The organism is Actinomycetospora sp., from assembly GCF_036497245.1.
GTDB lineage: Bacteria > Actinomycetota > Actinomycetes > Mycobacteriales > Pseudonocardiaceae > Actinomycetospora.
Window position 1 is genome coordinate 1 of record NZ_DASXJS010000025.1, and the last position, 57671, is coordinate 57671.

The 57671-nt window shown below is 73.9% G+C and carries 58 protein-coding genes, 1 pseudogene and 1 riboswitch (1 of these 60 running past the window's edge); of the genes and pseudogenes, 43 read left to right on the top strand and 16 right to left on the bottom strand.

From position 1 onward, the window contains the following. Positions 1-331: 331 nt before the first annotated feature. From VGI02_RS03130 to VGI02_RS03155, 6 genes are all read right to left on the bottom strand, one after another. The gene (locus VGI02_RS03130; RefSeq protein WP_331625792.1) at positions 332-1360 is read right to left on the bottom strand and encodes a glycine betaine ABC transporter substrate-binding protein; all 1029 of its coding nucleotides are present in this window, start codon (positions 1358-1360) and stop codon (positions 332-334) included. A gap of 128 nt (positions 1361-1488) precedes the next feature. Further along, on the bottom strand, positions 1489-2286 hold the full coding sequence (locus tag VGI02_RS03135) for an ABC transporter permease (RefSeq protein WP_331625793.1): 798 nt from the start codon (positions 2284-2286) through the stop codon (positions 1489-1491). Next, on the bottom strand, positions 2283-3347 hold the full coding sequence (locus VGI02_RS03140) for an ABC transporter ATP-binding protein (RefSeq protein ID WP_331625867.1): 1065 nt from the start codon (positions 3345-3347) through the stop codon (positions 2283-2285). The genes VGI02_RS03135 and VGI02_RS03140 overlap by 4 nt, the downstream gene beginning before the upstream one ends. Before the next feature lie 10 nt (positions 3348-3357). Continuing rightward, complete coding sequence (locus VGI02_RS03145; RefSeq protein ID WP_331625794.1) at positions 3358-4044, bottom strand: ABC transporter permease; 687 nt, start codon at positions 4042-4044, stop codon at positions 3358-3360. Beyond that, positions 4041-5024, bottom strand: coding sequence for an IclR family transcriptional regulator (locus VGI02_RS03150; RefSeq protein ID WP_331625795.1), 984 nt, complete (start codon positions 5022-5024; stop codon positions 4041-4043). Before VGI02_RS03150 ends, VGI02_RS03145 begins: the two co-directional genes overlap by 4 nt. A 351-nt stretch (positions 5025-5375) precedes the next feature. Next, entirely contained in the window at positions 5376-6044 is a 669-nt protein-coding gene (locus tag VGI02_RS03155) for a DUF6474 family protein (RefSeq protein ID WP_331625797.1), read from the bottom strand. Positions 6045-6292: 248 nt separating this feature from the next. On the opposite strand from VGI02_RS03155, the gene VGI02_RS03160 reads away from it, so the two are divergent. Beyond that, complete coding sequence (locus VGI02_RS03160) at positions 6293-8158, top strand: TM0106 family RecB-like putative nuclease (protein WP_331625798.1); 1866 nt, start codon at positions 6293-6295, stop codon at positions 8156-8158. Here the strand turns inward: VGI02_RS03160 and VGI02_RS03165 are convergent. Beyond that, the gene (locus VGI02_RS03165) at positions 8118-8876 is read right to left on the bottom strand and encodes an SDR family NAD(P)-dependent oxidoreductase (RefSeq protein ID WP_331625800.1); all 759 of its coding nucleotides are present in this window, start codon (positions 8874-8876) and stop codon (positions 8118-8120) included. The genes VGI02_RS03160 and VGI02_RS03165 overlap by 41 nt on opposite strands. A gap of 211 nt (positions 8877-9087) precedes the next feature. Next, positions 9088-10374, bottom strand: a complete 1287-nt coding sequence (locus tag VGI02_RS03170) for a class I SAM-dependent methyltransferase (RefSeq protein WP_331625801.1) — start codon at positions 10372-10374, stop codon at positions 9088-9090. A 226-nt stretch (positions 10375-10600) separates the two neighbouring features. On the opposite strand from VGI02_RS03170, the gene VGI02_RS03175 reads away from it, so the two are divergent. The 5 genes and pseudogenes from VGI02_RS03175 (at position 10601) to VGI02_RS03195 (ending at position 14304) form a co-directional block, all read left to right on the top strand. Further along, positions 10601-11560, top strand: a complete 960-nt coding sequence (locus tag VGI02_RS03175; protein WP_331625802.1) for a hypothetical protein — start codon at positions 10601-10603, stop codon at positions 11558-11560. A 30-nt stretch (positions 11561-11590) separates the two neighbouring features. Beyond that, on the top strand, positions 11591-12424 hold the full coding sequence (locus VGI02_RS03180) for a PIG-L family deacetylase (RefSeq protein WP_331625803.1): 834 nt from the start codon (positions 11591-11593) through the stop codon (positions 12422-12424). Next, a pseudogene (msrA, locus tag VGI02_RS03185) lies at positions 12421-13083 on the top strand (peptide-methionine (S)-S-oxide reductase MsrA). Before VGI02_RS03180 ends, msrA begins: the two are co-directional and overlap by 4 nt. A 58-nt stretch (positions 13084-13141) precedes the next feature. Continuing rightward, positions 13142-14041, top strand: coding sequence for an alpha/beta hydrolase (locus tag VGI02_RS03190; RefSeq protein ID WP_331625804.1), 900 nt, complete (start codon positions 13142-13144; stop codon positions 14039-14041). Between the two features lie 95 nt (positions 14042-14136). Further along, a complete protein-coding gene (locus VGI02_RS03195; protein WP_331625805.1) occupies positions 14137-14304 on the top strand; it encodes a hypothetical protein in 168 nt (55 codons plus the stop codon). Between the two features lie 21 nt (positions 14305-14325). Here the strand turns inward: VGI02_RS03195 and VGI02_RS03200 are convergent, their stop codons facing one another. After that, complete coding sequence (locus VGI02_RS03200) at positions 14326-14937, bottom strand: response regulator transcription factor (RefSeq protein WP_331625806.1); 612 nt, start codon at positions 14935-14937, stop codon at positions 14326-14328. Positions 14938-15385: 448 nt separating this feature from the next. Here VGI02_RS03200 and VGI02_RS03205 point away from each other — a divergent pair, with 448 nt between their 5' ends. The 25 genes from VGI02_RS03205 to VGI02_RS03325 all read left to right on the top strand — a co-directional run bounded on the left by VGI02_RS03205 (position 15386) and on the right by VGI02_RS03325 (position 39174). Next, entirely contained in the window at positions 15386-16774 is a 1389-nt protein-coding gene (locus VGI02_RS03205; protein ID WP_331625807.1) for a DUF1996 domain-containing protein, read from the top strand. Between the two features lie 24 nt (positions 16775-16798). After that, positions 16799-16984: a hypothetical protein gene (locus VGI02_RS03210; RefSeq protein WP_331625808.1), complete on the top strand. Its 186-nt coding sequence runs from the start codon at positions 16799-16801 to the stop codon at positions 16982-16984. Positions 16985-17075: 91 nt separating this feature from the next. After that, positions 17076-17200, top strand: a riboswitch (TPP riboswitch). Continuing rightward, positions 17199-18596, top strand: a complete 1398-nt coding sequence (locus tag VGI02_RS03215; protein ID WP_331625809.1) for a purine-cytosine permease family protein — start codon at positions 17199-17201, stop codon at positions 18594-18596. It overlaps the preceding riboswitch by 2 nt. Further along, positions 18593-19633: an aldo/keto reductase gene (locus tag VGI02_RS03220; protein WP_331625810.1), complete on the top strand. Its 1041-nt coding sequence runs from the start codon at positions 18593-18595 to the stop codon at positions 19631-19633. Before VGI02_RS03215 ends, VGI02_RS03220 begins: the two co-directional genes overlap by 4 nt. Positions 19634-19732: 99 nt before the next feature. Next, positions 19733-20350 carry a hypothetical protein gene (locus tag VGI02_RS03225; protein ID WP_331625811.1) on the top strand — a complete coding sequence of 206 codons (618 nt, stop codon included), beginning with the start codon at positions 19733-19735 and terminating at the stop codon, positions 20348-20350. A 212-nt stretch (positions 20351-20562) separates the two neighbouring features. Continuing rightward, positions 20563-21426 carry a methyltransferase domain-containing protein gene (locus VGI02_RS03230; RefSeq protein ID WP_331625812.1) on the top strand — a complete coding sequence of 288 codons (864 nt, stop codon included), beginning with the start codon at positions 20563-20565 and terminating at the stop codon, positions 21424-21426. A 148-nt stretch (positions 21427-21574) separates the two neighbouring features. Continuing rightward, the gene (locus VGI02_RS03235) at positions 21575-23365 is read left to right on the top strand and encodes a PHA/PHB synthase family protein (protein WP_331625813.1); all 1791 of its coding nucleotides are present in this window, start codon (positions 21575-21577) and stop codon (positions 23363-23365) included. 196 nt (positions 23366-23561) lie between these two features. Continuing rightward, complete coding sequence (locus VGI02_RS03240) at positions 23562-23771, top strand: hypothetical protein (RefSeq protein ID WP_331625814.1); 210 nt, start codon at positions 23562-23564, stop codon at positions 23769-23771. Positions 23772-23895: 124 nt separating this feature from the next. Continuing rightward, complete coding sequence (locus VGI02_RS03245) at positions 23896-24180, top strand: hypothetical protein (protein WP_331625815.1); 285 nt, start codon at positions 23896-23898, stop codon at positions 24178-24180. 56 nt (positions 24181-24236) lie between these two features. Beyond that, positions 24237-24659, top strand: coding sequence for a helix-turn-helix domain-containing protein (locus tag VGI02_RS03250; RefSeq protein ID WP_331625816.1), 423 nt, complete (start codon positions 24237-24239; stop codon positions 24657-24659). Beyond that, positions 24656-25582, top strand: coding sequence for an alpha/beta fold hydrolase (locus VGI02_RS03255; protein WP_331625817.1), 927 nt, complete (start codon positions 24656-24658; stop codon positions 25580-25582). The genes VGI02_RS03250 and VGI02_RS03255 overlap by 4 nt, the downstream gene beginning before the upstream one ends. 11 nt (positions 25583-25593) lie before the next feature. Further along, positions 25594-26040, top strand: coding sequence for a hypothetical protein (locus VGI02_RS03260; RefSeq protein ID WP_331625818.1), 447 nt, complete (start codon positions 25594-25596; stop codon positions 26038-26040). A gap of 44 nt (positions 26041-26084) precedes the next feature. Then, entirely contained in the window at positions 26085-26996 is a 912-nt protein-coding gene (locus VGI02_RS03265; RefSeq protein WP_331625820.1) for a DNA-formamidopyrimidine glycosylase family protein, read from the top strand. Between the two features lie 96 nt (positions 26997-27092). Beyond that, on the top strand, positions 27093-28298 hold the full coding sequence (locus VGI02_RS03270; RefSeq protein WP_331625821.1) for a sensor histidine kinase: 1206 nt from the start codon (positions 27093-27095) through the stop codon (positions 28296-28298). Positions 28299-28407: 109 nt separating this feature from the next. Next, positions 28408-29265: a S49 family peptidase gene (locus VGI02_RS03275; protein ID WP_331625868.1), complete on the top strand. Its 858-nt coding sequence runs from the start codon at positions 28408-28410 to the stop codon at positions 29263-29265. A gap of 99 nt (positions 29266-29364) precedes the next feature. After that, entirely contained in the window at positions 29365-30831 is a 1467-nt protein-coding gene (locus VGI02_RS03280) for a WXG100 family type VII secretion target (RefSeq protein WP_331625822.1), read from the top strand. After that, positions 30828-31637 (top strand): ESX secretion-associated protein EspG, encoded by an 810-nt coding sequence (locus VGI02_RS03285; protein WP_331625823.1) that lies wholly within the window; start codon positions 30828-30830, stop codon positions 31635-31637. Before VGI02_RS03280 ends, VGI02_RS03285 begins: the two co-directional genes overlap by 4 nt. After that, positions 31634-32005: a hypothetical protein gene (locus VGI02_RS03290; RefSeq protein WP_331625824.1), complete on the top strand. Its 372-nt coding sequence runs from the start codon at positions 31634-31636 to the stop codon at positions 32003-32005. The genes VGI02_RS03285 and VGI02_RS03290 overlap by 4 nt, the downstream gene beginning before the upstream one ends. A gap of 136 nt (positions 32006-32141) precedes the next feature. Beyond that, positions 32142-33002, top strand: coding sequence for a LytR/AlgR family response regulator transcription factor (locus VGI02_RS03295; RefSeq protein WP_331625825.1), 861 nt, complete (start codon positions 32142-32144; stop codon positions 33000-33002). Beyond that, on the top strand, positions 32999-33895 hold the full coding sequence (locus VGI02_RS03300; protein ID WP_331625826.1) for a hypothetical protein: 897 nt from the start codon (positions 32999-33001) through the stop codon (positions 33893-33895). Before VGI02_RS03295 ends, VGI02_RS03300 begins: the two co-directional genes overlap by 4 nt. A gap of 3 nt (positions 33896-33898) precedes the next feature. Continuing rightward, positions 33899-35620, top strand: coding sequence for a sodium/solute symporter (locus VGI02_RS03305; protein ID WP_331625827.1), 1722 nt, complete (start codon positions 33899-33901; stop codon positions 35618-35620). A 164-nt stretch (positions 35621-35784) separates the two neighbouring features. Then, a complete protein-coding gene (locus tag VGI02_RS03310; protein WP_331625828.1) occupies positions 35785-36144 on the top strand; it encodes a DUF485 domain-containing protein in 360 nt (119 codons plus the stop codon). Further along, positions 36141-37817 (top strand): monocarboxylic acid transporter, encoded by a 1677-nt coding sequence (locus VGI02_RS03315; protein WP_331625829.1) that lies wholly within the window; start codon positions 36141-36143, stop codon positions 37815-37817. Before VGI02_RS03310 ends, VGI02_RS03315 begins: the two co-directional genes overlap by 4 nt. A 120-nt stretch (positions 37818-37937) precedes the next feature. After that, the gene (locus tag VGI02_RS03320) at positions 37938-38243 is read left to right on the top strand and encodes a rhodanese-like domain-containing protein (RefSeq protein WP_331625830.1); all 306 of its coding nucleotides are present in this window, start codon (positions 37938-37940) and stop codon (positions 38241-38243) included. Positions 38244-38247: 4 nt separating this feature from the next. Further along, positions 38248-39174 (top strand): DUF4328 domain-containing protein, encoded by a 927-nt coding sequence (locus tag VGI02_RS03325; RefSeq protein ID WP_331625831.1) that lies wholly within the window; start codon positions 38248-38250, stop codon positions 39172-39174. Positions 39175-39194: 20 nt separating this feature from the next. On the opposite strand, the gene VGI02_RS03330 is transcribed toward VGI02_RS03325, so the two are convergent. Both VGI02_RS03330 and VGI02_RS03335 read right to left on the bottom strand, forming a co-directional pair. Continuing rightward, positions 39195-39746 (bottom strand): ferritin, encoded by a 552-nt coding sequence (locus tag VGI02_RS03330; protein ID WP_331625832.1) that lies wholly within the window; start codon positions 39744-39746, stop codon positions 39195-39197. Positions 39747-39748: 2 nt separating this feature from the next. Beyond that, entirely contained in the window at positions 39749-41155 is a 1407-nt protein-coding gene (locus VGI02_RS03335) for a ferric reductase-like transmembrane domain-containing protein (RefSeq protein WP_331625833.1), read from the bottom strand. Positions 41156-41380: 225 nt separating this feature from the next. Here VGI02_RS03335 and VGI02_RS03340 point away from each other — a divergent pair, with 225 nt between their 5' ends. After that, positions 41381-42112, top strand: a complete 732-nt coding sequence (locus VGI02_RS03340) for a class I SAM-dependent methyltransferase (RefSeq protein WP_414638184.1) — start codon at positions 41381-41383, stop codon at positions 42110-42112. On the opposite strand, the gene VGI02_RS03345 is transcribed toward VGI02_RS03340, so the two are convergent. After that, on the bottom strand, positions 42088-43086 hold the full coding sequence (locus VGI02_RS03345; protein ID WP_331625869.1) for a Rieske (2Fe-2S) protein: 999 nt from the start codon (positions 43084-43086) through the stop codon (positions 42088-42090). The two genes, VGI02_RS03340 and VGI02_RS03345, sit on opposite strands and share 25 nt — an antisense overlap. Before the next feature lie 106 nt (positions 43087-43192). Further along, on the bottom strand, positions 43193-44023 hold the full coding sequence (locus VGI02_RS03350; RefSeq protein ID WP_331625835.1) for a CPBP family intramembrane glutamic endopeptidase: 831 nt from the start codon (positions 44021-44023) through the stop codon (positions 43193-43195). Positions 44024-44096: 73 nt separating this feature from the next. Here VGI02_RS03350 and VGI02_RS03355 point away from each other — a divergent pair, with 73 nt between their 5' ends. Together VGI02_RS03355 and VGI02_RS03360 are read left to right on the top strand one after the other, a co-directional pair. Beyond that, the gene (locus VGI02_RS03355; protein ID WP_331625836.1) at positions 44097-44576 is read left to right on the top strand and encodes a hypothetical protein; all 480 of its coding nucleotides are present in this window, start codon (positions 44097-44099) and stop codon (positions 44574-44576) included. 17 nt (positions 44577-44593) lie between these two features. After that, complete coding sequence (locus VGI02_RS03360; RefSeq protein ID WP_414638185.1) at positions 44594-44947, top strand: DUF3817 domain-containing protein; 354 nt, start codon at positions 44594-44596, stop codon at positions 44945-44947. Here VGI02_RS03360 and VGI02_RS03365 read toward each other — a convergent pair. Continuing rightward, complete coding sequence (locus tag VGI02_RS03365; protein ID WP_331625837.1) at positions 44904-45713, bottom strand: DUF2470 domain-containing protein; 810 nt, start codon at positions 45711-45713, stop codon at positions 44904-44906. The two genes, VGI02_RS03360 and VGI02_RS03365, sit on opposite strands and share 44 nt — an antisense overlap. 219 nt (positions 45714-45932) lie before the next feature. Between VGI02_RS03365 and VGI02_RS03370 the strand changes: the two genes are divergently transcribed. Genes VGI02_RS03370 through VGI02_RS03380 form a run of 3 tightly spaced genes read left to right on the top strand, consistent with a single transcriptional unit; the run spans position 45933 to position 48588 of the window. Beyond that, on the top strand, positions 45933-46922 hold the full coding sequence (locus VGI02_RS03370; protein WP_331625838.1) for a hypothetical protein: 990 nt from the start codon (positions 45933-45935) through the stop codon (positions 46920-46922). Position 46923: 1 nt separating this feature from the next. Continuing rightward, a complete protein-coding gene (gene pheA, locus VGI02_RS03375) occupies positions 46924-47907 on the top strand; it encodes a prephenate dehydratase (protein WP_331625839.1) in 984 nt (327 codons plus the stop codon). 6 nt (positions 47908-47913) lie between these two features. Beyond that, positions 47914-48588, top strand: coding sequence for a histidine phosphatase family protein (locus VGI02_RS03380; RefSeq protein ID WP_331625840.1), 675 nt, complete (start codon positions 47914-47916; stop codon positions 48586-48588). Between the two features lie 19 nt (positions 48589-48607). On the opposite strand, the gene VGI02_RS03385 is transcribed toward VGI02_RS03380, so the two are convergent. Together VGI02_RS03385 and VGI02_RS03390 are read right to left on the bottom strand one after the other, a co-directional pair. After that, complete coding sequence (locus tag VGI02_RS03385) at positions 48608-48946, bottom strand: metallopeptidase family protein (RefSeq protein WP_331625841.1); 339 nt, start codon at positions 48944-48946, stop codon at positions 48608-48610. An 8-nt stretch (positions 48947-48954) separates the two neighbouring features. Continuing rightward, positions 48955-50109 carry a septum formation family protein gene (locus tag VGI02_RS03390; protein WP_331625842.1) on the bottom strand — a complete coding sequence of 385 codons (1155 nt, stop codon included), beginning with the start codon at positions 50107-50109 and terminating at the stop codon, positions 48955-48957. 145 nt (positions 50110-50254) lie between these two features. Here VGI02_RS03390 and VGI02_RS03395 point away from each other — a divergent pair, with 145 nt between their 5' ends. The 6 genes from VGI02_RS03395 to VGI02_RS03420 form a co-directional block, all read left to right on the top strand. After that, positions 50255-51118 (top strand): hypothetical protein, encoded by an 864-nt coding sequence (locus VGI02_RS03395; RefSeq protein ID WP_331625843.1) that lies wholly within the window; start codon positions 50255-50257, stop codon positions 51116-51118. A 44-nt stretch (positions 51119-51162) separates the two neighbouring features. Further along, positions 51163-52329, top strand: coding sequence for a glutathionylspermidine synthase family protein (locus VGI02_RS03400; protein ID WP_331625844.1), 1167 nt, complete (start codon positions 51163-51165; stop codon positions 52327-52329). Continuing rightward, the gene (locus VGI02_RS03405; protein ID WP_331625845.1) at positions 52329-53216 is read left to right on the top strand and encodes an SCO6745 family protein; all 888 of its coding nucleotides are present in this window, start codon (positions 52329-52331) and stop codon (positions 53214-53216) included. Before VGI02_RS03400 ends, VGI02_RS03405 begins: the two co-directional genes overlap by 1 nt. Positions 53217-53274: 58 nt before the next feature. Next, on the top strand, positions 53275-53712 hold the full coding sequence (locus VGI02_RS03410; protein WP_331625846.1) for a DUF350 domain-containing protein: 438 nt from the start codon (positions 53275-53277) through the stop codon (positions 53710-53712). Between the two features lie 97 nt (positions 53713-53809). Further along, complete coding sequence (locus VGI02_RS03415; RefSeq protein WP_331625847.1) at positions 53810-57019, top strand: arabinosyltransferase domain-containing protein; 3210 nt, start codon at positions 53810-53812, stop codon at positions 57017-57019. A 145-nt stretch (positions 57020-57164) separates the two neighbouring features. Continuing rightward, positions 57165-57671 carry the 5' portion of an FAD-dependent oxidoreductase gene (locus VGI02_RS03420; protein ID WP_331625848.1) on the top strand. 720 nt of this gene lie beyond the right edge of the window, so the window shows 507 of its 1227 coding nt (coding positions 1-507); it begins with the start codon at positions 57165-57167; its stop codon lies beyond the right edge, outside the window.

Sequence of the window (57671 nt, forward strand, 5' to 3'; positions counted from 1 at the left end):
ACCCCACCACGTAGGTCTGGCCGGTCAGGTCGACGTCGCGGGCGAAGCTGCCAGGCGCGGTCAGCCGCTTCGGCGCTTCGCCCGAACAGCCTGCGGCCAGGGCGGCCGTGCAGAGGACGACGACCACGACCGCGACGAGGCGGAGCCGACGGACACGGCGCATGCCGTTCTCCCGGAAGGATCGCGGAGCAGCGGGGAACGGGCCGGACCCTCCTCGCGCGAGGGCCGGCGCGGTAGACGACGGCGGGGAGGCCCCGGAGGACCTCCCCGCCGTTCGCGGTGTCACCGTGTCACCGCTCGGCGCTGGACCGACCGGTGACGCCGGGCCGGATCAGGACTGGCCGATCAGGCCCTGCTGCTGGAGCCAGTTCTTCGCGACCTGGGCCGGGTCCTGGCCCTGCGAGGAGATCTGGCCGTTGAGGCCCAGCATCGTGTTGTAGTCCAGGCGCTTCGCGATCTCGTTCGAGACCTGGACGACACCCGGCGCCCGCGCCACCACGTCACCACGGATGGTGTTCGAGGCGTTGTAGATCGGGAAGAAGTTCTTGTCGTCGGGCAGCGCCACGAGGTGGAGACCCGGGATGCGGCCGTCGGTGGTGAACACCTCGCCGAACTTGCAGGGGTTGCCGTTGGCGGTCGCCTGGTAGACGACGCCGGTGTCGAGCGTGGTGACGGCCGGTGGCGAGGTGTACGGCTTGGTGACGCCGTAGGTGCGCAGCAGGTTGGGCAGGCCGTCGTCACGGCCGGCGAACTCGGGCTCCACGCAGAGCGTGGCGTTCGGGTTGCCGGAGTTGATGAAGTTGGCCCAGTCCGTCGTGTTCTTGATGTTGTTCTGCTGGGCGAATGCCTCGGTGGTGCCGATGGCGTAGGTGTTGTTGAACGGCGTCGGGTTGGTCCAGACGATGTTGTTCTGCTTCTTGTCCAGGTCCCGCGTCGCGATGTACTGCTGCTGCGGGTCCTTGATCACCTGGGTCTGCTTGAGGTCGGTGATCCAGCCGGTGCCCGTGTACGACCAGTACATGTCGACCTGGCCGCTGGTCAGGGCGGCACGCGCCGCGGCCGAGCCCTGGATGCCGCAGCGGTCGTTGACGGTGGCGCCGACCGACTGCAGCGCCTGGACCTGCGCCTTGCACAGGAAGAGCTGCTCGTCGAAGTCCTTGCCGCCGACGGTGAACGTCTGGCCCTGGAGGTTGATGCCGCTCGCCGCGAGGCTGCCGCCGGTCGCCTGCGGCTGACCGCTGCCTGACAGGCCCCCGCAGCCCGCCGCGAGCAGCGCGGTGGCCGCGAGCGTGACCGCTCCGGCCCTCCACCCGCGCAGGCGGCCCAGCCGTTGCTGGCCGCCCGGAGTCTTCCACTGCACTGGTCGTCTCTCCTTCGTCGTGCGAGGTCTGTTGCTCCGGCCTCGGCCTGGGTCGTGCCTGGACTTGCGGAATCACTGCCACGACCCGGGCGGACTCCCTCGATCTGCCCGGAGCGTGCGCCCGTCGGTCAGCCCGAGCGGGCGACGATGGCCCGCTCGGCGACGCCGGCCAGCCAGTCCACGAGCAGCGCGAGCGCGGCGATGATCGCGCCGCTGACGAACAGCAGGTTGATGCGGTTGAGCCGCAGCGCCTGCTGGACGAGCTCGCCGAGCCCGCCCGCCCCGATGTAGGTGGCCAGGGTGGCCGTGCCGACGTTGAGGACGAGCGCCACGCGCAGGCCGGCCACGATGACCGGTACCGCGAGCGGGATCTCGACCCTGAAGAGGGTTTGCCGCGACGACATGCCCATGCCGCGGGCGGCCTCGATCAGGGACTGGTCGACCTGCTGGAGGCCGACCACGGTGTTGCGCAGGACCGGGAGCAGGGCGGCCAGCACGAGGCCGATGACCGCGCTCCGCACCCCGAACTCCCAGAAGCCCAGCAGCAGCAGCACACCGAACGGCGGCAGGGCCTGGCCGAAGCCGCCGAGGGCGAGCACCGGGCCCTGGAGCCTCCTGGCGCTCTTCCGGCTCAGACCGATGCCGATGGGCACGGCGATGAGGAGCACGAGCACCGTCGAGTACAGGACGAGCAGCAGGTGCTGCCCGAGCTGACTGAGCACGTTCTCGGGCTCGAGTGCGCGAGCCTCGATCGTGTCGAGGGTCCGGGTGCTGACGTAGAAGTAGGTCAGCAGCAGACCGACGACCACGATGATCGGAGCGACGAGCAGGTCGTAATTGGCCCGGATCGTGCCCAGGAAGCCGCCCGTGCTCGCCTCGGACTTCTTCTGGGTCGGGAGGCCCGGCTGGAGGTCGACCGCGGTCACCGCTCACGCTCCCTGGTCTTGAGACCGGCGACGAGGTCGTTCCAGTGCAGGACGCCCTGGGCCAGGCCCTCGTCGTCGACGACCGCGACCAGCGAGGCGGAGCCGTCGAGCATGACGTCGACCGCGTCGTAGACGGTGCCGGACAGCGGCACCGTCACGAGCGCGGTCCCGGCGGCGTCGCGGTCGGCCAGGTGCCGCCACGAGACGGGGCGACCGGCCGCGTCGACCTCGGCGACCGGCGTGCCGTTGCGGTTCCCGACGGCGTTCGAGTCGGTCTCGATCGGGTGCAGCTCGAGGCGCGAGAGCTCGAGCAGCGAGAGGCGCCGCACGGCCGCACCGCCGCCGACGAAGTCGGAGACGAAGTCGTCGGCCGGGTGGGTGAGCACCCTTTCGGGGTTGTCGTACTGGTGCAGCTTGCCGCCGCTGCCGAACACCGCGATGCGATCGCCGAGCTTCACGGCCTCCTGCAGGTCGTGGGTGACGAAGCAGATCGTCTTGCCCACGGACCGCTGGATCTCGAGGAACTCGTCCTGGAGACGGTCGCGGGTGATCGGGTCGATCGCGCCGAAGGGCTCGTCCATGAGCATGACCGGCGGGTCCGCGGCGAGCGCGCGGGCCACGCCGATGCGCTGCTGCTGGCCACCGGAGAGCTGGCGCGGGTAGCGGTCCCGGTAGGTCGAGGGCTCGAGGCCCACGAGGTGGAGCAGCTCGTCGGCCCGTTCCCGGATCTTGTTCTTGTCCCAGCCGAGCATCTTCGGCACGACGCCGATGTTGTCGGCGATCGAGAAGTGCGGGAACAGCCCGCCCTGCTGGATCACGTAGCCGATCTTGCGGCGCAGCTGGTCGCCGTTGACGTTGGTGACGTCCTCGCCGTCGAGCAGAATGCGGCCACCGGTCGGCTCGATGAGGCGGTTCATCATCTTCAGGGTGGTCGTCTTGCCGCAGCCCGAGGGGCCGATCAGCATGACGATCTCGCCCTTGGGGACAGCCATGTCGAGGCTCTCGACCGCCGGGGCGGCCGAGCCGGGATACACCTTCTCGACGGCTTCCAGGACGATCATGTTCTCGGTCTCAGACACGGATCCCCCTCGGGATGGTCAGGCGCTGCACGATGGCGAAGAAGATCTCGAACACGGCGGCCACCACCAGGCACATGAAGGTGCCGATGAGGACCTGTGGGAAGGCGTTCGCCGCACCGATGCGGGTGATGCCGGTGAGCAGCAGCTTGCCGAGGCCCGGCCCCTGCACGATGGACGCGACCACGGCGATCGAGATCGAGATCAGCGTGGTCACCCGGATGCCGTTGAGGATGACCGGCCAGGCCAGCGGCAGCTGGATCGTCAGCAGCCGGCGGACGCGGCCGTAGCCCAGACCGCGGGCGGACTCAAGGATCGCCCGGTCGACCGAGGTCAGACCGGCGACGGTGTTCCGCAGCACGGTGTAGAGCGTGTAGATCGTCAGCACGATGATCGCGGTCGTGACCCCCAGCCCGGTGATGGGCAGGAACAGCACGAAGAGTGCGAGCGAGGGCACCGTGAGGACAGCCGCGGTGATGAGGAGCGAGCCCTCGCGGATGCCGGAGGCCCACCAGTCGAAACTGAAGCGGGTCGGGCTGGGCTCCCCGGTGGAGACGATCAGGCCCAGGGCGATGCTGATCGCGGAGCCGACGCCCACGCAGATGAGCACGAACAGGAAGTGCTGCTGGGTGAGGGCCAGGATCTGGGCGCTGTTCGCGGCGAAGTACTGGAAGACGTTCACGACACTCCTTCCTTTCTGGTCGGAGGGACGGGCGGAGGGGTCGGAGGGCGGCGCTGTCGCGGGGTCCGGGACGGCGGACCCGCCCCGGACGGGGCGACCGGGGTGCCCGGAGCTCCGAGGGCGGCCGAGAGATCGGCCGCGGCACGGAGCACGCCCGCGCTGACCTCGGCCAGCACGGGGTCGATCCGGGAGTCGGGGCCTCCGACGGTCACTGCCGCGACCACCGCGCCCGCGGCGTCGCGCACCGGCGCGCCGACCGCGAGCAGGCCCCGGTCCATCTCGTGACGGGCGATCGAGTGGCCGCGGGCACGGTCCTCGGCGATGCGGACCACCAGCTCGTCCAGCGAACGAGGTGCGGCCGGGCCTGCCTGCCCCAGCCCCTCGGGGACGATCAGCCGGGCGACCGCGGCGGTGTCGAGGTCGAAGAGCATCGCGCGCCCGCCCGCGGTGCAGGACAGGGGCACCGTCCGCCCGACCCAGCCGATGGCCCGGAGCTCGCTGTCCGGGGCGGCGGTGCTCACCGTCATGGCGCTCCCGCCGCTGCGCACGCAGACCTCGACGCGCTCGCCCAGCAGGGCGGCCTCGCGCTCGACGAGGGCGTCGGCCTCGTCGCGCAGGCGGCGGCTCACGGCGCGGACGCCGAGCGAGAACAGCCGGGTGCCGATGCGGTAGCGCAACGTCCCGGCCTCGCGCTCGACGAAGCCGGCGTCGGCGAGCAGCCGCAGCAGGCGGGACACCTGCGACTTGTCGCGGCCGAGCGTGCGGGCGATCTCGACGACGCCGAACGCCGTGGGCGCCTCGACGGTGCCCGCCGGGCCGCCGAGGCCGACCGACTCGGGGTCGCCCAGCAGCTCGAGGATCGCGAGCGCGCGGTGGACCTGACCACCGCCCGAGGCGTCACCGGCGGCGGGGGCCGCGCTGCGCGTGGGGGTGGTCGAGCCGTCCTCCTGCGCTGCGCCGCGCGAGGCACGTGGACTCATGACCCCCCTCTCCACTCCCTGACGCGGGGAGCGTGAGGGACAACCGCCGTTGCCGATCAGGCAACGGTCAGCGAGAGATTAAGGGGCTCGCCATGCGCTTGTCACCCGGAAGTTGGGACTTTCGGGTCAAGTCGTCATGCAGCGTCGACCGGTCGTTCGGTGACGGAGTGTCTCAACCAGGCCGTGGAGCAGGGGATCTAGATCGCGGATGTCCGAATGGTCTCGCACGGGTGAACAGGGCGACGCGAAGTCGTAACTTTGCGTCATCTCGCTGAGTGAGCCGCTGAGAGCGCTCCGGTGGCCGAAAACCGGGCCGAGGGGTTGCAGGAACGCCGCGTACCGGTGACCGGGTCAGCGGCCCGCCGTCACGCCCGGGTTCCGTCCCCCCGGTGCGTCGAGGCCCCAGAGCCCCAGCAGGCGCGACTCCAGCCGGTCCAGCTCCGCGGCGACGGCGAGGTGGGCCCGACGACGGCGCGCGCTCGGCATCTGCTCGGCGGACCGCACCGCGGCCTCGAGGTCGGAGAGACGGGTGCGCGCGTCCGCGGTGAAGGTGTGCACCTCGGCGTCGTCGGGTCGGCGGTTGCCGAGCTCGCGGACCGAGTTGGCGAGGTTGTGGCAGCGCGCGTAGAGCGCCGTCCCGCGACCCGAGAAGGTCGAGAGCTCGTCCGGCGCGACGCCGAGCCGCCGGGCGCGGTAGTCGTCGACGCGGGAGCGCGCCTCGCCCACGGCCTGGTAGACGATCGGGGCCGCGACGGGGACCACGATCCTGGCGATCCCGATCCACCGCTTCACGGTGGCGCCGGTCAGCGGGTCGTCCTTGCCGTTCTTGTCCGCGATCTCGGCGTCCGCGACCTTCTCGGCTTTCTCGGTCGCCCTGCGATCGGCCTTCGCGGCCTTCGCCGTCTGCTTCTCGGCCTTCGCGGCCTGCTTGGCGGCCCGGCGGCTGAGGACGACCACGCCCTCGCCCTCCTCGCCGCCGATCTCCACCGAGTGCTTCGTGCCGCTGCTCCGCCGTGCCATGGGTCCTCCCGCTGTCCCGGCGGCCGGCCCTCGCCGGGCGCCCCGGGCGGGTACCCCCGCCCGGTCGTTCCCCGGGGCCGGCCGTCCCGACCCGATGTCGATCTCTCGCGGGCCCGGTTCCCCGTCGGGCCCGGACCCTAACGGGGTCTCCCCGTCCGTGGGCGGCGCCACGACGGCGCACCGCCCCGGGAGCGGGGCCGTGCCCGTGGCCGATCAGGCTGTCGGGGCTCCGTGGCAGGCTCCTGGTCATGAGCAGCGCGGACCCGGGCGGGCCCACCCCGGCCGTCCCCGGCCCCGGCGGCCCTCCCGTGCTGCTCGACGCCGCCGTCACCACCCGCTGCCGGCGCCGGGTCCATCTCGAGCACGATCCGTCCACCGGGCGCGCGCGGGGGGCGACCCCTGTCGACGGTGCAGGTGCGGTGGTGCTCCCGGAACCGGACCCGGGCGTGGAGATGCGGGTGGCCGACGCCGCGGAGCACCGTGCCGCGCTCGCCGCCCGGTTCACCGAGCTGCTCGGGGAGTCCTACCGCCGGGTGCCCGACGGTCCGCGGGGCGAGCGGGTGTCGGCGACGCTCGCGCTCGCCGCGGACGACACCGTCTCCGCGATCGGCGCCGCCGAGCTGCCACCGGCCGACGGCAGGCGCGGGCACGCCGAGCTGCTGGTGCGCGCCGGGGGCACCGCCGACTCCGCGGAGCACGCCGACGGGGGCTGGTACCCCGTGATCGTTGTGCGCCACCGCGTCAGCGACCCCGGGACCGGCGCCCTGACCACGCCGCTGGGCCGGCCGCACCCGTCGTCGGCGGCCCCGGATCCCGAGCGCAAGGTGCGCGCGGTCGCACGGGACGTGCTCCGGCTCGCGCACCTGCACCGGATGCTCGCCTCCGCGGGCCTCGGCGTCCTCTCCGGGCCCGCCTGGGGTGGCGTGGTCGGGCTCGACGCCGACTGCGTGGTGTGGACCGACCTGGCCGCGGGACCCGGGAACGAGGCCGGACGCAGCCCGCTCGACACCTACGACCGCCGCTTCGCCGACCGGCTCGCCGTCGCCGGGGCGGCGCGGGCCGGGGCTCCCGCGCTCGCCGAGCCCTCCCGCATCACCGAGTGCCGCCGCTGCCCCTGGTGGCCGGTCTGCGAGGCCGACCTGCGCCGCGCGGACGACGTGAGCCTCGTCGTGCGCGGCGAGGACGCCCTGCGGCTGCGCGGTCGCGGGGTCACCACGGTGCGGGCGCTCGCCGCGCTCGACCCTCGGCGCGGTCTGCCCGAGCCGGTCGACGGCGTGCCCGACGACGTCGGCCTGTCCACCGACCTGCGTGAGGCCGTCGCGCTGGCCCGGGCCTGGCGCTTCGACGTCCCCCTGGTCCGGCGGGTGCACCGGCCCGACGTGCCGCGCGGCGCGGTCGAGGTCGACGTGGACATGGAGAGCCTCGGCGAGGACGGCGCCTATCTGTGGGGCGTGCTGCTCTCCGGCGCCGACGTGGGGCTCGCCCACGGCTACCGCGGATTCGCCACCTGGGACCCGGTCCCGACCCGCGACGAGGCCCGCTCGTTCGCGGCGTTCTGGGCCTGGCTGACCGATGTCCGCCGCCGCGCCGAGGAGCGCGGTCTGTCCTTCCGGGCGTACTGCTACAACGAGCAGGCCGAGAACCGCTGGCTCCGCGGGTCGGTGGAGCGCTTCACCGGCGAGCCGGGGATCCCGGCCGGCCAGGAGGTGGAGGCGTTCATCGCCTCGGACGCCTGGGTCGACCTGTTCCCGGCCGTCAGCGAGTCGTTCCTGTGCCCGCACGGCAAGGGCCTCAAGCGCGTCGCGCCCTCGGCGGGCTTCGGGTGGCGTGATCCGGAGGCGGGCGGGGAGAACTCCATGCGTTGGTACCGCCGCGCCGTCGGGCTCGACGGCGAGGCCCCCGAACCCGCGATGCGCGACCGACTACTCGTCTACAACGAGGACGACGTACTGGCCACCCGCGCCCTGCGGACCTGGATGACCTCGGACGCGGTGCTCGCCGTGCCGCACCTCGACGACCTGCGGGCCGAGGCGGCCGTGCCCGACGCCGGGCAGGCCGCCCCGTCCGAGGTGGTCAGCGAGGCTGCATGCGCAGCGCCCCGTCGAACCGGATGACCTCGCCGTTGAGGTAGTCGTGCTCGGCGATCATCGCGACGAGCTGGGCGTACTCGTCGGGCCGGCCGAGACGCTGGGGGAACGGGATGCCCTTGGCGAGCTCGTTGCGGAAGGACTCCTCGACACCGGCCAGCATCGGGGTGTCGATGATGCCGGGGGCGATCGTCATGACCCGGATGCCGTACTGGGCGAGGTCGCGTGCGGCGGGCACGGTCATGCCGACCACGCCGCCCTTCGACGCGGCGTAGGCGATCTGGCCGATCTGGCCCTCGAAGGCCGCCACCGAGGCGGTGTTGACGATGACGCCGCGCGCCCCGTCCGCGAGCGGCTCCGTCTGCGCCATGGCCGCGGACGCCAGCCGCATCACGTTGAAGGTGCCCACGAGGTTGATGTTGATGACCTGGGAGAACGCCCCCAGGTCCATCGGGCCCTTCTTCGAGAGGACGCGGCCCGCGGTCCCGATGCCCGCGCAGTTGACGACCACGCGCAGCGGGAGTCCGATGCCGACCGCGGCCTCGACCGCGGCCTGGACCTGGTCGCCGTCGGTGACGTCCGCGCCGATGTAGTCGACCCGCTCGAGCTTCTCGGCCGTGTCGATCGCCTTCGGCAGGTCGATCGCCACGACGTGTGCGCCGTCGGCGGCGAGCCGGCGGACCGTGGCCCCGCCGAGCCCGGACGCGCCTCCCGTGACGATCGCGGCGACGTCGGTCGTGTCCATGCGCGGTGCGCTCCTCGTGCTCGGGCCGGCCCGCGTGCTCGCGCCGGCGTGGCGGGCGCGGCGCGCGTTGGGACGATCACCGCAGCCCTCGGCGCGGAGGCTATCCCGGGCCGCGCGGCGGTGACAGTCAGGGCTGACCGTTCTGTCGAGAGTCACACCGATGGTGGGTGCAGCCCGGGTCCGCCGAGGTGGACCCGGGCGCGCGGGGAGCTCAGGCGCGCGTCATCCCGAACTGCCAGTCGTCGAGGTAGCGCGTCGCGAAGCCCGCCTCGGAGTAGGCGAGGTAGAAGTCCCACATCCGGACGAAGATCTCGTCGAACCCGAGGTCCCGGACCTCCCCCTCGCGGGCCAGGAAGGTGTCCCGCCAGCGGTGCAGGGTCTCGGCGTAGTCGGGGCCGATGGAGCGGCGGTCGTCGATGTGCATCGTGGTGTGGCGGGCGAGGGTCGCCTCGATCGCCTCGACGCTCGGGATGATCCCGCCGGGGAAGATGTACTTGTGGATCCAGGTGTACGAGGACTTCGTCGCCCGGAGCCGGTGATGCGGCATGGTGATCGACTGCAGGCCGAAGCGCCCGCCGGGCGCGAGGAGCCGGTCGACGGTGCGGAAGTACTCCGGCCAGTAGGCCGCGCCGACGGCCTCGATCATCTCGAGGGAGATGACGGAGTCGTACTCCCCGACCGCGTCGCGGTAGTCGCGCACGTCGATCGTGATCCGGTCGGACACGCCCGCGGCCTCCGCACGGCTGCGGGCGAGCTCGGCCTGCTCGACCGAGAGCGTCAGCGTCGTGACCCGCGCGCCCCGCTTCGCCGCGCGGATGGCCGCCTCGCCCCAGCCGGTGCCGATCTCGAGGACGCGTGAGCAGTCCCGCACGCCCGCCAGGTCCAGGACGCCGTCGACCTTGCGGTGCTGGGCCGCGGTGAGGGACTCGGTGTGCTGTCCGTCCTCGCCGATCGGCCCGGAGAACCAGGCCGCGGAGTACATCATCGACTCGTCGAGGAAGAGCTGGAACAGGTCGTTCGACAGGTCGTAGTGTCGGTGGACGTTCTCCTGCGAGGCCGAGGCGTCGCCCGCGTCCTCCTCGCGCGGCTGCCCGCGGTCGTAGAACCCGCGCATCTTGCGCAGTGGGCGCGGCACGAGCTCCTCGATGTTCTCGCTGAAGCACTGCAGGACCCCGACGAGGTCGTCCGAGTGCCAGTCGCCCACCATCCAGCCCTCGCCGAACCCGATCAGCCCCGACCGCCCGAGGCGGGTGAAGCAGGCCTCGGGCCGGATCAGGCGGATCGCGGGGGAGGTGGGACCACCGCCGCCCTCGACGGTGCCGTCGGGCCAGATCAGGCGCATCGGCATGCGCCGTACCGCCGCACGCATCAGCCCGCGCGCCACGCTCATCCGCAGCCGGTTCTCCCCCGGGTCCTTCAGGCCCGGCCAGACGCCCTCGGCCGGCCGAGGTACGGGCCGGCGGAGGGACAGGTCGTCGGACAGGGGTGAGGTCGACACAGCAGGTCCTCTCGACGCATGGACGATCGTTTCGTTGCGACGACGTTCCGTCGGCATCACCTTCGCGGCCCGAGCACGGAGCGTTCGATCTCGGACGACGAGATTGTGACCACGTCGGTTCGGAACGGGTGCGGAGCCCCGATGGTCCGTTACCGTGCGCGTCGAGCACGGACACCGACCGTCACGCGGCCGGTGTGGGTCCGGTCCGCCGGGGAGGATGCCTGAGGTGGACGCCAGCGACGAGCTGCAGCGCCTGGACGACGACCTCGCGGCCGGTCGCGTCGACGCGACCTCGTACCGGCGGCGCCGCGACGAGCTGATCGTCCGTCGCCGCGAGGAGGAGGCGGCGGCCCGCGCGACGGGCCCGTCCGCCGTCGGCGCCGTGGAGGCCCCGACGACGGGTGCCGTCGATCCCGCACCCGGGTCGGCCGGGACCGGACCATCGGCGCCCGCCACGGCCGGGGAGCCCGCCTCCTCGGGACCCGGTTCCGACGGTTCGGTCGCGCCGTCGCGCACCTCCGTCCCCGCCCACCCGAGCCCGGCCACCCCGAGCGCCGCCACCCCGAGCGGTGCCCACCCGGCCACCCCGGACCCGGTGCTCCCGTCGTCGACGGAGTCGCGGACCGAACCGCCGGACTCCGGGCCCGACACCGAGTCGATCCCGGTCGTGACCCCTGGGACGGCTCCGGGACCCCCGCCCGGAGCGCCGCACGAGCCCCGGGGCCCCGACCCGTTCCCCCCGCCGTTCCGCTGGGGCGACACGCAGGCGCCATCGGACCCGGCGCCGGAGGTGACCCAGGTCGTCGAGCGGGACGCCGAGAGCACCCAGGTGGTTCCCGGTCCGTCGTCCGGCGGCTTCCGCCCCGCGGGGGGACCGACTCCCACGGGCCCGCCGCCCGCCGACCCGGCCGGCTTCCGCCCGCCGTCGTTCGCGCCACCGCCCGAGCGCACCCAGGTGGTGCCCGGCGGGATCGCCGGGCGGCGTCCGTCCGCGCCGGTGCCCGCCGCCCACACCACCCCACCGTGGGTGGACCGCGCACCGGATCGGGTGGATCGGTCCCCGTCGGGGATGCAGGGCTCCGAGGTGTTCCTCGGCAGGCGGCGGGAACTGGCCTCGGTGATCGGCACGGCGGCGGTCATCGCCGTGGTGATCCTGGTGCTCGTGCTGTCGTTCACGCTCGGCTGAGTCCCGGGCGGCCGACTAGGCTGCGGCGTCGTGGCCACTCTGGTGACGTTCCACGCCCACCCCGACGACGAGTGCATCGGATGCGGCGGTGTCATGCGGTCCGCCGCCGACGCCGGGCACCGCGTGGTCCTCGTCGTCGCGACCGGCGGGGAGCACGGTGAGATCGTCGCCGACGTCCTGGCGCCGGGGCAGACCCTCGCGCAGCGGCGGCACGAGGAGACGCTGGAGTCCGCCCGCATCCTCGGGGTGGCCCGGACCGAGTTCCTCGGCTACGTCGACTCCGGGATGGTCGGCACCGAGACGAACACCGCGCCCGGCGCGTTCGCCGCCGCCGACGTGGAGGAAGCCGCCGGGAGGCTCGCCGCGATCCTGCGCGAGGAGGCGGCCGACGTGGTGACCTACTACGACGACCACGGCGGCTATGGCCACCCCGACCACGTCAAGGTGCACCACGTCGGGAAGCGCGCGGCGGAGATCGCCGGCACGCCGCGCGTCTACGAGTCGACGATGAACCGCGACGAGATGCGCACGATGATCGCGGGCGCGGTAGAGGCGGGGCTCATGGGCGACGGGGACGGTCCCGACGAGTCCGACGTCGAGTCGATGGGCACCCCGGAGTCGCAGCTCACGACCCGGGTCGACGTGACGCCGTGGCTCGCCGCGAAGCGTGCGGCGATGCGCGCGCACTCCAGCCAGATCGCCGAGGACTCGTTCTTCCTGACCCTGCCCGACGAGGCCTTCGGGTCGGCGTTCGGCACCGAGTGGTTCCAGCGGGCCGGCGCGCCGGTGGGCGGACCGTTCGAGACGGGGCTGTTCGCGGACGAGCGGTCCCACCCGGAGGGCCGCGTACCGTCGGCCTCATGAGCCTGTCCGGTCGCGGCAAGCGCACGATGGTCGACCGGGCGGACGCCCTGCCCGGCCGCTCGACGCCCCTCGCGACGCCGGAGCGCCACCTCGTCACCGGGCACCCGATCAAGCCCCCGTTCCCCGAGGGCATGCAGACCGCCGTCCTCGGGATGGGCTGCTTCTGGGGTGCCGAGCGGGTGTTCTGGCGGACGCCGGGCGTCTACTCCACCGCGGTGGGCTACAGCGGCGGGTACACGCCGAACCCCACCTACGAGGAGACCTGCACCAACCTCACCGGGCACGCCGAGGTGGTCCTCGTGGTCTTCGACCCGACGGTGATCACCTACGAGCAGCTGCTGAAGATCTTCTAGGAGGAGCACGACCCCACCCAGGAGATGCGTCAGGGCAACGACGTCGGCACGACCTACCGCTCCGCGATCTACTACGCCGACGACGCCCAGCGCAAGGTCGCCGAGGCGTCCCGCGACGGGTACCAGAAGGCGTTGGACGCCGCCCGGCGCGGCACGATCACCACCGAGATCGCCCCGCTCGGGGAGTTCTACTACGCCGAGGACTACCACCAGCAGTACCTCGAGCGCGTCCCGAACGGGTACTGCAGCCTCGCGGGCACCGGCGTGTCCTGCCCGACCGGTCTCGGGGTCGCCGCCGACGGCTGAGGACCGTGACCTGGCACACTCCTGCTCCGTCCCAGCGGAACCAGTCGGAGGTGTGCCGGTGGCGGTGCAGGAGATCGCGGTCGAGTCGGAGGGCAGGCGGCTCGGCGCCTGGTACCTGCGTGCCGAGGACGAGTCGCTCACCACGGGCGCGGGCCGGCCGTGCGTGGTCATGGCGCACGGGTTCGGCGCCACGCGGGACTCCGGCCTGTTGCCGTTCGCCGAGGGGTTCACGGCCGCGGGCGCCGACGTGCTGCTCGTGGACTACCGCGGCTTCGCCGACTCGGACGGGGACCTGCGCCAGAACATCGACCACCGGGCCCACCGCCGCGACTACCACGCCGCGGTGGCCCGGGCGCGCCTGGTCGAGGGCGTCGATCCCGCGCGCATCGTGCTCTGGGGCTCGTCGTACTCCGGCGGTCACGTCGTGGCGGTGGCCGCCGAGGACCCCCGGATCGCCGGGGTCATCTCGCAGGGGGCCGCCATGGACGGGCTCGGCGCGGTCATGGAGATCCTCCGCTACGCCGGGCCGTGGCAGCTGCTGCGCCTCTCGGGTCACGCGATCGTCGACGCCGTCGGGGCCCTGCTCGGGCGTCGCGAGCACCGGGTGGGCATCTTCGGGCCGCCCGGGGCCACCGCCGCGATCACCTCGCCGGACGCCGCCCCCGGCTACGGCAGGATCATCGGGCCGTCGTTCGTCAACGACATGCCGGCGCGGGGGATCCTGACGATCCCGCTGAACCGCCCGGTCACGGCCGCGCCCCGCGTGCGCTGCCCGATGCTGCTGGTGGTCGCGGCCGACGACTCGATCGCGCCGCCCGCCGCGGTCCGGAAGGTGGCCGCGACGGCGGGCGGGCGCGTCGAGACCCTCGAGCTCGACTGCGGGCACTTCGACATCTACCTCGGCGAGGAGTTCGCGACCTCGCTCGAGCGCCAGATCGGATTCCTGCGTTCGCTCTAGTTCACCCGCCCGAGTGATGGCGGACCCCGCGTGAAACATCCCCGTGTCCCCGGCGATATCCCGGACATCAGCGGGCGCGGAGCCCGCACCTCTCGGTGTCCCAGCCCTCCGTGCCCCGGACGTCGGTCCCCCAGCCCCGGGGATGGCGTGCCCGCCGCGAGGCGCGGGTCGAGGCCGCCGCGGCCCAGGCGCACGCCGTCCAGGTCGCGCACGCCCAGCGCCGGGCCCGCCAGGTCGCCCTGGCCTCGCTGCCCGTCGAGTAGGGGGCAGCCGCCGACCGGGTCTCAGCCCTCGAGCACGTAGCCGCGGCCGCGGATGGTCCGGATGCGCTCCGCCCCGAGCTTGCGGCGCAGGTAGCCGATGTAGACCTCGACGATGTTCGAGGTCGGCGGGCCACCCCAGACGCGCGTCACCAGCTCGTCCTGCGACATGGCCTGTCCGCGTGGGTGGCGGATCAGTGCGTCGACGACGGCGTACTCGGTGCGCGAGAGGCTGACCGGCTTGTTCTCGACGAACACCTGCTCGAGGGCGGTGTCGACCATGACCTCGCCGCGGCGCAGGTAGAGCTGGGCGGTCGGCCGGTCGTCGCCCAGGCGGAGCCGCAGGCGGGCGAGCAGCTCCTCCATCGGGAACGGCGTGACGAGGTAGTCGTCGTGGGTCGCCCGCAGCGTGGAGACCGTGCGGTCACGGGCCTCCGCCGAGGTCAGCGCGATGATCGGTGTCCGCGGGCTCTCGCGGTGCAGATCCGCGAGGACCTCCACCGGTCGCAGGCCGCTCATCTCGACGTCGAGGACGACGGCGCGAGCGCCGCCCGCCCGGGCCGCGGCGCCGACGCTCCAGCTCTCCCGGAGGAGCTGAGGTTCGAAGCCGTTCGACCGCAACGCACCGACGAGCACGCTCGTTGTGCGGTGAGGAGGGGCCACACACAGCACGCGGCCCCGCTCCGCGTCCGCATAACGATTGGGTTGCATCGCGGACCAGGCTGCCGTGCGCCCGGCCGGAGTTCAACGGTCCGGCGCCGAACGGTGGCGTGGCGTGTTCGACGGGCGGTTCGCTGAGAGCGGGTACCGGCGTCCGTCGCATCCTCTGGGCCGGTTGGACTAGAAGTCCCGCCCTTCGTCGCGTCTCAGCGCACGGTCAGCGGCATCGCGATCAGGCTGCTCTCAGATCACGGTCCGGTGAACGGTCCCGCTCCTAGCGTTCCGCCTCGCACTCCCCAGGCGTCGTCGTCCGCGCTCCCCCTGGACGGGCATCCGAGCCCGCCCCGCCGGCCGATGTCGTCGCGCCCCGGACCGCGCTCCCCACGGTCCGGGACCGAAGAGAAGGTCAGGAGGTCGTTCGCCCATGCCCCGACGTGGACGACATCGCACGCGGCTCCCATTCCGGCTCCTCGCAGCCGTCGCAGCCCTGCTCGTCGGCGGCACCGCCGTCGTCCTGGGCGGCACGGCGCTCGCGAAGGGATCGGACGGCGGGAACATCATCTCGTCGCTCACCGGCAGCTCCAAGTCCGACAGTGACTCGTCCGACGACTCGTCGTCGGACAGTGGCTCCTCGGACGACAAGAGCAGCGGTGACGACGAGAGCGGCGACAGCAAGGATTCCGGGTCCTCCGGCTCGAAGGACTCGTCCGACGGCAAGGACTCCGGATCGTCCGATTCGAAGGACGGCTCGGACGGGTCCGACTCGAAGGACGGCTCCGACTCGAAGGACGGGTCCGACGGGTCCGACGGGAAGAAGGTCAAGGAGGGCAAGGACGGCGACAACACGCCGGACGAGGCCAAGAAGACCGACGACCAGAAGAAGAAGGACCAGGAGGACAAGAAGGACGACCCGTTCCCGGGCCGCGACAAGATCCAGGCCGCGAGCGGTGACGACTTCGTCGACATCAGCAACGTCACGCCCAACGGCAACCGTGGCGAGGGCGGCGAGTTCGCCGGCGGCACGTCCTCGGTGGCCTGCGGGGTGAGTGATCACAACAACTCGGACAACTTCATCGCCGCACCGGGCAAGAAGAACGGCGCCCAGCACGTCCACGACTACGTGGGCAACACGTCGACCAACGCGAACTCCAGCGACGGCTCGCTGAACGCCGCCGACACCTCCTGCGCCAACGGTGACAAGAGCACCTTCTACTGGCCGGTGCTGCGTGACCTGAACGGCACGGGTGACGACGTCGGCCAGGACGGCGGCAGCAAGGACGGCAACGTCGGCAGCATCCTCAAGCCGACCTCGGTGAGCCTGGCCTACCACGGGCACGGCGACCAGGACGTCCAGGCCATGCCCACGGACCTGCGGATCATCACGGGCAACGCGAAGGCGAAGGTGCAGGACGGCGACAACGCCAACGCCAAGTACACCTGCACCGGGTTCACCGACCGGGTCACCGACAAGTACCCGATCTGCCCGACGGGCTCGCACCTGCAGCGCATGCTCGACTTCCCCAGCTGCTGGGACGGGCAGAACCTGCAGTCGAAGGACGGGCGGTCGCACATGGAGTTCCCGGACTCGAAGGGGAACTGCCAGGACGGCTTCGAGCCGATCCCCGCGCTGCGTATGACGCTGACCTACAACCAGCCGGCGGGGAAGGCCTTCTCCATCGACTCGTTCCCGGACAACCAGCACGATCCCACCACGGATCACGGTGACTTCGAGAACGTCTCGTCGACGACCCAGGCCGATGCCACGGCGAACTGCATCAACAAGAAGCAGACCTGCACCAACGTGGCCGGCTAGTCGCGAGTCGAGAGGAGGTGTGAGATGACGACAGACCTCATGGACGTCAGGGTCGAGGACTACAGCTCCCGTCGTCCGTCCGATGCTCCGTCACCGGTGCGGGAGAGCGGCGTCGACCTTCCGATCTCCGGTCTGCTCGCGCTGAGCATCGCGCTCACGGCGTTCGTGGCCGTAGCGGTGTACTTCAGTCAGCTCGCCGGAGCGTGCTGACCCCGTGAGCGGCTGACCCGGAGCCGCGTCACACCCCCTCGCGCCCCGCCGCCCGACGTCCTACCGTCGGTGGCGGGGCGCGAGTGCGTACTGCGCCTACATCGGGAGCCCGGGAGACGGGCTGAGAGGGGACCTGGCCGCAGGCCGCGGCGTCGGTCCCGACCGTTCGAACCTGATCCGGGTCATGCCGGCGCAGGGAAACGGAGGCGCAGTCATGCCGGTGTCCACCACCCCGACGCCGCCCGGGACCACGACCGGGGAGCGGCGGGGCGCCGACGAGGTCGCTCCCACCCTCGACGGGCCGGTGCCCCGCTCGCTCGGACTGCTCGACCAGGGCGCCTTCTGGGCCAACCTCGGGGTCAGCCTGCTCGGCTTCGCCGGGGTCCTCGCCGTCCTGGAGCCGGCGGGCGCGCCGCCGCTGACGATCGGCGCCGCGGTCCTCGCGACCGTCGTCGGCACCCTGATCGGCAGCGCGATGATCGGGCTCTCCGCGATCCCCGGCGCGCGCACCGGTGCGCCCGCCATGGTCGTGCTCCGCGGCCTCTTCGGCGGGGTGCTCTCCTGGATCCCCTCGGTGCTCAACGTCGTCCAGCTCATCGGCTGGGGCACGTTCGAGCTCGTCGTCATCGCGCAGGCCGGGGTCGTGGCCGTCGGCGGGCCGACCTGGGCGTGGGTGCTCGGCGCCGGGGTGGTCACCACGGTGCTGACGCTGCGCCCGCTGGGGATGCTGCGGCTGCTGCGCCGGGTGGTGACGATCCTGGTCGCGATCTCGGTCGCGTACCTGGCCTGGTGGCTGTTCACCCGGCCCGCGGCGGTGGACCTCGGGCAGAGCGGATCCTGGTCCGGGTTCTGGGCGGGCACCGACGCCGCGATCGCGGTGGCCGTCTCCTGGATCCCGGTCGCCTCGGACTACTCGCGGCACTCCCGCCGGGTGGGGACCGCCTTCACGGCGGCCACCGTCGGATACGGCATCACCCAGATCCTCTGCTTCGTCGTCGGGCTCGCGGCGCTCTCGCTGGTCGGCGGGAACGGCGACGCCGTGTTCACGCCGATGCTCGCCGCGCCGTTCGGCCTGGTCGCGCTGCTGGTCCTGACGCTGCGTGAGACCGACCAGTCGTTCGCGAACGTCTACTCCACCGCGGTCTCCGCGCAGAACCTCGTGCCCCGCGCCGACCGTCGCGTGCTGTGCCTCGTCATCGGCGCGCTGATCACCGTGCTCGCGCTCGGCGTCACGATCGACGACTACTCGAGCTTCCTCACCGTCATCGGCTCGGTGTTCGTGCCGCTGCTCGGGGTCGGCGTCGGCGACGCGCTGGTGCAGCGCTACCGGTCCCACCCGATCCCCGCCCACGGCGACCTGTCGCGCTGGGCACCGTCCCGCCCGCTGATGGTCGGGGCCTGGGTGGTGGGTCTCGTCGCGTACCAGGTGGTCAACCCGGGGGGCGCGCCCGGCTGGTCGGACGCGTGGACGGCCCTGCGCGAGGCGATCGGGTTCGTCCCGCCGTCCTGGCTCTCGGCGTCGCTGCTCTCGTTCGTGGTCGCGGGCGTGGTGGCGGCGGCGCTCACGGCCCTCGAGCGCCGCGGGCGCGACCGGGGGACCATCGGACGATGAAGATGCGGACGCTGGGCCGGACCGGCATCAAGGTCAGCCCCTACTGCCTGGGCGCCATGATGTTCGGCGCCTGGGGCAACACCGATCACGACGACTCGATCCGGATCATCCACAAGGCGCTCGACGCCGGGATCAACTTCGTCGACACCGCCGACGTCTACGCCCAGGGCGAGTCCGAGGAGATCGTCGGGAAGGCGCTGCGCCAGCTCCCGCCCACCCGACGCGACGACGTCGTGCTCGCCACGAAGGTCCACGGCGGCATGGGCGACGACCCGAACCGTGCCGGGAACTCGCGGCGCTGGATCGTCACCGAGGTCGAGAACTCGCTGCGCCGCCTGCAGACCGACCATCTCGACCTCTACCAGATCCACCGCCCCGATTCGTCGGTCGACGTGGAGGAGACGCTCTCCGCGCTCACCGACCTCATCCGCAGCGGCAAGGTGCGCGCTGTCGGGTCGTCGACCTTCCCGGCGTCGGACATCGTCGAGGCGCAGTGGGTGGCCGAGCGCCGCGGGTACGAGCGGTTCCGCACCGAGCAGCCGCCGTACTCGATCGTCAACCGGGGCATCGAGCGCGAGGTGCTGCCCACCTGTGAGCGGTACGGGATGGGCACGCTCGTGTGGAGCCCGCTCGCGATGGGGCTGCTCACCGGGCGCTACCGCAAGGGGCAGGAGACCGACAGCGCACGGATGAAGTTCGCGCCCGGTCGCCTGACCCACGAGCGCAAGCTCGACGTCGTCGAGGAGCTCCTCCCGCTGGCCGAGAAGGCGGGGATCTCGCTGACGCACATGGCGATGGCGTTCGCGACGGCCCACCCGGGGGTCACGAGCGCGATCGTCGGGCCGCGCACCTCCGCGCACCTCGACGACCTGATCGCGGGCGCGGAGACCACCCTCGACGACGAGATCCTCGACCGGATCGACGAGATCGTCCCGCCGGGCACCGACGTGGACCCGGGCGACGTCTCCTACGCTCCGCCGGCCATCGAGCAGGCGTCGCTGCGGCGTCGTCCGGCCGGGGAGCGCGCCGCGGCCTGAGGCGCCTGCCCGGTCGTTCGGACGCGATAACGGAGTCGATCGACCGTGGAGTGACCCCGTGCTGGTAGAACAACCACGTATCCGGCGAGGGGATCGGTCGTGAGCTACCCGCAGCGTTCTTGGGACGACGGCGATGTCGAGGTCGTCGCGAAACGGCTCTGGGCCGGCGGTGTGGCCACCGCGCTCGTCGCGGCGGGCCTCGCCTTCGTCGGGGTGCTGATCATCAACAGCATCTTCGAGGTCGGGATCCAGACGGCGGGCCGCAGCGGCGCCCTGGTCGACAACGCGTCGACGGTCATCCCGATCGCCGCAGGCATCGCGGCCCTGGCGAGCACCGCGCTGCTCCACCTGCTGCTGATGACCACACCGCGGCCCGCGTCGTTCTTCTCGGCGATCGCGGTGCTGGTCATCGTGGTACTGATCCTCCAGGTCTTCCTGGCGGACGGGTCCGTCTCGGCGCACATCGCGACCGGCATCCTGTACGCCGCGATCGGTGTCGCGATCGTGTCGATGCTCTCCGGGGTGTCGGCGACGTCGGTGCGCCCCGCATCGCACGGGGGCTGGGGCGGCCGGGAGTACGACGGGCGCTACGACGCCGGCTACGGCGCGCACGAGCCGCAGCAGCCGTACCCGCCGCAGAACAACGCCTACGGTCAGTACGGCGATCAGCGCACGCAGCGTTACGATCCCCGAGGTCAGCGCGACCAGTGGCGGTGAATCGCCGGACGCCGTGATCACAGCATGTGATCACCACACGGCCTCATGGCGTCGTTTCAAGGGATCGTGATGCTTTTCGCTGTCGCGCCCCGGTTGCTTGACCGATGAGGACCGCCCTGGCGACGATCAATCGTCCTGATCCTGCGGACCGGGGCGATGACGCCTGTCCGCGTAAGGGTCGCGCCGTAGGGTGCGTCCGAAGGGTGGTCGCCATGACGCAGACGGTCAACGGAAACGGAACCGCGCTCACGACGGCCGGATCGGGCTCGCCGGTCGGTGACGGCCGGCTCGGCGGCGGGGTCTACCGGGGCCCCCGTGCCCTCGCCGACGCCCGCCGCGCCCTCCGGGTGGCGCTGCCGGAGCCGAGCAGCAAGTTCAGCCAGGACGACGAGTGGTGCGTCGTCCAGCAGCCCGACGGCTCGTGGCGGGAGTTCCGCTTCCACGACTACGACCGTATCTTCGACGTCCCCGGGCTCTACGAGAAGATCTTCTACGACGTCCTCGGCTGCGACACGCCGCGCTTCATGGTCGGGCTGTTCGCCGACGCGCTGGCCGATGCCCGGACGGAGGCGGCCGACGTGCGCGTCCTGGACCTCGGCGCCGGCAACGGCATCATGGCCGAGGAGCTCGCCGCGGTCGGCGTGGCGCACAACGTCGGGGTCGACATCCTCCCGGAGGCGCAGACGTCCGCGGAGCGTGACCGCCCGGGGCTCTACGTCGACTACCTCGTCACCGACCTCACGACCCTCGACACCGAGAGTTCGCGGCGCCTCGCGGGGCACGAGCTCAACGCGCTCACCGTCGTGGCCGCGCTCGGCTTCGGCGACATCCCGCCGGAGGCGTTCCGGGCCGCGTACGACCACGTCGCCGACGGCGGCTGGGTGGTGCTGACGATCAAGGACGCCTTCCTCGCCGCGGACGACACCTCGGGCTTCGCCCGGATGATCGCCGACGGCATGGCGTCCGGGGCTCTCGAGGTCGTCCGGCGGGAGCGCTTCCGTCACCGCCTCGCCACCGACGCGAGCCCGCTCGTCTACGAGGGGATCGTCGCCCGCAAGCGCGGTCCGCTCACCTGATCCCGCCGGCTCCGGGCGCTCGCCCGGCTCTCGTCCGTCCGGCCGTTTCCCCGCCCGGGTGACCGGGCACACACTGGACCGGACGACGGGTCCCGGAGGCACTCCCCGGCCCGGGGCGCGGGACCTGGGAGATGACAGGAGCACTCGCATGGCCGCCAGCACCGATCACGAGAACCGCAACGGGTCGGGGCTCCCCGCCCGGCGGACCCCGGACATGGCCCGCGCCGTGGAGACGCTCGTGCCCGACGCGCTGCTCGCCCGCACCGATCCGGCGCTCTTCGGCCGGACCGCCCTGCAGCTCGCCCAGGGCTGGGTCACCCACCCGGGCGAGGTGAGCCGGGCGGCGTCGTCGCTCGCCGCCGTCTCCGCGCGGATCGGTGCGGCGGCGACGGGTCGGGCGCTCCGGGGGCTGGCCGGGGGCGACGCGGCCGGTGGGGACGACTCCGCCCCGATGCCCGTCGCGAAGGACGGCCGGTTCAAGGACACGACGTGGGCGGAGAACCCGGGCTACTGGGCGTTGCGCCAGGAGTACCTGGCGCTGGTCTCCTTCCTCGAGGACATGGTCGGTGCCGCGGGCCTCGACGTGGACGCCGACGAGCGCGCCCGGCTGCTGATGAGCCTCGTGGGCAGCATCGTGTCGCCCACCAACGTGCTGCCCGGCAATCCCGCGGCCCTCAAGCGCGCCTTCGAGACCGGCGGCTCGAGCGTCGTCGCGGGCCTGCGCAACCTGCTCGACGACGTCGCCACCAACAACGGCAAGCCCCGCCAGGTCGACGCGAGCAACCTCCGGGTGGGTGAGGAGCTCGCCGCCACCCCGGGCAGGGTCGTCTACCGCAACCGGCTCATGGAGCTGGTGCAGTTCGACGCGCAGACCGACGAGGTGCACGAGATCCCGCTGCTGTGCAGCCCGCCGTGGATCAACAAGTACTACGTCATGGACCTCTCGCCGGAGCGCAGCCTCGTCGAGTGGGCGGTCCAGCACGGCCACACCGTGTTCATGATCAGCTACCGCGACCCGGACTCGTCGATGGCGTCGACGACCTTCGAGGACTACCTCGAGCTCGGCCCCGCCGCGGCCCTCGACGTCGTCACCGGCATCACCGGGTCCGACAAGGTCAACCTCATGGGGCTCTGCCTCGGCGGGCTGATGGCGGCCCTGCTGACCACGCGGTGCGCGGTCCGCGGGGACGACCGGGTGAACAGCCTGACCATGCTCAACACCATGCTCGACTACTCCGAGGTCGGGCCGGTGTCGTCGTTCGTCAGCCCGGAGATCGTCGAGCGGCTCGAGCGGTCCATGAAGCAGACGGGCTACCTGCCCGCGGAGTCGATGGCCACGACGTTCGACCTGCTGCGGGCCAACGACCTGATCTTCAACTACATCGGTCCGAACTGGCTGGAGGGCAAGGCGCCGCCCGCGTTCGACATCCTCGCCTGGAACTCGGACTCGACGCGCATGCCCGCGGCGATGCACGCGGCCTACCTGCGGCACTTCTACCTGGACAACGAGCTCTCCCGCGGCGTGCTGGAGCTCGACGGCGACCTGCTCTCGCTCAAGTCCGCCGAGGCCGACACCTTCATCGTCGCCGCCGAGAACGACCACATCGCCCCGTGGCGCACCTCCTTCACCTCCACCGAGCTGCTGGGCGGAGACGTGACGTTCGTGCTCTCGACGGCGGGTCACATCGCCGGGGTGGTCAACCCGCCGAGCCCGAAGGCCAAGCACTGGGTGGGCACCGTCGGAGCGTCCGGGCCGGACGCCCCCGGCCCGGACGCGTGGCGCGCACGCTCGACCGAGGTGAAGGGCTCGTGGTGGGAGACCTGGTCCGAATGGATCTCCGAGCGCGGCGGCGGCATGCGCACGCCGCCGGCGACGGGCAACGACGAGTACCCGGTGCTCGGCGACGCCCCCGGCGACTACGTCCGCGGAACGGCCTGAGGGCCCGGCGGGGTTCGCCCCGGTGTCGCCGCCGTGACGTTCGGGCTGCCGGGGTGTGACACGCCTTGACGGACCCTGGTCCCGGCGCGCACGGTGTTGCGCAGAGCGCGTCGCGGTTGCGTTCAGGGCAACGCAGCAACGCAGTCCACCACTGTCGCGGTCTCCGCTGCCCACCGTCTCGCGATCGGTGACCCTCATGGAACCCCTTCCCGCCCGCCCCGTGCGTTCCGCGTCCACGGCCCTGCGAGGGTTCGTGGACGACGCCGTCGGGACGGTCTACGACGCGCCCTTCCTGCGCCTCGACCTGCTGCTCGCGGGTCGTCAGGCGCGGTGCGGGTGCGACGAGTGCACGGCGCAGGTCGGCCGGACCGTCGCGGAGATCGTCGCGTCGCTGCCACGTCCCTGACGTCACAGCGGGTGGGCGCCACGGCGTCTGCTCGGTATCCTGAGCGGGCGATCGGCCGGTCGAGCACGCCGGCCGACCCGACCGCGCCCCGGGCCCACGGCCCAGGGCGCCCCAGGAGGAGCCGATGACGTCAGCCTCGAACGGCCACCAGAACGCCGTCACCGATCAGGTGATGGACGTGATGTCCCGGGGGCAGAAGGCCATGACCGACGCCACCACCGGCATGGCCCAGATGTGGGGCGCCGCGCTCAAGGGCGCCGACGACGCCGGGCGCCGCACCCCCGGGTCCGGCCCGGTCCCCCCGTCGGCGGGCGAGCTGGTCGACCGGGCGGTGGACACCGGCATCGCGGTCCTCGAGATGCAGCGCTCGGTCGCCCACCAGGTGCTCGACGCGCTGCGGCTGCGCTGAGCGAGCACGCCGGTCCCGGCGCCCGGGACGCGGAGGACGCGGCGCCCACCGGGGTCGTGAACGGTGTGTGGGATGCCCAGCGCCGTGCTCTCGGGTCGCTCATCCGTGACCAGCGACGCCTGGCCCGGCTCTCGCTGCGACAGCTCTCCGCGCTGTCGCACATCTCCAACCCGTACCTCAGCCAGGTCGAGCGCGGGCTGCACGTGCCCTCGGTGCGCGTGCTGCAGGCGATCGCCGACGCGCTCGACCTCTCGGCCGAGACCCTTCTCGAGCAGGCGGGCCTCGTCCGGGAGCATGTCGGCCCGAGACCCGGGCCGGGATCGCGCCGGGGCACCGACGACGACCGCGCGGTGGAACGTGCCGTGCGGGCCGACCGCCGGCTCTCCCACGCGCAGAAGGAGGCCCTGATCGCCGTGTACCGGAGCTACGTGGAATCCGCGTCCCCCTCGCCGGCCCCGGATCCCGGGACCCGCCGATGACCGCGACGGCCCCCCGTCCGACGACCGACTCCCCGGAGGGACTGGAGCGCACGCTCTCCGTCGCGGGACGGCGGATCCGGGTGGCGGTCCGTCCAGGTATGGGGGCGAGCGGAGCGACGGGGGAATCGGATACCGGGGCGAGCGGAGCGACGGGGGAAACCGACAAGGCGGTGCGGCCGCTGGTGCTGGTCAACGGGATCGGGGCGAGCCTCGAGCTGCTCGAGCCGCTCGCCGGGACCCTGGACCCGCGCCGCGAGATCGTGCGCTTCGACGTCCCCGGGATCGGGGGCTCCCAGGGCTCGACGGTGCCGCTGCCGATGGCGGCGCTGTCCACCCTCGTGGCCGACCTGCTCGACCAGCTCGACCAGCTCACCGGGGTGTCGCACCGCGTCGTCGACCTCCTCGGCCTGTCGTGGGGCGGGGGCGTCGCGCAGCAGTTCGCGCTGCAGTACCCGCACCGCACCGGGCGGCTGGTGCTCGCGAGCACCGGGACGGGCGTGATGATGGTGCCGGCCCGCATCGGGGTGCTGGCCCGGATGCTGACCCCCCGGCGCTACAACGACCCGACCTACCGGCGGCGTGCCGGGCGCGAGATCTACGTCGGTGAGGACGCGGACGCCGTCGACGCGCTGTTCGCCCGGGTGATGCCGGTGCGTGCCTCGGCCTACCTGCACCAGCTGTTCGCGCTCACGACGTGGACGAGCCTGCCGGTGCTGCCCCTGATCACGGCACCGACGCTGATCCTCGCCGGACGCCGCGACCCGGTCATCCCGGTGGTGAACGCCCACCTCATGGCGTCGTTGCTGCCGCACGCCACCGTGCACCTCCACGACGGCGGGCACCTCGGGCTGCTGACCCGTCCCGACGCGCTCGGGCGGGTCGTCGACGACTTCCTGGGCCCGATTCCGCCGCACGCGCCCTAGAGTGGGTCGTCGTGAGTGCGAAGACGGTCACCGGCGTGGACGGACGCGAGTGGCTGGTGAGTATGAAGATCATGTGGAGCGACCGCTCGGAGGGCTTCGAGCACGAGAAGGAGGGCGGTCGGCGGGCCGTCATCGGCATCATCGTGGTGCTGGGCCTGCTCTGGTTCGCCCTCATCGCCTGGAAGTTCCAGGTCGCGGCGGTGAGCGTGCCGTGGTGGGTCGTGGCGATCCTGCTCGCCGTGGCGGGGTTCTTCCCGGTCCGCTGGGCGCTGCGCCGTCCCCGGCGGCTGATGGTCGAGGGCGGGCGCTGGCCCGACGACGACCAGGGCTTCGGTGAGGCCTGGAGCGGCTACATCCGCGGGCGCGCCGACGCGAAGGCCGAGTTCAAGCAGGCCGTCCGCACGCTGCAGAAGCGGGGCACGCCGGCGCGCGCGAACAGCCCGCTGCAACCGCAGTGACTTCCCCCGTCGCTGCGCTCGCCCCAGGATAGTCAGGAGGAGCCGTGCCCGAGCTGCCCGAGGTGGAGGCGCTCGCCGATCACCTGCGCACGCACGCGCTCGCCCGTCCGGTGGCGCGGGTCGACCTGGCGAGCATGACCGCGCTCAAGACCTTCGACCCGCCGCTGCAGGCGCTGACCGGGCGGCTCGTCACCGGGGCGGGCCGGTTCGGGAAGTTCCTCGACGTACAGCTCGAGGACACGAAGCGTTCAAGGGAGCACGCCGATAGGGGAGCTGGACCATCGGGGCCGCTCCACCTCGTCGTGCACCTGTCCCGCGCGGGCTGGTTGCGCTGGCACGAGCAGGCCTCGGCGACCCCGCCGAAGCCGGGCAAGGGTCCGCTGGAGCTCCGGGTGCACCTGGACGCGGTCGGCGGCCCGGGGTTCGACCTCACCGAGGCGGGCACGCAGAAACGGCTCGCGGTGTACGTGGTGGAGGACCCGGCGACCGTGCCGGGCATCGCCTCGCTCGGGCCGGACGCCCTCACGCTCTCCCGCGACCAGCTCGCGGGACTGTTGCGGGGCGCGTCCGCGCGGCTGAAGACGCTGCTCACCGACCAGCGGGTGCTCGCGGGCATCGGCAACGCCTACTCCGACGAGATCCTCCACGTCGCCCGGCTCTCGCCGTTCGCCCTCTCGGGCAAGCTCGACGACGAGGCCGTCGACCGGCTGCACGCCGCGATGATCTCGGTCCTCACCGACGCGGTCGACCGCGTCGTCGGGCAGGACGCCGCCCGGCTCAAGGGGGAGAAGCGCTCCGGGATGCGGGTGCACGCCCGGACCGGCCTGCCGTGCCCGGTCTGCGGCGATGTGGTGCGGGAGGTCTCCTACGCCGAACGGTCCTTCCAGTACTGCGCCACCTGCCAAACAGGAGGTAAGCCGCTCGCCGACCGCCGGTTGTCGCGGCTGGTGAAGTGACCGATCCCCTCGGCACACCGCCGAACGGGGGATCACGTCGGTCCCTGCTCGTGTGCCGCGTTGCTCTGACGGGGTTCGCTGTCGGACGATGACCTCGTGCCCGGCTGGATGACCGACCCGACGCTCTACGTCGGACTCGTCGCGGTCGTCGTCCTCGTCGCCGCGGGCCTGCTGATCTACCGGCGGCTACGGCGCAGGCACGCGTTCGCCTCGCCGCTCGAGCGGGCCACGTTCTCGACGCTGCACACCGTCTCGTTGGCCGCGCCCGCGCTGCGGGAGGGCCTCTCGGAGTCGTCGGCGCAGTTCGCGGTGCCCTACCTGCGCACACTGCTCGACACCGAGGCGCTGTCCATGACGGCGGCCGACTGCGTGCCGCTGGCCTGGGACGGCGACGCCGAGCACCACAACCTCGACGTGCGCTTCTACGCCGAGAAGGTCATGAAGACCGGCCGCCAGCAGATGGCGAGCCGCAAGGACATCGAGTGCGGATCGGACCGCTGCCCGGTCAAGGGCATCGTCGTCGTCCCCCTCGAGGTCGACGGCAACGTCGTCGGGACCCTCGCGGCGGTCAGTGCCGAGACGCCGGGGCCGGTCCTGCTGCGGGCCTCCGCCGAGGTCGCGCGCTACGTCTCGAGCCAGCTCGAGCTCGCCGACCTCGACGACTCCCGCGACCGGCTCAACCGGGCGGAGGTCCGCGCGCTGCGCGCCCAGATCTCGCCGCACTTCATCTACAACGCCCTCAACACGGTGGCCTCGTTCATCCGCACCGACCCCGAGCGCGCCCGCGAGCTGCTCATGGAGTTCGCGGACTTCACCCGCTACTCCTTCCGGCAGGCAGGCGAGTACACGACGCTCGCCGAGGAGCTCAAGAACATCGACCGCTACCTGATGCTCGAGCGGGCGCGCTTCGGCAACCGGCTCTCGGTGAAGGTGCAGGTCGCGCCCGAGGTGCTCTCGGTGGTGCTGCCCTTCCTCGCGCTGCAGCCGCTCGTGGAGAACGCGGTCCGCCACGGGCTGGCGGGCAAGGTCGAGGGCGGCACCGTGACCCTGACCGCCGAGGACTCCGCGTCGGAGTGCCTCATCACGGTCGAGGACAACGGCGTCGGCATGGACCCCCAGGCGCTGCGCGAGGACAACCGCGACGCCCACCTCTCCGGGGCGCACGTCGGGCTCGGCAACGTCGACGACCGCATGCGTTCGGCGTTCGGGCCGGACTACGGGCTCGTCGTCGAGACCGAGCGCGGCGCGGGCACGAAGATCAGCCTGCGGGTGCCGAAGTTCCGGGCGGGGGTCCGGGTCTGACACGCGGGTGTCTCAGTCCGGTACCCGGCCCGTCGCCGGGAGCGGATAGCCTCGGTGCGTGGACCTGAAGCTGCCCTCGGCCCTCAAGCTCCCGCCTGCCGTCTCGGCGGTGCTGCCCGGCGTCCTCGCGTCCAAGGTCGGCGGCGGCACCGTGAGCGTGGTGCGCCTCAACGGCATCATCGCGGCTGCCTCCGGTCCGGTGCCCCGCGCCGTGATCAACCTGCAGGCCGTCGAGTCGGCGCTGGTGCGGGCCTTCGAGGCGGAGAACGCGGTCGCGGTGGCCCTGGTGATCAACTCGCCCGGGGGGTCGCCGACGCAGTCGCAGCTGGTCGCCGACCGCATCCGCGGCCTCGCCGCGGAGCACGAGCTGCCCGTGCTGGCCTTCTGCGAGGACGTCGCCGCCTCGGGCGGCTACTGGCTCGCCTGCGCGGCGGACGAGATCTTCGCGTGCCCGACGTCGCTGGTCGGCTCGATCGGCGTCGTGTCCGGCGGGTTCGGCCTGACCGGGCTCATCGAACGGTTCGGCATCGAGCGTCGCCTGCACACCGCGGGGACCAACAAGGCCCGGCTCGACCCCTTCCAGCCCGAGAAGCCCGAGGACGTCGAGTGGCTGCTCGGCATGCAGGGCGAGCTGCACGAGCTGTTCATCGAGTGGGTGCGCTCGCGCCGTGAGGGGCTCGACGAGTCCGCCGACCTCTTCACCGGCGAGGTCTGGACCGGTCGGCGCGCCCTGGAGCTCGGGCTGATCGACGGGATCGGGAGCCCCCACGAGATCCTCGCGCAGCGCTACCCCGACGCCGAGCCGGTCGGCGTCGAGCCCCGCAAGCCGCTCCTCGCCCGGCTGGGCGTCGGCGTCCTGGGCGGCGTGCCCGGTCTCGCGGCGCCGTCGGTGGACCCGGCGGCCGCCGTCGTCGGCGCCCTCGAGTGGCTGGAGCAGCGGGCCCACTGGAGCCGATTCGGCCTCTAGGCGCGCGCCGCGCCCGTGGAGCACCGAGCCGCCCCCTGACGCGCAGGAGTGCTCACGGCGCCTCGGCCACCTACCCTCGGCGGTTCGCGGAGAGGGGGCGTGGGGGTGGCACCGGTCGGGTGGGACGGACGCGACGTGTCCGGGCTCAGCCACGAGCAGATCCACCGGTGGACCCGTGACGGCGCGAGCCCCGAGGCCCTCGCCGCCGCGCGGGACCGCCACCTCGCCCGCGCCGACGAGCTGCGCACCGCCGCCGACCGCCTCCGGAACGCGCAGGCCGGTGTCGCCGAGGGCTGGATCGGGCGCGACGCCGACGCGGCCGGACAGCGCACCGGGGCGCTCGCCTCGCGGATGGAGCAGCTCGCGGAGACGGTGTCGGGCCAGGCCCGCGGGGTGGACGGGATGCGGGCGGCGCTGTCGCGCGTGCAGGCCGCCGTCGGCCCGCCCCGGCCGCCCGCGCTGCCCTCGCTCGGAGCGCCTCCGCTGCTCGGCGAGCTGCGCGCCCTGCTGACCGGCGCCCCGGCGGACGGCTTCGGCGGGTTCCACGCCGCGACCGCGGAACAGGCCGCGGCGCGCGAGGCCTACCGGACCTACCTGACCGAGACCGCGGCCGCCGCCCGTGGGGTCGCGACGGCGGGCGCCGGTCCGCCGCCGCCCACCGCGGCGGCCCCGGCGACGACCGCCCCCGGCGCCGGTCTCCCGCCGAGCACCGCGGCCCGCCCGGTCGCGCCCGCCGGGGCGGGGCCCGCCCCGACGCCGTCGACGTCCGGGGGGTCCGGCGCCGACGCGGTCGCACCCCGCGGCACCGCGCCCGCCGCGGGTGCCCGGGGCGCCCCGACCGGGGTGCTCCAGCGTGCCGCCGCGGCCACGCCGGGTCCGCCGCCGCCCGGCGACCTGCCGGTCGGCCCGCGGGCGGTCGGGGCGGATCCCGTCCCCGGGGTCGCCGCGGCCGCCCGCGGTGCCGGGCCGGTCCTCGACCGCGGCCCCACGGCCCCCACCGCCGCCTCGCCGGCGACCCCGGCGACGCCGGGCACCCCGGCGGCGCCCGCGGCCCCGCCCACCCCGGGCGGCGCGGCGGCCACCGTGGGCCCCGCCGACCCCGGTCGGGCCCCGGTCGCACCGGCCGCCGCGGGCCCCACGGACGGTGGCGCGGTGCGTCCGGTCCCGCTCCCCGCCGCGGGCGCCCAGGGACGGCCGGCCCAGCGGCGCCGTGACGAGCGACCCGCGGCCTCCTCGGGCCACGGGGCGGGTCCGGGCACCGCCCCGGCGGGTTCGGGCACCGTCCCCGCGGGCTCCGACGCCGCGCCGACGGGTTCCGAGACCGCCCCCGGGGCTCCCGGCGGCCACTCCGGCCGCGCCGACGCCGCCGGCCACCCCGGGGTCGGCCCCCTCGACGCCGCACCCCTGGGGTTCGCGCCCGCCACCGGCGGAGCGGGCGAGCACCGGCTGCCGCCGCGGCGGACCGAGTACCTCGTCGACCCCGATCCGGCGGGCTGGGGCGCCGACGCCGGCCGCCGCGTTGCCCCACCCGTGCTCGGCGAGGACGACGACGGGGCCGAGCAGTGAGCGCGCCGTTCCCCGCCCTCGCGCTGCGGCGACTCGAGCTCGCGTGGGTGCTCGAGCAATGCGGCGCGCCGGACTGGCCCTACCCGCTCGCGGCGGCCGTCTGGCCCGCGGACAGCGAGGACGAGACCGTGCTCGCCCGGGCCCGCGTCGAGGACGGCCTGCGCGCCCGCGGCCTGCTCGAACCGGGTCCGGCCGCGGTGCTGCTCGCGGTCGGGGCCGCCGTCCGCGACCGGTGCCGCCAGGTCGACCTGGTGCGGCGCAGCGCCTCGACGCCGTGTGCGGCCGTGGCCCTCGGCGGCGCCTCGGACGCCGCCCTGCTCTGGTCCGCCGACCATGCGGGCGCCGATGTGGCGGTGCGCCCGCTCGATCCCGACGGCCTCGTCGCCGGGCTGCTCGCGCTCGTGCCGCCGCTGGCCGCCGCGGCCGGGCCCGCGTTGGAGGTCACGGCGACCCCGGGCGGCCCGGTCGGGCCGGGCACCGTGCGCGGCGACCGGGAGCGCCGCGCCGTCCAGGACGTCCTCTCCGCCGCCGAGGCCTGGACACAGGTCGGAGCCGTTCCTGCTCCGAACGGGCTAACTTCGCAGGTGGAACGTGCAGATGCCACGATCAAATGGCTGGACGGGCCCCGCGGGCGGTACCGACTGCGGCACGATCCCGGACAGACGCACGACGCGTTCTCCGGGCGCGCGGGCCTCGGGCGGGCACGGCTCGTCGGCGAGGACGCGACCACGCCCGCGGTCCGCGCCGAGCTCGAGGCCGCGCTCGGCCCACTGGACCGCCCGACGCCCGGAAGGAGCACCGCATGAGCGGACTGGGTCCCTCGGGGCCCGGGCCCGGTACGCCCTCCGGCGAGGACGGGTCCGCGGCGCTGCACCCGGCGGACGCCCGGCGCTTCGCGGGGCGGGTGGACGATCTCGAGCGCACGGTGGCCGAGGCGCGCGAGGCGCTGCGCCGGCTCGCGGAGGACCCGCTGGCCACCGGGACCGGACAGGACAACGCGGAGATGGCCGCCTGGTACCGCGAGCTGCTGGTGACCGACACGGTGCCCGCCGCGGACGACCTGTCCCGTCAGCTGGACGCGGTCCGCCGCGCCGTCGTCGAGGGCACGGCGGCCTGGGAGTCGACGGAGCGTTCGATCTCCGACTCGCTCGGTCCCGGCACCGACGCCCCGTGAAACGTCCATCGATCAGGTGGCGATGTACGTCAGGTCCGGTGAGGCGGCGCGCCACGCCCGGCACCGGAGGGATCGTCCGACCGGCTGGGTCCCTATCGTGGACGCGGGACCGACCCTTGGGCAGGATGGCGAAGCAGTGACTACCAACGACAACGACGGCCTGGTCGTCCTCGCGGTCGACGACGAGGAACCCGCGCTCATGGAGCTGGCCTATCTCCTCGAGCAGGATCAGCGCGTCTCCACGGTGCTGAAGGCGAACGACTCCATTTCCGCGCTGCGCATCCTCACCGGAGGCGACCAGGTCAACATCGGCGGCTTCGGCACTCCGCCGTCGGGCATCTCCGCGCCCGCGAAGCAGTCCGACGTGGACGTCCTGTTCCTGGACATCCGCATGCCGGGGCTCGACGGCCTGGAGCTCGCGCAGGTGCTCTCGCGCTACGTGATCCCGCCGTCGGTGGTCTTCGTGACCGCCCACGACGACCGCGCGGTCGAGGCCTTCGACGTCGGGGCGGTGGACTACCTGCTCAAGCCGCTGCGCCCGGAGCGTCTCTACGCCTCGCTGACGCGCATCCTCGCCTCGCGCGGCACCACGGTCCCGGTCGAGCCCGCGGTCGAGGAGGAGGGCGACGACGAGGTGATCCCCGTCGAGCTCGCCGGGACGACGAAGCTCGTGCAGCGGTCCACGGTGCGCTGGGTGGAGGCGCAGGGCGACTACGCGCGCCTGCACACCACCGAGGGCAGCCACCTCGTGCGCATCCCGCTCTCGGTGCTCGAGGAGCGGTGGTCGGACGCAGGCTTCGTCCGGATCCACCGCTCGTACCTCGTCGCGCTGCCGCTCATCACCGAGCTGCGCCTGGCCGGGTCGGGCTACGTCGTCCGGCTGGGCAACGGCGGCGGCTCGAGTGAGGTCGCGGAGCTGCCGGTCAGCCGTCGGCACACGCGTGAGCTGAAGGACCGTCTGGTCCGGTCGACGAAACAGGCCTGGGGCCGGCGGTGACCACGACCGACGGCCGGACCCGGGCCGGGGGAGGATCCCCCGGCCCGTCCGACCCGTCGGGCAACGACGGCGCGGGCGACCCGCCTGCCGGTCTCCCCGGCGCCCCGGCGGCCCGCGATCCCGAGCCCGACGGCGGCCCCGCCGTGGCTCGGGTGCGCGCGCGCCGGGAGCGACCCACGCCCGCACCCGGCGGCGCGACCGGGCCGGCCGGACGACACGCCCGCGACGACGAGTCCGTGGGCACCGGGCACACCCCGCCGCCCGGGTACCGGCCGCGCCACGCCGCGCCGGACGCCGAGACCGAGCAGATCGCGGCGTCCCCCGCGCCGGGCCGTCCGGCCCCCGGCCCGCCGACGCCCGCGGCACCGGACCCGGGCGCGATCGACCCCACGCCGATCCGCGGCCTCCCGCTCGCCTCCACCTTCCCGGCCTCGGGGGTCACGGCGTCCGAGGCGGTGCCGATGCCCGAGGGGAAGAAGCCGATCTTCGGCTGGTCCCGGGGCGACGAGGACGACGCCGACGCCGACGGGGAGCCCCTGGAGCGCGTGCGCATCGTGCTCTCGGAGCGGCGCTCCCCGACGCGGGCGGTCGGCACCGTCGCCGAGATCGAGGCGCAGACCGCGACCGGTGAGCTGCTGCTGTCCAACCTCATGCGCTCCCAGCTCACGCTCGCGCTGCGGCTCGCCGCGGTGGCGGTGCTCGTCCTGGGCGTGCTGCCCGTCGTCTTCCTGACGATGCCCACGGTCTCCGGCGCCGCCCCCGTCCTCGGCATCGGGCTCCCCTGGCTGGTGCTCGGGCTGCTCTCGTTCCCGTTCCTGCTGGTCCTGGGCTGGCTGTACACCCGTCACGCCGAACGCAACGAGCTCGACTTCGCCGACGACGTCGAGGACTGAGGCGTGTCCACCGTCGACGCCGTGGTCGCGCTCGTCCTGGCCGGCCTCGCCGCCGTCGCGGTCATCGTCATCGGCTCCCTCGGGGTCCGGGTCACCCGCTCCACCGACGACTTCCTCGCCGCCTCGCGGACCGTGCGCAGCCGGGCGAACGCCGCGGCCATCGCCGGCCAGTCGCTGTCGGTGGCGTCGTTCCTGGGCATCGCCGGGATCGTTCTGAGCCAGGGGGTCGACGGGCTCTGGTACCCGGTCGGCTTCGTCGCCGGGTTCCTCGTGCTCCTGCTCTTCGTCGCGGCCCCGCTGCGGCGCTCGGGTGCCTACACCGTCCCCGACTTCGCCGAGACCCGGCTCGACTCCGCGGCGCTGCGCACGATGACCACGGTGGTGGTCTGCGTCATCGGCTGGCTCTACCTCGTGCCCCAGCTGCAGGCCTCCGGGCTCGTGCTCATGGTGCTCACCGGCACCCCCGGCTGGGTGGGTGTGCTGGTGGTGGGCGTCGTCGTCACCGCCGCGGTGACCTTCGGCGGCATGCGCTCGATGACCTTCGTGCAGGCCTTCGGGTTCTGGGTCAAGGCGGTCGCGCTGGCCGTCCCGGCCGTCGTCCTCGTCGCCTGGTTCCTCGGGACCGGCCTCGCCGCGGACCCCGCGGCCCCCGCCGCCCCGGCGACCTTCGACCGGCCGACGAGCGTGGCCGTCCACGACCCGGTGACCCTCCAGGTCGCCGACCCGGTGACGGTCCGGGTCAGCGGCGACGGCCCCACCCGCACGGTCACCTGGCAGCCCGGCCCGCGCCCGGTCGCGGCCGGGAGCACGCTGGCGTTCCCGGCGGGGGCCCGGGTCCCGGTGGTGGACGGAGCGGTCGCCGACCAGGGGGCCTGGGACCGGCCGTTCGGCAGCGGGGAGCGCGACCCGCTGTGGGTCTACTCGCTGCTGCTCGCGACCTGCCTCGGCGTCGCGGGCCTGCCCCACGTGCTCGTGCGCTACTACACGAACCCCGATGGCCGGGCCGCCCGCCGCACGACGGTGCTGGTCCTCGCGCTGCTCGGCGGGTTCAGCATCGTGCCGATCGTGCTCGGGGCCCTGTCCCGCCTGTCCGCGCCGCAACTGCTCGTCGGCGGCGAGGGCGACGCGGCGGTGCTGACGCTGCCCTCGGTCGCCCTGGGGGGCTGGCCGGGTGTGGTCCTCGGCGGGCTGGTCGCCGCCGGGATCGCGACGACCCTGCTCGCGGTCTCGGCCGGGCTGCTGCTCTCGGTGGCCGGGGTGCTCTCCAGCGACGTCCTGCCCGGGCGCCTCGGGGACTTCCGGATCGCCGCCCACGTCGCGGGGGCCGTCCCGATCGTGCTCGCCCTGGTGATGACGCGCCTCGACTTCGCGCACACCATCGCGCTGGCCCTCGGCGTCGCGGCGTCGACCTTCGCGCCGCTGCTGCTGCTCGGGATCTGGTGGCGCGGCCTGACCGACCGGGGCGCCCTGGCCGGGATCGCGGTGGGCGGTGTCCTGTCGCTCGGGGCCGCGCTCGCGACCCTCTTCGGAGCGACCCTGCCGGGGATCCCCGGCACCCTGCTCTCCCAGCCGGCCGCGGTGTCGGTGCCGCTGGCCGTCCTGACGATGGTCCTGGTGAGCCGGGCGACCGCCTCGCGAATCCCCGCGGGCGTGGGCCGTACGCTGCTGCGACTGCACGCTCCGGAGCGGCTCGGGCTCGGCGAGATGCGTGTGGGTCGCGGGTGAGGCGAATCTCCGCCTTCCGCCCGAACCGTCTCACGCCAGACATACGGTGCGTCACGTAACGAGCCACTCGAAAAGAGCACCTCGCACGGAGTGACGACAACTAGGGTTCCGACGTTGAAGACCCGGCACCCGGCGAAACCCCGACCTGCGAAGGGTGAGAGCGCATGAGTGCGACCGAGGAGAGTCCACGCGGTTCGGCCCCGCCCGAGGGCGTGCCGACCCCGTACGAGGAGATGCAGCGCAGTCCGGAGTTCAAGGCGCTCCGCAACCGCTGGCGCCGCTACATCTTCATGATGAGCGCCCTGTTCCTGGCCTGGTTCCTGGTGTACGTGCTCCTGGCCGACTTCGCGCCCGGCGTGGTCAACACGAGGCTGGGTGAGACGAACCTGACCGTGGGCCTCGTGCTCGGCCTGCTGCAGTTCGCCTCGACGTTCGCCATCGCGGTGGCCTACGCGCGCTATGCCGAGAAGAACCTCGACCCGACCGCCGCGGAGCTCCGGGCCCGCGTGGAGGAGAAGCTGTGACCATCCCGGCCCTTGCCGCCCTCCCGACGCAGGCCGCGTCCCCGAAGGAGCTCGGCAGCCCGGCGCTCAACATCGGGATCTTCCTGGTGTTCGTCGTCATCACCCTCTTCATCGTCTACCGGGTCAGCCGGTCCTCGACCACGGCGTCGGACTACTACGCCGCGGGCGCCTCGTTCACCGGGCCGCAGAACGGCATCGCGATCTCCGGGGACTACCTCTCGGCCGCGTCGTTCCTCGGGATCGCCGGCGCGATCGCCGTCAACGGCTACGACGGGTTCCTCTACTCGATCGGCTTCCTCGTCGCCTGGCTGACGGCGCTGCTGCTCGTCGCCGAGCTGCTGCGCAACGTCGGGCGCTTCACGATGGGCGACGTCCTGAGCTTCCGGATGCGCCAGCGGCCGGTCCGCGCGGCCGCCGCGATCTCCACGCTCGTCGTGTCGTTCTTCTACCTGCTCGCACAGATGGCGGGCGCCGGTGGCCTCATCTCACTGCTGCTGGGGATCCCGAACAGCCCGGGGATCTTCGACGGCCAGGCGCTCGTCATCTTCCTGGTCGGCGTCGTGATGATCGTGTACGTGCTCTACGGCGGTATGCGCGGCACCACCTGGGTGCAGATCATCAAGGCCACGCTGCTCGTGATCGGTGCTGCCGTCATGACGGTGTGGGTGCTGGGGCTCTACGGCTTCAACCTGTCCTCGGTGCTCGGTGCCGCGGACTTCAACTCGGCGAAGAACCTGCTCGACGCCGGCAACCAGTACGGCAAGACCCCCACGAGCCGGATCGACTTCCTCTCGCTCGCGGTGGCACTGGTCCTCGGCACCGCGGGCCTGCCCCACGTCCTGATGCGCTTCTACACCGTGCCGACCGCCCAGGAGGCGCGCCGCTCGGTGAACTGGGCGATCTGGATCATCGGCATCTTCTACCTGTTCACCCTGGTGATCGGGTACGGCGCCGCCGCGCTGGTGCCGAAGGGGCAGCTCTCGGCGGCGAACGTCAACGACGCCGCCCCGCTGCTCGCCTTCCAGCTCGGCGGCACGGTACTGCTCGGCATCATCTCGGCCGTCGCCTTCGCGACGATCCTCGCCGTGGTCGCCGGCCTGACCATCACCTCGGCGGCCTCGTTCGCGCACGACGTGTACGCCTCGGTGATCAAGGACGGGAAGCCCGAGCCCGGCTCGGAGGTGCGGGTCGCGCGCCGGACGGCGCTCGTCGTCGGGATCGTCGCCGTGCTCGGTGGCATTCTCGCCAACGGCCAGAACGTGGCCTTCCTGGTGGCGCTGGCGTTCGCGGTGGCCGCCTCGGCGAACCTGCCGACGCTGCTCTACTCGCTGTTCTGGAAGAAGTTCAACACCACCGGGGCGTTGTTCAGCATGTACGGCGGGCTGGGGATCAGCATCATCCTGATCATCTTCTCGCCCGCGGTGTCCGGGAAGGTCACCGACGGGAAGAGCGGCTCCATGCTCCCCCTGGGCGTGGACTTCCACTGGTTCCCGCTGGACAACCCCGGGATCGTGTCGATCCCGCTGTCGTTCATCCTCGGGATCGTCGGGACCTACATCGGCCGCAACCGCATCTCCCCGGAGGAGCAGGTCGAGTTCGACCGCAAGGCTGCCGAGATGGAGGTCCGCTCCATGACCGGGGCGGGCGCGTCGGCCACGGCCGTCACGCACTAGGTGGCTTCGCCTCGTGAGCACCGAGCGCACCTCGGTGCTCACGAGGGCGCAGCACGACATGTGGTCTGATGGGTGGATGCGTGAGATGTGGGGGCGCCCGTGACGTCGGAGGTGCCCGCCGTGGCAGTGACCGAGGTGCCCGAGGGCGCGACACTGCTCGACGTCCGCGAGGACGACGAGTGGGGCGCGGGCCACGCGCCGGACGCGGTCCACGTGCCGATGTCGCAGTTCCTGTCCCGGCTCGACGACGTCCCGGACGGGCCGCTCGCGGTGGTCTGCCGCGTCGGTGGCCGGTCGGCGCAGGTGACGGCGTACCTGGTCGGTCAGGGCCGCGAGGCGGTGAACATCACCGGCGGGATGCTCGCCTGGGAGTCCGCAGGCCGCCCCGTCGTGACCGAGGGTCCGGGACCCGCGCAGGTGGTGTGATCCGGTGACCTGCCCGCGCTGCGGCCGGGAACAGCCGCCCGGCGAGTCCGGCCGGTTCTGCGTGCACTGCGGCCGCGTGCTGAGCGGCGTGCGGTGGGTGGCGAGCACTCCCGACGCGCTGCGTCCCCGCGAGCCCGTCGCGGCGAGGCTCCGGTACGCCGGACCGCCGCGCTATCGCCAGATCCCCCGGTGGAGCCTCTGGCCGTGGGCCGCGCGCCCGGAGCCGGGGAGCCCGGACGGGCCCCTGCCGCCCCGTCCCGCCCCCGACCCGCTGGACGGGCTGCGGATCGACGCCGCGCTGCTGCGCCGGCTCGCGATCACCACCGGCCTGCTCGCCGGGATCGCCTTCGCGGGCGAGGTCTTCCGCTACGTCCTGCTGCTGCTGTCCCGTGACCGGGCGCTCTCCGGGGTGGCCCTGGGCCTCTCGGATGTGGTCGTGACGCTGTTCGGCCTGCTCACCCCGGTGGCCGCGCTCGCGACCGGGGTGATGTTCCTGCGCTGGCTGGTCGCCGGGCGGGGCCTCGCCGCCGGGATCTCCGGGACCCGCCCGTGGCGCTCCACCCGGGTGCTGCTGCTGGGCTGCGTCCTGCCGCCGTTCACGCTCACCGTGCCCGGCGCGACCCTCACCGAGATCGAGCACGCCGCCGCGGGGCGGGACCCGGCGGCGCGGCCCGTGCCGTCCCGTCCGGTGCTCACGTGGTGGGCGACCTGGGCGGTCGGCGTGGTGCTCGGGGTCCTCACCGTGGTGCACGGGTTCTGGACGAGCACCCAGGCCCTGGCGAACGGCGTGGTGCTGCACGCGTTCGTCGACGTCGCCGCCGTCGTGACCGCCTGGGCGACCGTCCGCGTCGTCGCGCACCTCACGGAGCTGCTCGCCCCCGAGCTGCGCCCGACCGGGCGCACCTGGGTGGTCCGCCCGGCGGCGGCCTGAGGGGCCGGGTCGGGCGGGGGTCAGCCGCCCAGCGTGGCGACCCCGCCGGCCGAGGGCGGTGCGGTCGGGTCGGAGCCTGCGCCACCGGGCATCTCGCGGGCGACGAAGTCCTCGACGTGGAACAGGTTGTCGCCCGCGCGGCGCACGATACGCAGCAGCGTCGTCATCGAGGCGACCTCCTCGACCTGCTCCTTGAGGTACCACTGCATGAACTGCTCGCCCAGGTAGTCGCCCTGGTCGCGGGCCGAGCGGGCGAGCAGGGTGATCTGGTCGGTCACCCGCCTCTCCTGCTCGAGGACCAGCCCGACCACGTCCTCGACCGACTTGAAGTCGTTGCGGACCTCGTCGATCCCCGGGATGCGGACCACCACGTCGTTGTCGAGCAGGTACTGGACCATGCCCATCGCGTGGTTGCGCTCCTCGAGCGCCTGTGCGTAGAAGTGCGCCGCGAGCTGCGGCAGGTCCTCGTCGTCGCAGTACACGGCGACGGCGGTGTACTGCTGGGACGCCGTGAACTCGTGCCGGATCTGCTCCCGCAGGAGTTCGTGGAACGTCGACGAGGGGTCGTTCATAGTCACCGAGTGTAGGGTTCGCGCGCCCTCGCGTCCGCCGCCGGCCGGGAAGTCACACGGTGGCCCGCCGTGCGAGGGGTTCCCGGCGCCGGCCCGGAGCCGGCGGGCGCGGTCACGGGCATCGGCCCGGACCAGCCGAACTGCTCGGTGTGCACCCGTCCCACCGGGACCGCGAGCTGCTCGAGCGCGGCGAGCGTCCCGGCCAGGAGCGAGGGCGGTCCGCACACGAAGTAGTCCAGCTCGTCGCGCCAGGGGCGCCCGGGGAGCACCTCGGTGAGCATCGAGAGATCCACGCGCCGCCCGGCGGTCCGGATGATCTCGAGGTCGAGCCGGCGGCTCAGCACGTCGAGCTCGTCGGCGAACAGCGGCTCGGAGCCGCGCTCGGCGAGGACGAGCCGGTGACCGCGGGTGTCGCCGCGCTCGGCGAGCGTGCGCAGCATGCTCATCATGGGCGTGATCCCGACCCCGCCCGCGACCAGAACCAGGCCGGCGCAGCCGCGGTCCTGCTCGGCGGTGAACGAGCCGTGCGGGCCGTCGAGCCACACCTTCTGGCCCTGGCCCAGGGCGGCGACCCGGTGCGAGAAGTCGCCCTGGTCGCGGACGGTGAGCTCCAGGCGGCCGGTGACGTTCGCGCTCGAGGCGATCGTGAACGGGTGCTCCTCGGTGCCGACGACGGCCCGCCGGAGACGCAGCCACACGAACTGGCCCGGGTCGAACCGCATGCCGCCGCGGCGCAGGTGCACCGGCGCCAGCACGAGGGTGGACACGCTCGGCCCCTCCCGGCGCACGCCGTACACGACGTAGGCGCCCTGCCGGGAGAACAGCGGGCGCCAGACCCAGCGGTGGGAGAGCACGGCGAGCAGCACCCCGGACAGCACGACCAGGCACACCCGCATGACCGGGTCGGCGACGAGGTGGTTCAGCCAGAGCACGTGCAGGCCCGCGAGCAGGAGCCCGGCGGCGGCGAGCCCCACGTGCAGGCGCGCCCAGATCTCGTAGCGGGCCCCCGGCCTGCGTCCCCCGGCGGCGACCCCGCCCACGAGCAGCAGGGACACCAGCGCGCCCCAGCCGACCTGCGCGGTGGCCCGTGCGGTGAACGGGTTGAGCAGTTCCTGGTGGTTCCACAGGGCGACGGCGGCGTGCATGACGACCGCGACGAGGGCGAGGGTGCCGAGCCAGCGGTGCAGGCCCATGACCCGGTCGACACCGAAGGCACGGGTCAGCGTGCGGATCCGGGACGGGACGAGCACGACCACGACCAGCGCCCCGAGCCCCAGCACCCCGAGGCCCACCGAGAGCATCGAGCCGATCCGGGTGGAGTTCCCCCGCCAGGCCGACATCGCGAAGGGCACCACGGCCATCAGGACCAGGGCCCCCGCCCACGCCGTCGTCGTCATCCGTCTGCGCACGATCGGGACGCTAGGGCCGTGACCTGTTCGTGATCGGCGAGTCTGAGAACTCCCACCCGTCGATCGCGCCGAGAGCCCGCTGCCGGGCGACGACGGGCCACCGTGATGCTCCGATCGGACGCGGTGATGATCCTTGTGCGGGATCGGGCTCTCAGCTTCGGTGACACGTGCACCCAGCCCGGGCCGCCGGGCCCGCCGAACCGGCCACCCGGCAGGATGGCGCCCGTGATCTTCGACCGGGCGCGCGAGACCGCCGAGGTGCCCGCGGCGTTCGACCAGGACGCGTCGTCCTACGACCGGCTCGTCGGCGCGAACCCCGGGTACTTCGACCACCTGCGCCGCTCGGCGGCGCGCCTCGGTCTGCCGGGTCGCGGCGCGGGCCTGCGGCTGCTCGACGTCGGTTGTGGCACGGGCCTCTCGACGCAGGCGCTGCTGGAGACCTACCCGGAGGCGGAGATCGTCGCGGCGGACGCCTCGGTGGAGATGCTCGCGCAGGCGCGGGCGAAGGCGTGGCCCTCGACCGTGTGCTTCGTGCACTCGCGGGCCGAGGACCTGGCCGCGGCGGGCGTGGACGGGCCGTTCGACGGCATCCTGGCCGCGTACCTGTTGCGCAACCTCCCCGACGTCACGGCGGGGGTGGCCGGGCTGCGCGGGCTGCTGGCGCCGGGCGCGCCGCTGGCCGTGCACGAGTACTCGGTGGCGGACTCGACCTACGCGAAGGCGGTGTGGACCGCGGTGTGCTGGGCGATCGTCATCCCGCTCGGCCGGCGGGTGACCGGGGACGCGTCGCTGTACCGCTACCTCTGGCGCAGCGTGCTCGCGTTCGACGGGCTGACCCGGCTCACCGGGCGGATGACCCGCGCCGGGCTCGAGCACGTGCACGTCGAACCGATGGACGGCTGGCAGCGCGGCATCGTGCACACCATCGTGGGTCACCGCCGGCGGCGCACCTCGTAGAGCCGTTCGGCGTAGGAGATGTCGTCGACCCACAGGCGCTTCGCCGCCCACGCCATGAGCGGGCGGGCCAGCGGCTGGGCGCGACGGGCGTGGGCGAACCCCGACCGCTCGGAGTGCGCGACGACGGCTTCGGTCACCTGGGTGCGCGCCCGGCCGTCCGGGTGCGGGGCCAGCGGCGTCGCGTGGGTCTCGACGACGCTGCCCGCCCCCTCGCCGCGGGTGATGTGCATGACGACGGTGCGCGGGTCCGGGCAGGTGAACCGGGCCTGCACGGGAACGCCGTAGCGGCGGGTCAGCCGGAACGCGACGTGCAGGTCGAAGTGGTCCTCGTCCTCGCCCGCGGTCCGGCCCGGGGCCGAGTCGACGCGCAGGTCGGCGAACGAGTGCGGGTGGAACCAGGCACCGTGCCAGGGGTCGAGGCGGTTCGCGACGACGTCGTCGGGCTCGCAGGTCCCGACCATCGTGGCGACCGCGACCAGGCTCTCGGTGTGCCGCGGACGCACCGGCACGACCGGGGCGCCCGTGGGTTCCTCCCCGCCCACCGCGTCGAGCCGGACCCAGGCCAGCACCCCGTCGTCGTGCGCGGGCAGGGTCCGCCAGCCCGCCCGCCCGGACGGCCCGAGCGCCAGCCCGTGCCAGCGGCAGATGAGCTCGCACCCCGACTGCGTGGCGGTCGACAGGGCCGCGCCCAGGTGCGGGCAGGCGCCGGGCCCCGCGTGCAGGTCTCCGCCGGGGGTGCGCCACAGCACCAGTTCCACGCCGGCCACCGTCCTGCCCAACGGGGTGCCGGGGCGGACGTCGCGCGAGGCCCCGACGACGAACCAGTTCCCCGACGGCCGGGCCTTCGCCCGCTCGAGCGCCGCGTGGATGACGCCGGGCCTCGCGTCGCGCCAGGTCGGTTCCATCGCTTCCCACCGCTCGCCCGACAGGCGGCGCAGCGGGTTCACGGGACGACGGGCGGGGCGCTTGTCCAGCACGGTCCCCGACGCTAGGGCCCGGGCGGGGGACGCCGCAGGTCTACGGGCGCGCTCTGTGGCCGGATGCACGTCTGGCTGCGACGAACGTGGGTGTGTTCGCTCGTCACGACCCCGGCAGGAACGACACCTTCCCCGCCAGGAGCGCCGATCCGACGAACGCCACGACGTCGATCAGCGCGTGCGCCCCCACGAGCGGCCACAGCCGTCCGGTGCGCTGCCAGTACCGCCCGAACACCAACCCCATGATCACGTTGCCCAGTCCGCCGCCGAAGCCCTGGTAGAGGTGGTACGAGCCGCGCAGCAGGGCCGAGACGGCCAGCGCCCGGTTCTCCGAGAGCCCCAGCCGCCGCAGCACCGTCAGCAGCCACCCGACGACGAGGACCTCCTCGGCCCACGAGTTCGCCAGCGCCGACAGCACGAGGACCGGCAGCCGCCACCAGTGGTCGTCGAGCAGCGAGGGCACCACGGTGAGGTTGATCCCGAGCGCGCGGGTCACCAGGTAGAACCCCAGCCCCGGGATCCCGATCAGCGCGGCGAGCCCCAGGGCCGACCCGATGTCGCGTCCCGGTCGGCTCCCGTCGAGCCCAACCGCGCGTGGACCGGACCCGGCGCGCAGCAGCAGGTAGAGCCCCAGCCCGCCCCACGCGACCAGCTGCAGCGACGACGCCAACTGGGCCGCGAGGTCCACCCAGGCGTCGGTGGCGAGCGGCTTGTCGATCGAGACCTGCCGGGAGGCCAGCGGCACAGGGGCCGCGAGCGAGTCGAGCAGGGAGACGAGCGAGCGCAGGCCGGACAGGCCCAGGGTCACGGTGGCGACGACGAGGATCTCGGTCACCAGCAAGCGGCGCTCGCGCCCGTCGACCACCTCCACGTCGGCGGGGCGCGGCGGCGCGAGCCACGCCCGCACGCGGCCCAGGGGCGGGGTGGCGGTCATCGGGCGGTCAGCCTAGGGGCCCGGGGGACGACGCTTCGCGTGCATTCACGCGCCCGTCGGTAACCTCGCCGGTGTGGGACGTGTCCTCCGAGTGCTCGCCACCCCCCGGTGGGTCGGCTGGACGCTGCTCGCGATCGCCGCGGTGATCGTCTGCGGGGGGATGGCCTACTGGCAGCTCATCCGGGCGGAGTCGCCCACCGGCTCGCTGCTCAACGCCGGCTACGCCCTGCAGTGGCCGCTGTTCGGCGTGTTCTTCGCGGCCCTGTGGTGGCGCATGCTCCACACCGAGTCCCGGCAGCTGGCCGTGATCCGCGGCGAGATCGAGGACCCCGACGCGGCCCTTCACGTCACGGAGTCCGGCGACGCCGGGCCGAGCCCGGCCGCCGTCGTCGACGTCCCCCCCGGGGCCGGACCGTTCACTCCCCGGCCCGCCGGGGTGCGGCCCGGCGACGGGGCGGGCACCCCCGCCCGGGGGCGCGCCCGCACCGACTACAACGCCATGCTCGCCGCGCTCGCGCGCTCCGACGTGAACGCTGCCGACGAGTCCCCCTGACCCCCGAGGATTCCTGCGTGAGTGCACCGACCCCGACGACGGCGCTAACCCCGAAGATCGTCGCCGCGATGAAGCGCTACCGGGTGATGGCCTGGGTGGTCGGGGTCGGGCTGCTCGTGCTCGTCCTGATCGCGATGCCGCTCAAGTACTTCGCCGGGGACCCGATGCTCGTCGCGATCGTCGGCCCCATCCACGGGTTCCTGTACATGGGCTACCTGGCGCTGACCGCCGATCTCGGGGTCAAGAGCCGCTGGCCGGTGGGGCGCCTGCTCCTGGTCGCCCTGGCCGGCACCATCCCGTTCGTCTCGTTCGTCGCCGAGCGGAAGGTCACCGCTCCGCTGCGGGATGGTGGGCAGGAGCCGCAGGGCTGAGCTCGGCGAGGCGGCGCACCTCCGCCCCGAGCATCCGCGAGCAGACCACCGGGGTCGAGAACCCGATCCGGACGTCGTGGTCGCCGCGGTCGGTCTCCACCCGGAGCCGCAGCCCGAGCCGGTCGACCCCGAGCGGCACCAGGGTGTGCTCGGGACGGCGCAGCGCGGGCGGCAGGTGCCGGGCGAGCCCGGTGAGCAGCGAGCCGTGGGCGAGGGCGAGATGGGAGAGCCACGAGTCCCCGCAGCTCACGAAGGGGTCGGGCGCCGCCGCGGCGACCTCGGCGGGGGTGAACGTCCCCGTGCCCTCGGCGTCGGAGAGCACCACCGACCCCGGGTCCATGCGCAGCAGCACGTCCGAGTGCCCGACGTCGAGCAGTCGCTCGTCGGCGGAGTCGGCCGCGATCCGCAGCGCCGCCCGCCGGGCCACGCGGGTCGGGAGCACCCGGACCCGCCCGGCCACCCACACCAGGCCGCGGACCGGCTGACGCACCGGCAGCGGCGCCGTGTCGGTGAGCTCGAGCATCACCGGCAGGTACTCCCGGGTCCTGGTGAGGGTCACGAGCGGGTGGTCCGCGGCAAGCTGGAGCGTCGCCGCGCCGGAGGCGGGCACGTGGTGCAGGACCGGTGTGACCCGGCCGCCCTCCTCGGGATCGCACCCCTCGAGGGGCCCGGCGATGAGCGACGCGCCGCTCGCGCGGACCGCGGTGGCCCGGGCGCGCTCGGCCGGGCTGGGGACGGGCGGCTGGTGCGGGCAGCTCCTGGCCATCGGGCTCCTCCGGGATCCGGTTGGTTAGGTGAGCCTAACCGAACTCGTCCGGGAGAGAGCAAGACCTGATCTCGTGGCACATGCACCCCGTCAACTCCCCCGTCGCTCCGCTCGCCCCGGTCACGTCCCCCGTCGCTCCGCTCGCCCCGGTCACGTCCCCCGTCGCTCCGCTCGCCCCGGTGCAGAACCGGGAACGACGCGACCGCTACCGTTCCCCTCGTGTCCACCGTCCCCCAGGCCGGTGGGGCACCGGTCGACGGTGTGCCCCCGCTCCTCGCGCGCATCCTCGACGACGCCGCACTCGTCTCGCCCGGCCCGCGGCCGGAGATGTCCGACGTGCTCGAGGCCCACCTCGACGCCCGCGACGGCGACCGCGGAGGCCTGCTCGGCTCTCTGGTGGTGCCGGTCTCGCGCCTGCAGGAGTTCGTCGCCGAGCTGGTGAAGCGGCGGCCCGCGGTCCCGGTGCCGATCACGCTCTCGGTCGACACCGGTCTGGGCGGGGTCCCGAAGGCGCTGTCGCTGACCACCTCGCGGGCGGCGCTGCTCACCACCGCCGTCGTCGAGATGCCCGCCCCGCACGACGTCGACTCGGTCTGGCTCGAGCGCGTCACCGAGTTCGTCCCCGACGACGTCGTCGCCGTCGTGGAGCCCCGCCGTCCCGACGCCGACGGCTCCGACGACTGGATCGCCGGCGTCCGGCGGGTCGTCGGGCACGGGTGCCGGCCGAAGCTGCGCTGCGGCGGCGACCGCGCGGGGGTCTTCCCCGGGGTCACCGACGTGTCGCGGTTCCTCGCGCTGGTCGCCGCCTCGGGGCGCTCGTTCACGGCGAGCATCGGGCTGCAGGGCGCGGCCCGCCACGTCGACCCGGACACCGGGTTCGACCACCACGGCTGGCTCAACCTGATGGTCGCGGTCAGCCGGGCCCTGGGTTCCGTCCCGGAGGCCACCGCCGGAGGTCCCCACGACGGCGGGGCAACGACCGGCGACGACGAGGGCGGAACGCCCGGGATCGCGGTCGTCGACCCGTCCCCCGAGCTCGTGGAGGCCGTCCGCGACGCCCTGGACGCCACCGACGCGGACGCCCTGGCCGCGGAGGTCTCCGGGGTCGACGAGCCGACCGCGACGCGGGTGCGGGCGCACCTGTCGTCGTTCGGCTCGACCGCGCCCGCCGACCAGGGCGCCGAGATGGCCCGCCTGGGCCTGGTCTGACGTGACCGCGCCGGACATCGCGTTCCTCGGGCCGCACGGCACCTTCTGCGAACAGGCCCTGCGCTCGCTCGTCGAGGCACCGGGCTCGGCGCTCGCCGCTTCCCGGCTGCGGCCGGCCGCGAGCACCACCGCCGCGCTCGACCTGCTGCGCGCGGGCGAGGTCGGGCTGGCGTGCGTGCCGATCGAGAGCTCGGTCGAGGGCGCCGTCCCCGCGACCATGGACGGTCTCGTGGAGGCGCCGTCCGTGGTGGTCGTCCGGGAGATCCTCCTGCCGGTGCGCTTCGCGGTGCTGGTGCGCCCCGGGACCACGCACGCCGACGTACGGACCGTGGCCTCGCACCCCCACGGCGAGGCCCAGACCCGCCGCTGGCTCGCGGCGCACCTGCCCGACGCCGAGATCCGCATGACCCCCTCCACGGCGGCCGCCGCGGCCGCCGTCGCCGACGGGCAGGTCGACGCCGCGGTGTGCGCGCCGGTGGCCGCCGGGCACTACGGCCTGGAGATCCTCGCCGACGGGGTGCACGACAGCGGCGACGCGGTGACCCGCTTCGTCGTCGCGGCCCCGGCGGGCGCCCGGCTTCCCGCCCCGACCGGCACCGACCGCACCTCGATCGCCGCGACCACGGTCAACGAGCCCGGCGCGCTGCTCGCGATCCTCACCGAGTTCGCGATCCGCGGGGTCGACCTGACCCGCATCGAATCCCGTCCCTCGAAGGAGCGGCTCGGGACCTACTGGTTCTTCCTCGACGGGGCGGGCCACGTCGCCGAGCAGGCGATGGGGGAGGCGCTCGCCGCGCTGCACCGCCGCTGCACCGAGCTGCGGTTCCTCGGCTCGTACCCGCGCGCGACGGTGCCGCCGGGCTCGACGGCGCCGTCCCCGCCCGTCGCGCCCCCGGTCGCGGGACAGGGCACCGCCGACTACGACGCGGCGGCGGGGTGGCTGAACGCACTGCGTGAGGTCCCGGACGACGCGCTCGGTGTCTGAGCGCGCATGGTAGTGATGGGAGGCGTGCTGCGCCTCGTGCTCGCCCGTCACGGCCAGACCCCGGCGAATGTCGCGAAGACGCTCGACACGGTGCTCCCGGGGCCCGGGTTGACCGACCTGGGCCGCCTGCAGGCCGAGGCGCTCGGCAAGGAGCTCGCCGCCGACCCCGTGGGTCCCGTCACCGTCCTCGCCAGCTCCGCCGCGCGGCGTGCGCAGGAGACCGCGGGGCTCGTCGCGCCGTCGCTCGGGCTGACGCCCGCGGTCGTCGAGGGCACCTTCGAGGTGCAGGTCGGCGATCTCGAGGGCCGCAACGACGAGCGCTCGATCGAGGTCTTCCGCGCCACCTACGAGGCCTGGCGCGGCGGGGACCTCACCGCGCGGATGCCCGGCGGCGAGTCCGGGCAGGACGTCCTGGACCGCTACCTGCCCGCGGTGGCCGGCCTGCGGGACGAGCACGGCACGGACGGGGGCGCGATCGTGCTCGTCAGCCACGGGGCGGTGCTGCGGGTGGTGGCCCACGCGCTCGTGGGCGAGCTCGACGACCTCGGACCCGACGACCACGTCGACAACTGCGGGCGGGTGGTGCTGCGCTCGGCGCCCGACGGCGGGTGGGTGCTCGAGGCGTGGCGCCGCGAGGCCCCGGGCGGGCTGGCGTCGTCCCGGGACGCGACCGGGGGCTGAGGCCCGGGCCCGCGGGCGCCTAGCCCCATCCGAGCCGGTGCAGGGTCGCCTCGTCGATCCCGAAGTGGTGGGCGATCTCGTGCACCACGGTGATCGCGACCTCATCGCGCAGCTCGTCGTCGTCCGCGCAGGCGTCGACGAGGGCGTCGCGGTACAGCGTGATCCGGTCGGGGAGGACGCCGCCGTAGTCGCTGGTCCGCTCGGTGAGCGCGATGCCCTCGTAGAGCCCCAGCAGCTCCGGGTCCTCGGGGTGGCGGGGCTCGACGAGCACGACGACGTTGTCCATCGCGCGCAGCAGCTCGGCCGGGAGCTCGTCGAGGGCCTCCCCGACGAGGTCGGCGAACCGCTCCGGGTCCACCGAGGGGTCTAGTTCCCGGTCCCGCCGCCGGGCAGGAGCGGCGGGAGCGAGGGCAGCACGCTCGGGAGGCCCGGCTTGGCGGGCGCCTGGTTCGCGGGCGCCTGGGTGGGGGCGGCCGCCGACGTCGTCGCCGCGGGATCGGCAGGCTCGACGGCGGGCGCGCCTGCCGGGGGCAGCGGGTCGGGCGACGCCGGGGCCTCGCCGCCGATCTTCACGCCGTCCTTCACCGCGCCGGTGAGGGGGGCGAAACCGGAGTTGTCGCCGAGCAGCGAGCCCATGTCGCAGCTCACGCGGCGGGTGCCCGCGTCCCAGGAGGCCTGGTTGACGTTGGTCCAGTACACGGTGAGCTTCGAGTCGGTGAGCTTCTGCGCGCCTGCCGCGTTCTGCGCGACCTTGGTGCACTCGGGCTGCAGGAAGTTGTCCTGGTCGTCGACCGAGGGCAGGGCGCCGGGGAACTTCGAACCGAGGTCCACGGTGCCCGCGACCTCGGCGGCGTGGGTCTTCGCGCACGAGGACACCGGGTCGGAGACCTCCTTGCCGGAGAGCCCGAGGCAGGTGCCGGGCGAGAAGACCACGGCCTGGTCGGCGTCGGCGACCTTGCCGGTCGACGAGAACAACGCCCCGCTGCGCCCGGGCGCCTGCAGGCCGCAGCGCACGGTCCGGTCGCCGTCGCCCCAGGCCGCGGCGGTGGGCTTGAGCGCGCCGACCTTGTAGCGCCCGGTCGGGTCGAGCGGCTTGCCGATGTAGCGCTGGACCAGGGGGCCGCACTGGTCCGCGACGAGCTTCTGCCACGCGGCGTCGGCCGGGAACGGTGCGCCGTCGGGGAGGGCCGCCTTCACCGGGCCCGCCGTCTCGAACAGGTGCGACGCCTTGCAGTCGACCTGGCGGACGTCGGCCCCGTCGGTGCGCTGCCAGGTCAGGCAGCTGGCAGGCGCGGTCGCGAGTTCCGGCTTGTCGGTCTCCGGTCCGCTGCTCGACCCGCCGAGGACCCCGGAGGAGGAGCCGGACTCGTTGCCGGCGAGCCCGAGGAAGCCCAGGCCGTTGCCGGTCGCCGCGAACGCGCTGGCGGCGAGGAGCATGATGAGGGCTCCGGCGAGGACGCCGATCACTCCACGGCGCGCGGCGAGCCGCCGCGCGGCGTGACCGTCCGTGTCGTCGGCCACCCGGTCGTGGCTGTCGTCGCTTCGCCCTCGCCCGGAGGACGGACGTTCCCGTAGGACCATGGTGCTGACATCATGCCGCGTGCCGGACTTGTCTTCCTCGCGGGGGGACCCTGACGGGCCGGTCGTGTGGCGGAGGAGTGAGGACATGAGCGAGGACCCCGGCGGCACGCCCCGCCGCCACCCCGAGCCTCCGAGCGGGGGATCCGCCGACGACGCGGCGACGCCGCCGTCGGGGTCCCCGGCCGTGGGCGGGGCCGCCTCGTCCGGGGCGCCGACCGAGCGCACCGACCAGCCCTGGTGGAACGCGGGGCAGGACGGCGAGACCGGGGAGTCGACCGGCCGGCACGCCGTGCCCGGCGACGACGCCGCGGACGGGACCGCCGTGGGCGCCTCTCCTGACGACGAACCCCGGCGCGGCCGGGTCCGCTACCAGGACCCCGAGACCAGCACGCCCCGGGAACCCACCGTCGCCGAGCAGCGGGCCCGCCGGGAGGCCGAGCGCCGCCGCAAGGCGCAGGAGGAGGCCGCGGCCGCCGCCGAGCAGCGCAAGTCGAAGATCCGCAAGCGGGTGCTCATCGGGGGCGGGGTCGCCGTTGGGGTCGCCGCGATCGTCGCGATCGCCTACGCGTCCTCCGGGAGCGACGACGAGGTCGCCGCCCAGTGCACCGACCAGAACGGCGTCGTCGTCGACGACAGCAACTGCGGCGGCAACTCCACCAACGGGTCGTACCACGGCGGCTTCGTCCCGATCTTCCTCGGCGGCTTCGGCAACCAGTACCACTACAACTACGGCTCCAGCTCGCCCGTCGGCACGGTCGCCCGCGGCGGATCCACCACCGCGCCGCCGAGCGGGACGAGCATCCGCAGCGGCACGTCGGGCAGCAGCCTGGGCTCCACGTCGTCCAGCGGCACCGTCAGCCGTGGCGGGCTCGGTGTGTCCGGCAGCTCCTCGGGGAGCTCATCGGGCTCGGGCTCGTCGTCGGGGTCCGGCTCGTCGTCGGGCAGCTGATCGCCGGGTCCCGAGGGGCTCACCCATCACCGGAGAGGACGCGCGTGCGCCGCGAGAGGTCGACCCCCCGCCCCGACTGGCGTCAGAAGATCGAGGAGCAGGGTCTCGTCTTCGGCACCCCGGCCGCCGGGCAGAACGGCGCGCGGCCCTACTGGGACGAGTCCGTGCACTACGTCTTCGACATGGCCGAGGTCCTCTCGCTGGAGGCCGACGTCGAGCTGCTGCACTCGATGTGCCTGGAGGCCGTGGACCACGTCGTCACCACCGAGCGGTTCCGCGACTTCGCGCTGCCGGAGTGGTGCTGGGAGCAGGTGGCCGCGTCGTGGAAGCGCCACGACCCGCACCTCTACGGCCGGTTCGACCTGCGCTACGACGGGTCCGGCCCGGCGAAGCTGCTGGAGTACAACGCCGACACCCCGACGTCGCTGCTCGAGGCGAGCATCTGCCAGTGGTACTGGCTCAAGGACGTCTTCGGTGACCAGGACCAGTGGAACTCGCTGCACGAGAAGCTCGTCGCGCAGTGGTCGGCGATCGCCGGCGACCTGCCCCGCAACGAGGTGCACTTCTGCTGGTCCCAGGCCGAGACCACCGGCGAGGACCACGTGACGACCGCCTACCTGCAGGAGACCGCGGCCGAGGCCGGGCTCGACACCGTCGGGCTCGCGATCGAGCAGATCGGCTGGGACTCCGCGCTCGACCGGTTCGTCGACCTCGAAGAGTCCCCCATGGGCTGTGTCGCCAAGCTCTACCCCTGGGAGTGGATCCTCAGCGACGACTTCGGCAAGCACGTCACCCGCAGCCTCCCGGAGACCCTCTGGGTCGAGCCGCTGTGGAAATCGCTGCTGTCGAACAAGGCGATCCTCGCGGTGCTCTGGGAGATGTACCCGGGCCACCCGAACCTGCTGCCCGCGTCGCTGGGCGACCCCGGGCTGCTCACCGAGTACGTCCGCAAGCCGCTGCTCGGGCGCGAGGGCGCGAACGTGCAGATCGTCTCCGGCGCGGGCGAGCCCGTCGTCGAGACCGGCGGGGTCTACGGCGAGGAGGGGTACGTCTACCAGCTCTTCGACCCGCTGCCCGAGTTCGACGGGTACCGCCCGGCGCTGGGTGCGTGGATCATCGGCGACGAGTCCGCCGGGCTCGGCATCCGGGAGACGACGGGGCTGGTCACCGACAACGGTGCCGCCTTCGTCCCGCACCGCATCCCGGACTGATGGATTCCCGGCACGAAGCGGAGCGGAGCTGGACCATCGATGCCGCGCGTCGGCTCTGGGCGCTCTACGAGCCGGTCCACGCCCTGACCTACTTCGCCCCGGCCGCGCTGGCGGGCGCCGGTCCGCTCGGCGGCTCGTTCTGGGCGCGCTACGTCGCCCAGCGCGCCGCACCGCTGGGGCAGGCGCCGACCGCGGTCGTCGTCGCCGCGTTCGGCGGGTTCGCCCCCGACCGCATCGCCGACGCGCTGGCCGGGGTCGCGCCGGACACGACCCCGACGGAGGCGCTGGAGACCCGGCTGCGCGGTGTCGACGCGGCGTGGCGGGAGCTGCCCGGGCTCCCCGACGACGCGGTGGTGACCGAGGCCGCCGACCTGGCCTGGGCCGCCGCGCAGGCGTGCGAGGACGCCGGCCGCGTGCTGGGCGCGGCGAACCGGGCGCTCCCGCGGCCCCCGGCCCCGCACCTGGCGCTGTGGCAGGCGACGACGACCCTGCGCGAGCACCGCGGCGACGGGCACCTCGCCGCGCTGGCGGTCCAGGGGATCGGGCCGGTGACCTCGCACGTGCTGAAGGTCGCCGCGCGGGAGTCGCCGGGCCGGGACCTGCGCCTGGGCCGACGGATCCCGGACGACGCCTGGACGGCCGAGGTGGATCGGCTCTCCACCCGGGGTCTCGTGCGCGCCGGACCCGACGGCGAGCCCGTGCTCACCGACGACGGCGAGGCACTGCACGCGGCCGTGGAGGACGCGACCGACCGGGCCGCGGGCCGACCGTGGGAGGTCCTGGGCGCCGCGCCCACCGACCGCCTCGCCGCGCTGCTCGAGCCGATCGCGGCGGCGGCGCGGACCGTCGTCCCGCCGCTCAACCCGATCGGGCTGCCGCGTCGATGATCCTCGCCCGCTAGTCTGCGACCCTTTCGTCCGGTTGGACCCCCCGCGCGGAGGCCTCGTGCTCACCCCCGACTTCTTCCCCGTCCTCTTCGGCAACATCGGCCTGATCGCGCTCTACGCGGTCCTCGGTGCGGTGCTCATGTACGTCGGCTACTTCGCGATCGACCTCACCACGCCCGGTGACCTGCGCGGGCTGGTGCGCGAGGGCAGGCCCAACGCGGTCGTGGTGTCCGCGTCCGGGCTCGTCTCGATGGCGCTGATCGTGGTGGTCGCGATCTACATCTCCGGGGGCGGCCTGCTCACCGGAGTGATCAACACCGCGGTCTACGGCCTCGTCGGGATCCTCGCCCAGGTCCTGGTGGTGCGCGGGCTCGAGGCGGTGTCGCGGCTGGACGTCGGCGCCTGCCTGCACGACGAGTACTTCACCCCGGTCTCGGCCATGATCGCCGGGATGCACCTGGCCATGGGGCTCGTCGTGGCGGTCGCGATCATCTGACCCCGGACGATCCGTCCCGGGTGTCGCGTCCTCGGGTACGGCCCGTGTCTGTCTACCCTGCTGTCCGGGCGGTGCTGGACCGCCAGGGGGAGGACAGATGGCGGCGGGGACCTCCATCGAGTCACTGAGCGTGTCCGACCCGGCGTCGGGCGACGCGTCCTCCCCGGATCCGGGCCAGGTCGACCGCCGGCCCCGGCTGCTGGTGGCGCTCGGCGCCCTCGCCGTCGTCCTCGCGGTGGGTGCCGCGCTCGCGCCCGTCGTCGTGTCCACCCCGACCGTGGTGTGGCCGGCCGCCGGTGCGCCCGCCACCTCGACCACCCTCGCGCTCGCCCCGCCGCGGCCGTCGTCCTTCGACGCCGACGTCCCGTGCGCGGCGCTGTCCGGGACCGGGACCGTCGAGGCGCTGCGCACCGTGCCCCCGGGCGGATCGCTCGGCCTGCTCGTCACCGCCGCGGGCGAGGGGCCCGCGCGCCGGATCAGGATCGGTCTCGACCGCGCGCTCCTCGTCGACGCGCCGGTCGGGTCCGGGCCGTGCACCTTCGCGATCGCGGTCGCCGCGGGATCGCCCCCTCGGGTGACCCGGGACGGCGCACCGGTGCCGCTGGCGTGCGGGGCCTGCGCCGACATCGGGCCGCCGCACGTCACCCGGCTGTCCACCGACCGGGAGGGCACCCCCGGGCTGGGCGTGACCCTGCGCCCCGACGACCGCTACGACTCCTCGCCCTCGTCGCTCAAGACCGTGCTGCTGGTGGCCCAGCTCGTGGTGCTCGCCGCCCTGGTCGCGGTGCTCGCCCGGGGCGGGTTGCCGGGCGGCCGACCCCGACGCGGGCCGCCGGGGCCCGGGGTGCGGCTGCGCCGTCGGGCCGGGGCGGTCCTCGCCGGGGTCCGGGCGCACGCCTCGCCCGCGGACGCGGTCGCGGTGGTCGTCTCGGGGGCCTGGGCGGTGCTCGGCCCGACCAACTTCGACGACTCCTGGTACCCGCTCATGGCCCGGGCCGCGGAGCGCACCGGCACCATGGCGAACGCCGTCTACATGTTCGACGCGAGCGAGGCCCCGTTCGTCGCGTCGCAGTACCTCGTGGGGGTCTGGGGGGCGCTCGGCGGCTGGTCGCTGCTCTGGATGCGCCTGCTCGCGACGGTGCTGGGCCTGCTCGCGTACGCCGGGCTGCGGGTCTACACGGTGCTCGCGCTGCGCGGTTCCGGGGTGCGCGAGGCGAAGGTCCCCTGGGCCCTGCTCGTGGCGCACCTGCTCTGGTGGATGCCCTACGGGCTCACCCTGCGCCCGGAGCCGCTGATCGTGGTGCTCTCCGTCGTCGTGCTGGTGTGCGGCCGGCTCGCGCGGCGACGGGGCCCGAAGGGTGCTCTCGGCGCCGTGGCGGTGGCCGTCGCCGCGGCGTCGGTGGCGCTGATGTGCTCCCCGACCGGCCTGGTCGCCGCCGCGCCGCTGGTGGTGGACGCGCCGCGGGCGTGGGCCTGGCTGCGCGAGGTCCGGCGGGAGCGGCCGTCGTCGGCGCTCGCCGCGGTCGCCGTCGTCGTCGCGGCGGCCACCGTCGCGGTCCCGATCGGGCTCGCCGACGCGTCCGTCGGGGACATCCTCGAGGCGGCGGCCGTGCACTCCTGGTACTACGCCACCGTCCCCTGGTACGACGAGCTCGTCCACTTCCAGACCCTGCTCAACCCCGGGGTCACCCCGTGGGCGCGCCGCGCGCCGGTGCTGATCACGCTCGCCGTGCTGCTGGTCGCCGCGGTCGCCAGCGGTCGCCGCGACGACCACGACCCGCTGCGGCGCCTGCTGCTCGCCAGCGCGGCCACCACCGGCATCGCGTTCGCCCTGCTCACGATCAGCCCGACGAAGTGGGTGCTGCACTTCCCGGCCGTCGCCGCGTCGGGGACCGTGCTCGTCGCGGTCGCCCTGCTGCGTGCCGCCCTCCCGCGCCAGGAGCGGGCCCTCGCGACCGCGGCGAGCGTCGCCGTCCTCGTCGCCGCCGCCGCGGTGACCTTCGCGGGGCTGAACCTGTGGCGGCCGTTCTCCGACCGCGGCCAGCCCTTCGGCCTGCACGCCGTCCCCGATCTCACGCGGTCCGAGCAGGGCCTGCTCGCGCCGCACCTCGGGCCGATCTTCCTGCGCAACCCGCTGATCTGGATCGCGATCGCGCTCCTGGCCGCCTGGTGGGCCCGCGCCCGGTGGAAGCCGCACGCACCGCGCCCCTCGCCCGCGCGCTCGGTGCTCGTGGCGGCCTGCCTCGCGGTGGTCGTCGGGCTCGCCGGGGTGTTCGTGCTCGCACCGCTGCGCCAGTACCCGGGCTGGACGGTCGCGCTGGGCAACGTCCACGACGTGGTGCACACGGCCTGCGGGCTCGAGAACGAGGTGTCGGTGCTGCGGCCCGCGCCGACGCCCCTGGGCGCGCCGACCCCGGCCGTGCTCACCGGGGACTTCCTCACCGCCGTCGGGAGCCCCGTCCCCAGAGCCGTGCCGGGCATGGGCGCCGTCTGGCACACCGACGGGCCCGCCCTGTCCGGCGAGGGATCACTCGACTCGGGCTGGTACCCGCTGCCGCCCGGGGCCGGGACGCCCGCCCCCTCCGGCGACGCCCGACCCGGCGCCACGGACGTCGTCGTGCCCGTCGTGTCCCGCAGCGCGGAGGGTGCGACGAAGGCGGGCGTGCGGCTCGAGATCGGTACCGGTCCGGTCGGCGCCCCCACCTCGGTGACGCGGGAGAAGGTGGGGCTCTCGCCCGCCGCCGACGACCGCACCTGGCAGGAGATCCCGATCTCGCTGCTCGGCAGGCCGGACCGCCCGACCGCGGTGCGCGTGGTCGCGGACTCCCCGACCGGCGTCCTCGCCGTCGCGCAGCCCTGGATCGGCGGCGCGCGGCCGGTGCGCGAACTGCTCGACAGCCCGGACGGCGCGGGGGTCCCGGTCCGCGCCGACCAGATGAGCTCCGCGCTGTGGCCGTGCGTGAACCAGCAGATCGTCGCCGACGGCATCGCCCCGTCGACCCGGTACCGGATGCAGGCGGGGGAGGACCTCGGCGAGAACTACACCGGCCTGTGGACCGACGACACCCTCGGCGGGGTGTGGCGCGGGGAGGAGCTGGAGTCGACCTACGTCCGCCTCCCGACCTCGGTGCCCGTCGGCGGCCCGGCCACCCGCCCGTGGGGGTCGGTCGACGTCGTCGTGCACGACCTCCCCACCGCGGGGTACGCGGTCGAGCCCGGCACGACCACCCGCTCCGGGCTCGCGCGGCTGCCCACGCTCGCCCGCGAGTCCTACGCCGGGGTCGAGTACCAGGGCGTCGACGACTGATCGTCAGCCCGGCTCGCCCCGATATGTCCGATTCCTGACGCCGGAAGGCCGCGCCAGGGGTCACCCCGGCGGGAACCGCGGATCCGCGCTCGCCATGATGGCCTCACGCGCCGTCGCCATGCGGCGCTGATCGGAGAGGGGGACCATGGCCGAATCCACCGACGTCGCAGTGGTCGGCGCCGGCCCGTACGGGCTGGCCGCCACCGCGTTCCTGCGCCACCAGGGCACGTCCACGCACACCTTCGGTGACGTGATGGGGTCCTGGCGCCACCAGATGCCGCGGGGAATGATCCTGCGCTCGAAGGAGCGCGCCTCCTCGATCGCGCATCCGGTGCCCGGGCACACCATCACGTCGTGGGCCCGCGCCCACGACGTCGCCCTGGACAACCCGGCGACGCTCCAGCACTTCCTCGACTACGGCGACTGGATCGCCGAGCGCGTCGTCCCGGACCTCGACCACCGCCGCGTCGCGCAGGTCGCCCGCGAGGGCTCCGGCTTCTCGGTGCACCTCGACGACGGCGACCGGATGCACGCCGAGCGCGTCGTCATGGCCGTGGGCCTGCGCAACATGGAGCGCTTCGTCCCCGAGCTGGAGCACCTCCCCGAGGGCACCGTCTCGCACGTGGCCCACCACTCGGACCTCTCGCGGTTC

Coding starts and splice junctions, on each gene's coding strand:
- VGI02_RS03255 (WP_331625817.1), top strand. CDS start 24,656: ATGACCGCGACGGCCCCCCGTCCGACGACCGACTCCCCGGAGGGACTG.
- VGI02_RS03395 (WP_331625843.1), top strand. CDS start 50,255: ATGAGCGAGGACCCCGGCGGCACGCCCCGCCGCCACCCCGAGCCTCCG.
- VGI02_RS03235 (WP_331625813.1), top strand. CDS start 21,575: ATGGCCGCCAGCACCGATCACGAGAACCGCAACGGGTCGGGGCTCCCC.
- VGI02_RS03205 (WP_331625807.1), top strand. CDS start 15,386: ATGCCCCGACGTGGACGACATCGCACGCGGCTCCCATTCCGGCTCCTC.
- VGI02_RS03165 (WP_331625800.1), bottom strand. CDS start 8,876: ATGGACACGACCGACGTCGCCGCGATCGTCACGGGAGGCGCGTCCGGG.
- VGI02_RS03215 (WP_331625809.1), top strand. CDS start 17,199: ATGCCGGTGTCCACCACCCCGACGCCGCCCGGGACCACGACCGGGGAG.
- VGI02_RS03140 (WP_331625867.1), bottom strand. CDS start 3,347: ATGATCGTCCTGGAAGCCGTCGAGAAGGTGTATCCCGGCTCGGCCGCC.
- VGI02_RS03150 (WP_331625795.1), bottom strand. CDS start 5,024: ATGAGTCCACGTGCCTCGCGCGGCGCAGCGCAGGAGGACGGCTCGACC.
- VGI02_RS03380 (WP_331625840.1), top strand. CDS start 47,914: ATGGTAGTGATGGGAGGCGTGCTGCGCCTCGTGCTCGCCCGTCACGGC.
- VGI02_RS03365 (WP_331625837.1), bottom strand. CDS start 45,713: ATGGCCAGGAGCTGCCCGCACCAGCCGCCCGTCCCCAGCCCGGCCGAG.
- VGI02_RS03330 (WP_331625832.1), bottom strand. CDS start 39,746: ATGAACGACCCCTCGTCGACGTTCCACGAACTCCTGCGGGAGCAGATC.
- VGI02_RS03290 (WP_331625824.1), top strand. CDS start 31,634: ATGAGCGGACTGGGTCCCTCGGGGCCCGGGCCCGGTACGCCCTCCGGC.
- VGI02_RS03405 (WP_331625845.1), top strand. CDS start 52,329: ATGGATTCCCGGCACGAAGCGGAGCGGAGCTGGACCATCGATGCCGCG.
- VGI02_RS03155 (WP_331625797.1), bottom strand. CDS start 6,044: ATGGCACGGCGGAGCAGCGGCACGAAGCACTCGGTGGAGATCGGCGGC.
- VGI02_RS03350 (WP_331625835.1), bottom strand. CDS start 44,023: ATGACCGCCACCCCGCCCCTGGGCCGCGTGCGGGCGTGGCTCGCGCCG.
- VGI02_RS03310 (WP_331625828.1), top strand. CDS start 35,785: ATGAGTGCGACCGAGGAGAGTCCACGCGGTTCGGCCCCGCCCGAGGGC.
- VGI02_RS03230 (WP_331625812.1), top strand. CDS start 20,563: ATGACGCAGACGGTCAACGGAAACGGAACCGCGCTCACGACGGCCGGA.
- VGI02_RS03240 (WP_331625814.1), top strand. CDS start 23,562: ATGGAACCCCTTCCCGCCCGCCCCGTGCGTTCCGCGTCCACGGCCCTG.
- VGI02_RS03220 (WP_331625810.1), top strand. CDS start 18,593: ATGAAGATGCGGACGCTGGGCCGGACCGGCATCAAGGTCAGCCCCTAC.
- VGI02_RS03160 (WP_331625798.1), top strand. CDS start 6,293: ATGAGCAGCGCGGACCCGGGCGGGCCCACCCCGGCCGTCCCCGGCCCC.
- VGI02_RS03210 (WP_331625808.1), top strand. CDS start 16,799: ATGACGACAGACCTCATGGACGTCAGGGTCGAGGACTACAGCTCCCGT.
- VGI02_RS03245 (WP_331625815.1), top strand. CDS start 23,896: ATGACGTCAGCCTCGAACGGCCACCAGAACGCCGTCACCGATCAGGTG.
- VGI02_RS03415 (WP_331625847.1), top strand. CDS start 53,810: ATGGCGGCGGGGACCTCCATCGAGTCACTGAGCGTGTCCGACCCGGCG.